The 43,311-nt window shown below is 58.1% G+C and carries 40 protein-coding genes; 19 read left to right on the top strand and 21 right to left on the bottom strand.

The annotated features are described in order from the left end of the window. The first annotated feature begins 362 nt into the window (after nt 1–362). Nucleotides 363–1,565 (top strand): glycerophosphodiester phosphodiesterase, encoded by a 1,203-nt coding sequence (locus PZA18_RS20685; protein WP_284102781.1) that lies wholly within the window; start codon nt 363–365, stop codon nt 1,563–1,565. Between the two features lie 198 nt (nt 1,566–1,763). Here the strand turns inward: PZA18_RS20685 and PZA18_RS20680 are convergent, their stop codons facing one another. The 6 genes from PZA18_RS20680 to PZA18_RS20655 form a co-directional block, all read right to left on the bottom strand. Continuing rightward, nucleotides 1,764–1,997 carry a hypothetical protein gene (locus tag PZA18_RS20680; protein WP_284102780.1) on the bottom strand — a complete coding sequence of 78 codons (234 nt, stop codon included), beginning with the start codon at nt 1,995–1,997 and terminating at the stop codon, nt 1,764–1,766. 288 nt (nt 1,998–2,285) lie between these two features. Continuing rightward, a complete protein-coding gene (locus tag PZA18_RS20675; RefSeq protein ID WP_284102779.1) occupies nt 2,286–2,792 on the bottom strand; it encodes an arsinothricin resistance N-acetyltransferase ArsN1 family A in 507 nt (168 codons plus the stop codon). 154 nt (nt 2,793–2,946) lie between these two features. After that, on the bottom strand, nt 2,947–3,561 hold the full coding sequence (locus PZA18_RS20670) for a PH domain-containing protein (RefSeq protein ID WP_284102778.1): 615 nt from the start codon (nt 3,559–3,561) through the stop codon (nt 2,947–2,949). Between the two features lie 109 nt (nt 3,562–3,670). After that, nucleotides 3,671–4,459 (bottom strand): substrate-binding periplasmic protein, encoded by a 789-nt coding sequence (locus PZA18_RS20665; protein ID WP_284102777.1) that lies wholly within the window; start codon nt 4,457–4,459, stop codon nt 3,671–3,673. Nucleotides 4,460–4,562: 103 nt separating this feature from the next. After that, nucleotides 4,563–4,982 (bottom strand): DOPA 4,5-dioxygenase family protein, encoded by a 420-nt coding sequence (locus PZA18_RS20660; protein ID WP_284102776.1) that lies wholly within the window; start codon nt 4,980–4,982, stop codon nt 4,563–4,565. 33 nt (nt 4,983–5,015) lie between these two features. After that, nucleotides 5,016–5,852: a class I SAM-dependent methyltransferase gene (locus tag PZA18_RS20655; RefSeq protein WP_284102775.1), complete on the bottom strand. Its 837-nt coding sequence runs from the start codon at nt 5,850–5,852 to the stop codon at nt 5,016–5,018. Nucleotides 5,853–6,009: 157 nt separating this feature from the next. On the opposite strand from PZA18_RS20655, the gene PZA18_RS20650 reads away from it, so the two are divergent. Next, nucleotides 6,010–7,233 carry a CapA family protein gene (locus PZA18_RS20650; protein ID WP_284102774.1) on the top strand — a complete coding sequence of 408 codons (1,224 nt, stop codon included), beginning with the start codon at nt 6,010–6,012 and terminating at the stop codon, nt 7,231–7,233. A gap of 154 nt (nt 7,234–7,387) precedes the next feature. Here PZA18_RS20650 and PZA18_RS20645 read toward each other — a convergent pair whose 3' ends face one another. Both PZA18_RS20645 and PZA18_RS20640 read right to left on the bottom strand, forming a co-directional pair. Then, the gene (locus tag PZA18_RS20645; RefSeq protein WP_284102773.1) at nt 7,388–7,804 is read right to left on the bottom strand and encodes a DUF2141 domain-containing protein; all 417 of its coding nucleotides are present in this window, start codon (nt 7,802–7,804) and stop codon (nt 7,388–7,390) included. A 115-nt stretch (nt 7,805–7,919) separates the two neighbouring features. Continuing rightward, complete coding sequence (locus PZA18_RS20640; protein ID WP_284102772.1) at nt 7,920–8,111, bottom strand: Lar family restriction alleviation protein; 192 nt, start codon at nt 8,109–8,111, stop codon at nt 7,920–7,922. 529 nt (nt 8,112–8,640) lie between these two features. Between PZA18_RS20640 and PZA18_RS20635 the strand changes: the two genes are divergently transcribed. The 15 genes from PZA18_RS20635 to PZA18_RS20565 all read left to right on the top strand — a co-directional run bounded on the left by PZA18_RS20635 (nt 8,641) and on the right by PZA18_RS20565 (nt 23,316). Beyond that, nucleotides 8,641–10,476, top strand: a complete 1,836-nt coding sequence (locus PZA18_RS20635) for a M4 family metallopeptidase (protein ID WP_284102771.1) — start codon at nt 8,641–8,643, stop codon at nt 10,474–10,476. Nucleotides 10,477–10,509: 33 nt separating this feature from the next. After that, nucleotides 10,510–12,447, top strand: coding sequence for a M12 family metallopeptidase (locus tag PZA18_RS20630; protein ID WP_284102770.1), 1,938 nt, complete (start codon nt 10,510–10,512; stop codon nt 12,445–12,447). 120 nt (nt 12,448–12,567) lie between these two features. Continuing rightward, nucleotides 12,568–13,107 (top strand): hypothetical protein, encoded by a 540-nt coding sequence (locus PZA18_RS20625; RefSeq protein WP_284102769.1) that lies wholly within the window; start codon nt 12,568–12,570, stop codon nt 13,105–13,107. A 132-nt stretch (nt 13,108–13,239) separates the two neighbouring features. Beyond that, nucleotides 13,240–13,656 carry a type II secretion system major pseudopilin GspG gene (gene gspG, locus PZA18_RS20620; RefSeq protein ID WP_284102768.1) on the top strand — a complete coding sequence of 139 codons (417 nt, stop codon included), beginning with the start codon at nt 13,240–13,242 and terminating at the stop codon, nt 13,654–13,656. A 21-nt stretch (nt 13,657–13,677) separates the two neighbouring features. Then, complete coding sequence (locus PZA18_RS20615; protein WP_284102767.1) at nt 13,678–14,877, top strand: type II secretion system F family protein; 1,200 nt, start codon at nt 13,678–13,680, stop codon at nt 14,875–14,877. Further along, nucleotides 14,874–16,565 (top strand): GspE/PulE family protein, encoded by a 1,692-nt coding sequence (locus PZA18_RS20610; protein ID WP_284102766.1) that lies wholly within the window; start codon nt 14,874–14,876, stop codon nt 16,563–16,565. Before PZA18_RS20615 ends, PZA18_RS20610 begins: the two co-directional genes overlap by 4 nt. Next, nucleotides 16,546–17,334 carry a hypothetical protein gene (locus PZA18_RS20605; RefSeq protein WP_284102765.1) on the top strand — a complete coding sequence of 263 codons (789 nt, stop codon included), beginning with the start codon at nt 16,546–16,548 and terminating at the stop codon, nt 17,332–17,334. Before PZA18_RS20610 ends, PZA18_RS20605 begins: the two co-directional genes overlap by 20 nt. A 1-nt stretch (nt 17,335) precedes the next feature. Beyond that, nucleotides 17,336–17,863, top strand: a complete 528-nt coding sequence (locus tag PZA18_RS20600; protein ID WP_284102764.1) for a PilN domain-containing protein — start codon at nt 17,336–17,338, stop codon at nt 17,861–17,863. Then, nucleotides 17,860–18,399 (top strand): hypothetical protein, encoded by a 540-nt coding sequence (locus PZA18_RS20595; RefSeq protein ID WP_284102763.1) that lies wholly within the window; start codon nt 17,860–17,862, stop codon nt 18,397–18,399. Before PZA18_RS20600 ends, PZA18_RS20595 begins: the two co-directional genes overlap by 4 nt. Continuing rightward, nucleotides 18,396–18,977 (top strand): hypothetical protein, encoded by a 582-nt coding sequence (locus PZA18_RS20590; protein ID WP_284102762.1) that lies wholly within the window; start codon nt 18,396–18,398, stop codon nt 18,975–18,977. Before PZA18_RS20595 ends, PZA18_RS20590 begins: the two co-directional genes overlap by 4 nt. Then, the gene (locus PZA18_RS20585; RefSeq protein WP_284102761.1) at nt 18,977–20,923 is read left to right on the top strand and encodes a secretin N-terminal domain-containing protein; all 1,947 of its coding nucleotides are present in this window, start codon (nt 18,977–18,979) and stop codon (nt 20,921–20,923) included. Before PZA18_RS20590 ends, PZA18_RS20585 begins: the two co-directional genes overlap by 1 nt. Continuing rightward, nucleotides 20,923–21,411, top strand: coding sequence for a type II secretion system protein (locus PZA18_RS20580; protein ID WP_284102760.1), 489 nt, complete (start codon nt 20,923–20,925; stop codon nt 21,409–21,411). Before PZA18_RS20585 ends, PZA18_RS20580 begins: the two co-directional genes overlap by 1 nt. Nucleotides 21,412–21,416: 5 nt before the next feature. Beyond that, entirely contained in the window at nt 21,417–21,791 is a 375-nt protein-coding gene (locus PZA18_RS20575; protein WP_308447437.1) for a type II secretion system protein, read from the top strand. Beyond that, nucleotides 21,778–22,251 carry a type II secretion system protein gene (locus tag PZA18_RS20570; protein WP_284102758.1) on the top strand — a complete coding sequence of 158 codons (474 nt, stop codon included), beginning with the start codon at nt 21,778–21,780 and terminating at the stop codon, nt 22,249–22,251. The genes PZA18_RS20575 and PZA18_RS20570 overlap by 14 nt, the downstream gene beginning before the upstream one ends. 150 nt (nt 22,252–22,401) lie before the next feature. Further along, nucleotides 22,402–23,316 carry a LysR family transcriptional regulator gene (locus tag PZA18_RS20565; protein ID WP_284102782.1) on the top strand — a complete coding sequence of 305 codons (915 nt, stop codon included), beginning with the start codon at nt 22,402–22,404 and terminating at the stop codon, nt 23,314–23,316. A gap of 110 nt (nt 23,317–23,426) precedes the next feature. Here the strand turns inward: PZA18_RS20565 and PZA18_RS20560 are convergent, their stop codons facing one another. The 10 genes from PZA18_RS20560 to PZA18_RS20515 all read right to left on the bottom strand — a co-directional run bounded on the left by PZA18_RS20560 (nt 23,427) and on the right by PZA18_RS20515 (nt 35,030). Further along, nucleotides 23,427–24,044 carry a 2OG-Fe(II) oxygenase gene (locus PZA18_RS20560; protein ID WP_284102757.1) on the bottom strand — a complete coding sequence of 206 codons (618 nt, stop codon included), beginning with the start codon at nt 24,042–24,044 and terminating at the stop codon, nt 23,427–23,429. Then, nucleotides 24,041–24,640 (bottom strand): methionine biosynthesis protein MetW, encoded by a 600-nt coding sequence (gene metW / locus PZA18_RS20555; RefSeq protein WP_407951201.1) that lies wholly within the window; start codon nt 24,638–24,640, stop codon nt 24,041–24,043. Before metW ends, PZA18_RS20560 begins: the two co-directional genes overlap by 4 nt. Nucleotides 24,641–24,642: 2 nt before the next feature. Beyond that, nucleotides 24,643–25,785, bottom strand: coding sequence for a homoserine O-succinyltransferase MetX (gene metX / locus PZA18_RS20550; RefSeq protein ID WP_284102755.1), 1,143 nt, complete (start codon nt 25,783–25,785; stop codon nt 24,643–24,645). A 212-nt stretch (nt 25,786–25,997) separates the two neighbouring features. Continuing rightward, a complete protein-coding gene (locus tag PZA18_RS20545) occupies nt 25,998–27,026 on the bottom strand; it encodes a glycosyltransferase family 9 protein (RefSeq protein WP_284102754.1) in 1,029 nt (342 codons plus the stop codon). Then, a complete protein-coding gene (locus tag PZA18_RS20540) occupies nt 27,011–28,291 on the bottom strand; it encodes an O-antigen ligase family protein (RefSeq protein ID WP_284102753.1) in 1,281 nt (426 codons plus the stop codon). Before PZA18_RS20540 ends, PZA18_RS20545 begins: the two co-directional genes overlap by 16 nt. Further along, a complete protein-coding gene (locus tag PZA18_RS20535) occupies nt 28,281–29,387 on the bottom strand; it encodes a glycosyltransferase family 9 protein (protein WP_284102752.1) in 1,107 nt (368 codons plus the stop codon). The genes PZA18_RS20540 and PZA18_RS20535 overlap by 11 nt, the downstream gene beginning before the upstream one ends. Beyond that, complete coding sequence (asnB, locus tag PZA18_RS20530; protein WP_284102751.1) at nt 29,380–31,227, bottom strand: asparagine synthase (glutamine-hydrolyzing); 1,848 nt, start codon at nt 31,225–31,227, stop codon at nt 29,380–29,382. The genes PZA18_RS20535 and asnB overlap by 8 nt, the downstream gene beginning before the upstream one ends. After that, the gene (rfaQ, locus tag PZA18_RS20525; RefSeq protein ID WP_284102750.1) at nt 31,215–32,354 is read right to left on the bottom strand and encodes a putative lipopolysaccharide heptosyltransferase III; all 1,140 of its coding nucleotides are present in this window, start codon (nt 32,352–32,354) and stop codon (nt 31,215–31,217) included. The genes asnB and rfaQ overlap by 13 nt, the downstream gene beginning before the upstream one ends. Further along, nucleotides 32,351–34,201, bottom strand: a complete 1,851-nt coding sequence (gene msbA / locus PZA18_RS20520; protein ID WP_284102749.1) for a lipid A export permease/ATP-binding protein MsbA — start codon at nt 34,199–34,201, stop codon at nt 32,351–32,353. The genes rfaQ and msbA overlap by 4 nt, the downstream gene beginning before the upstream one ends. Before the next feature lie 4 nt (nt 34,202–34,205). After that, a complete protein-coding gene (locus tag PZA18_RS20515; RefSeq protein WP_284102748.1) occupies nt 34,206–35,030 on the bottom strand; it encodes an undecaprenyl-diphosphate phosphatase in 825 nt (274 codons plus the stop codon). Between the two features lie 109 nt (nt 35,031–35,139). On the opposite strand from PZA18_RS20515, the gene PZA18_RS20510 reads away from it, so the two are divergent. After that, nucleotides 35,140–36,414 carry an HD-GYP domain-containing protein gene (locus PZA18_RS20510; RefSeq protein ID WP_284102747.1) on the top strand — a complete coding sequence of 425 codons (1,275 nt, stop codon included), beginning with the start codon at nt 35,140–35,142 and terminating at the stop codon, nt 36,412–36,414. 6 nt (nt 36,415–36,420) lie between these two features. On the opposite strand, the gene PZA18_RS20505 is transcribed toward PZA18_RS20510, so the two are convergent. From PZA18_RS20505 to PZA18_RS20495, 3 genes are all read right to left on the bottom strand, one after another. Then, the gene (locus PZA18_RS20505) at nt 36,421–37,848 is read right to left on the bottom strand and encodes an FAD-binding oxidoreductase (RefSeq protein ID WP_284102746.1); all 1,428 of its coding nucleotides are present in this window, start codon (nt 37,846–37,848) and stop codon (nt 36,421–36,423) included. A 128-nt stretch (nt 37,849–37,976) separates the two neighbouring features. Beyond that, the gene (locus tag PZA18_RS20500) at nt 37,977–39,512 is read right to left on the bottom strand and encodes a fumarate hydratase (RefSeq protein WP_284102745.1); all 1,536 of its coding nucleotides are present in this window, start codon (nt 39,510–39,512) and stop codon (nt 37,977–37,979) included. 152 nt (nt 39,513–39,664) lie between these two features. Next, the gene (locus tag PZA18_RS20495; protein ID WP_284102744.1) at nt 39,665–40,780 is read right to left on the bottom strand and encodes a serine/threonine-protein kinase; all 1,116 of its coding nucleotides are present in this window, start codon (nt 40,778–40,780) and stop codon (nt 39,665–39,667) included. 146 nt (nt 40,781–40,926) lie between these two features. On the opposite strand from PZA18_RS20495, the gene PZA18_RS20490 reads away from it, so the two are divergent. After that, entirely contained in the window at nt 40,927–43,128 is a 2,202-nt protein-coding gene (locus PZA18_RS20490) for a RelA/SpoT family protein (RefSeq protein ID WP_284102743.1), read from the top strand. The last annotated feature ends 183 nt before the right edge of the window (nt 43,129–43,311 follow it).

Below are 43,311 nucleotides of genomic sequence, written 5' to 3'. Positions count from 1 at the left end.
CGCCGGGCCGAGTTTTGGGGCAGGGCTAGGCAGGGTGAGCGTGGTTTAGCGAGCTAAATAAGCGAACCCTAACGACGCCATGCCCCAAAAATCGACCCGGCCCGGAGGGTTTCGCCGGATTTGGGCCTGCTGCCGCGTTAAAAATCGCGTGGCTTATCACTAAGCGGCGCGCTTTTCGCCTTGCATCAGGCCCAAATTCGACGAAACGCGATCCGAAAACAAAACGTCAACAGAGCCTAGAGGCCACAAGCCAGCGTCAAACACTTGGGCAAATCAACATCCGTAATAAAAACGACACGCCTCTGTCATGCCACTGCGGCATGGTGCCGCCTTTGTTGCGGTGAATCATTGAGGAGAGAGCGATGAAGAAGTGCTTATCGGCCCGTCGTCTGGGGCAGTTGTCGGTTCTGGCGTTGGCAGTTGCTGCCACGCCTGCCGTGTACGGCCTGAGCAAGCAAGCATCAAAGGCTGGCGCCAGCAAGCCGGCCCGGCCCCTGATCATCGGCCATCGGGGTGCGCCGGGCTATCTGCCCGAACACACCATCGAAGGCTATACGCTGGCGATTGAGATGGGCGTTGACTACATCGAGCCCGATCTGGTTTCGACCAAAGATGGTGTGCTGATCGCCCGCCACGAACCCAATATGATCGCCACTACCGATGTCGCGGAGCATCCGGAGTTTGCCGATCGCAAGAAGACCATCAAGGTTGATGGCGTCGAGGAAACCGGATTTTTTGCCAGCGACTTCACCCTGGCCGAAATCAAGACCCTGCGCGCCAAGCAGGCATTTGCCGAGCGCGACCAGAGCCATAACGGCAAATATCTGATTCCAACCTTCGACGAGGTCATCGCGCTGGCTCAGGCCAAGTCGAAAGCATTGAAGCGGACGATCGGGGTCTACCCGGAAACCAAGCACCCCACCTGGCACCGTGACCTGAATTTGCCGCTGGAAGACAAATTGCTCGCCTCGCTCGACAAGGCCGGCTGGAACCGTGCCGACGCGCCGGTATTCATCCAGTCGTTCGAGCAATCCAATCTGAAAGCCCTGCGCAGTAAAACCAAGGTCAAGCTGGTACAACTGATTGATGGTGGCGATATTGACCTGAAAACCGGCGCCATTACTTACGCCGCGCCTTCCGACCGCCCTTACGACTGGACCCGCGCCGGCCGGGCCGGTACTTACGCCGATCTGCTGACCCCAGCCGGGCTTGATGACGTGAAGACTTACGCTGACGCCATCGGCCCCTGGAAGCGTTACATCGTCAGCGTAAAAGCCACCTATGGCACCGATGGCAAAGCGGTGGATGTGAATGGCGATGGTAAGGTGAATGACGCCGACTACACTACCCTGATCAACGAAAAGCTGGTGAAGGACATCAAGCAACGCGGCCTGCAGATCCACACCTGGACTTTCCGCAATGAGCCGCGCCGTCTGGCGTCGAATTATGCTGGTGACCCCGGCAAGGAATATCTGCAATTCTTCCAGCTCGGCGTGGACGGCGAATTCAGCGATTTCCCGGATTCTGCAGTCTTTGCCCGTAAAGCTTTCATGGCAGGTTCATGAGGTTTATTGCTTTGCAGTACATTCAAAACAATCCATTAGCTTGATATCAAATGAGATAGCCAGCCTTTGCAGACTGGCTATTTTCACACCAGCGCAATATCACCATGAATCATTTGAAATTAACGCTTGCCGGACTACTTATGCAATAAGTATTACCTTGATCATCAACCACCCGTACCCACCGGGTATAAATTGCCGTCAAACCACCCAATTCATAATAACTACTGGACGAGTAAGGGCTGAGCGCCTGACCGGCCATGCCATTGCCTTCCCCAAAGCGCGTAAATTGCCGGGCAATGGACCAAGTGCACAACCAGCACGCAAAATGACCGACTCTCCAATCTTAACCACCGTCTTATCGGCATAGGCATAGCAATCGTTGGCATTGGCCATCTGCGGCGCATCAACCTTCTGGACATTCAGAGAAGGCATGTCTTAGCCAGCGCAAGCGATGGGCCTACCGCAGCAATCAAACCCATCATTAAAGCATGTCATTTTATTTGCCCCGTTGTTTGTATTCAAAATGGACTACGAAATAATACATAGCACCATGCCATGCAGCGTGACCAGCCATCGCAATAACGATTCGGCCAAGCAAAGAATACTTCACTACAAATTCTTCCGCATGCGCATTTTGCAATCAATCAATTCAATAATAAACACCCACCCATCAATATTTAAATAACAAACAACAAATACCAGGCAAGTTATATTTTTGAATTAAATCAATACCAGATTGGCATCAATTAATTTCTCCACCACTACTACATCTTGCCAATGCCCATCAATCCGGGCGTGACTCAGGTGTAAGCCGACTTCTCTAAAGCCGCAGGCACGGCACAGGCGGCGACTCCCCTCGTTGTCAGCAAAAACACGCGACGTCACTTTCCAGAAACCGGCTTGCTGGGCGGCATCAATCAAGGCATTGAGTAGCGGCTTGCCCAGACCTTGGCCCTGATGCGCGTTGCTGACATAAATGGAGAAATCGGCGATACCGGCATAGCACTCGCGCGGACTATAGCTACCTAGCCCAGCCCAGGCAGCCACTTCACCGCTTCCAAGGGTCGCTACCATTACCGGGTAACGGTCCAGCTCTTCCATCCAGCTGGCAATATCACTCATGGTGCGAGGCCGGGTTTCAAACGTAGCGGTTCGGGAGGCGATGCCCTGATTGTAGATGGCAACAATGGCAGCACAGTCTGCTGCCGTGGCAAGGCGTATCTGCATGATAGGAATCTCTATGACTTTGAGGCGGGATAATGATCAGGCGCTTTTTGCCTGCAATGGGCAGAACAGAAAACCTATTGAAGTTGGTTCGGTATCAGACTGTGGAAACACGCAAGGCGGGAAGGGCTGCTTGCAGCCCTTCATGACAGCAGGCTCAGTGCTTGATATAGCGCTCAAATACGAAACCAAAGTCTTTCACGATGTATTTCTGGTGCGCCGCAGTCAGCCATGAGAAGGCAGCCTGATTCAGCTCTTTGAACGCATCAACTACCGGCACCCCACCCACCTGCCCTCGCCCCAGCGTCGTCGAAGCAATATCGACGCTGGCTTTGGCGTAATTCAGCATGATTTCGTTTTCACGCATCATTTCAGATATACGCAGCAGGGTTTTGTAGAGGTCTTTGAGTTCTTCGATGTGCTTTTTATGGACATCAATCGAGAACTTTTCATCCCCCATATGAAACTTGATTTCAACGTCCATATCGATGGTGCCGGCCGTTTCCAGCAAGACGTGTGAAATCGGGTGCGAGCTGTAGCTGTAGCGGTGCAACATGCGCTTCTTGCTGACGGCGCTGGTGCCATCCAGATGGATCAGGGCTTTGTTGGTAAAGCAGTATTCGTCGGTTTTGGATTTGATCAGGAAGAAGATTTTTTCCTGATCCTCATGCATCACGTAATCGTCCGAATCGACCTTGTCGTAGTTATCTGGGGTGATGATCGAACCAATATCGCTCAGACCAAGGGCATCGGCCGCGAGTTTTCCAAACATCGTTGTCTCCTGGCGGAATCGAATGAAGAAATGCGACTGCAAGCCGCCTACACAAGGGCGGCTAGTCACTATGCGCAATCGCTCGTCCAGCGGCAAGTATTCTGCGGTATCAGCTGCCGACGTTAGACCAACTATTCGGACACTTCACTTGTTTGAGAATGCGGGCATGCTCGCCTGACTCGTACAGCTTTTTCAGGCCGTCATTGAAAGACTTCAGCAACACCACGCTCGATATTTGGCCGCGAGGCAACAGCAGATGAGTTGTAAAGTTCTCGGTCATCAGCTTTGGATGGGCATGCAAGCGCGCTACCTCCCCCTCGCTGAAGTGACGCCCCAGAAGGTCACAGGCAACGTTGCGCTCCATCGGTGCCACATCCACCCGGCCGGCAATCAGCTTGCGCAGGGCTGCCAGGTCGTCCGGGGTCGGGTCGGCACGTAGCTCGCCAGAGCTGACTTTGGCACGCAACTCAGGGGTGTAGGTGTAATCGCGGATCACCGCGAGCAGGAAGGGTTTGAGGTCATCCAGGGTCTTCCAGTCCAGATCAATGCTTTTGCGATGGATAAAGACCCATTGCTCGGTCAGTACATTGTCGCTATGCCAGAAATCCCGCTCGCGCTCTTCGGTGCGCCCCCAGTAAGCCGTGCCATCCCAGCGCCCGGCGCGCGTTTCAACCAATGCCCGCGACCAGGGCATAAAGCTGAACTCGACCTTGTAACCTGCCAGCTCGAACGCCCGTCTCACCACATTGAGCGCGATGCCCTGATCCGCTCGGGACTCGGTGGCATACGGCGGCAGTTCACCCGTTGCAATGCGCAGCACCCTGACATCTGCGGCCTGAGCACTGGTCATCAACGCAAGCAGCAGCCCTAACACCCATTTCAACCACCATCGCCACATCGTTCACCCTCCTCAAACAGGCAGGCCCCTACCAACCGGTCTGATGCTCCAGTTATAGCGTTTATGGTTGCCAGCGGGACTTGAGGTGATAAACGGCAGCGGCTCAGGGCATGAGGACTGGCGCCGTGTTGATTCGCACCGGCCGAGGTTCGGCCTCTCCCCGCGCCTGCAGTGAAATCGCCAAAGCATCGAGGTAGAGCTCACATGGCTGGCCCAGCCATAGCACACCCGCCGAGTGATCATCCCTTTCCCGATCCGTATTGGGATGGACCATCACGCTCAGGCCCTGCCGGTTCAGCATCAGCCACGGCACCAGCGTGCCAAATAACTCGGGTAGAAAACCAACTTCATACTGGGCCAGGCTATGCGGACCAACAGGCTGTTCAAACAGTCGGCCCATATCCACCGGGAAACGTTCGGCGATCAGCGTTCGCATCTGTAAGGCCAGTTCGCGACTGCTATCGTCGTAATAAATGTGGGCGTGGTAATGAAAGACATCACCGAGCGGATAGAGAACGGGCATCAGATTCCTCGCGATTGGGCAGTTGGGCATCCCTCAGCCCACTTGGTAGCCACTGAAAAAACGGGGCGACAATTCCTGCAGGCCAACCTCGGCCAACACCGCCTGGAGGCGCTCTGCCGGTTTACGGCGCGGCCGGTTTTCGTAGCTGGCAATGATCAATTCGTTTTTCATCGAATGCTCCCAGCCGACCAGCTCGGTTACGTTCACGCTATAGCCGTGCGACTCCAGCTGCAGGCAGCGCAGCACATTGGTCAGATGGCTGCCGAACTCGCGGGTGTGAATCGGGTGGCGCCAGATTTCAGTGAGTGGATTGGCCAACTGCCCCCCCTTGTGCTTGCGCAGGGCTGCAGCCACTTCAGCCTGGCAACAAGGCACCAGCACAATATGTTTGGCCTGCTTGGCCAATGCAAAGCGGATCGCATCATCGGTCGCCGTGTTGCAGGCATGCAGGGCCGTCACGATATCAACCCGCGAAGGCAAGGCCGGGTTGTCGATGGAATCTGCCACCGACAGATTCAGAAACGCCATGCCGGCAAATCCCAGACGCGCCGCCAGCTCGGTCGAGCGGCTGACCAGCTCGTCACGGGTTTCAATACCGTAGATATGCGCCGCTGGGGCATGTTCCTTGAAAAACAGATCGAACAATATGAAGCCGAGATAGGACTTGCCAGCACCATGATCCACCAGACTGAAGTCCTCACACTCTGCCCGGCAGGACTTCAGCAAGGGTTCGATGAACTGAAACAGGTGATACACCTGCTTCAACTTGCGCCGGCTATCCTGATTGAGCTTGCCGTCACGCGTAAGAATGTGCAGCTCTTTCAGTAATTCAAGGGATTGTCCGGGGCGGATGTCGTACTTCTCGGCCATGATGGGTGCCTGCTTGCAAACGGGCAGGTATTTTAATGCCGTTTTGATGGCGGGCGATGAAGTGTTGTAACCAGACCAACAGACCACGGCGGTACCAATTGACCTCAACGAAATTTGCTAGGCTCTGAGCCTGTTCGTCATTCCTTGAGTCCGCGTCATGGCATCGAAACTCTCTCAGACCCTCCTTGCAGGCTTGCTGCTGGCGGGCCTGACCAGCCTGCCGGCAGCCGCTCGCCGCAACGATCCCGACACCATTCGCATCGCCGCATGTGGCGACGTGATGATGCAGAATCAGAACGGGGGCAGCCGGCTGCCAGACAAGTCGCTGGCGCGGTTCATGTCCGCCATGCGGCCGCTGTTTCTGGCAGCCGATGTGGCTTACGTCAATCTGGAAGGGCCAATTGGCGGCTCCTTGCCCAAGAACTGCCGTGCCGGCCGTTGCTATCGCTTCAGCCAAAGCCCGCTGACTGCCCGCACCCTGTCAGACGCCGGCGTGAACATTGCGGGCGTCGCCAACAACCACGCAGCGGATATGGGAGAGACCGGCCAGCAATCAACGCGCACCGCCCTTGCCCTGCAGGGAATCGACACGGTCGGCTATTTCGACGTCCCCAGCATCAGCTGGCAGTTGAAACACCAACGCAAGGTCAGAATGCTGGCATTCAGCGCCAATTCTTTCGCTCCGGACTTCCGGCGCCCCGAAGCCTTACAACAGATCCAACTGGCCAAACGAGAGAATGAAGTACTGGTCATCGCCGTTCACATGGGTTGTGAAGGCGAGCGTTGTGCGCGGATTCCCGGCGGGGCCGAGTGGTATCAGGGCGAAAACCGGGGCGACCCCGTGGCTTTTGCCCGCGCCGCCATTGATGCGGGGGCCGATCTGGTTCTGGGTTCAGGGCCGCATGTACCACGCGCCCTCGAAGTCTACCGAGAACGCCTGATCGCCTATTCGCTCGGTAACTGCGCGGTCGGGCCGGGCATCGACTCCTCCGGCAAAGCCGGTTGGGCGCCATTGCTGACAGTTACCGTCGATCGGGAAGGTCGCTTGCTGAACTGGGATGTCGCCTCGTTCCGCAATAACCGCAGTGGTGTAATCCTGGACGAGCAGGAGCTGGCGCTACGCTGGATGCTGGACGCTACTGCAGGCGACTTCGGCCAGGGCAGTCAGCAATTACTGCTCAGCTATTGGAATCGCAGTGTGCTCAGCCTGAAATCCACCTGGGGGGAACGCCTCGTCCACCGACTGATCAATACTGTCGATCAAGCGGCCCCAGTCCCGATCCAGACTGCCGTCAACGTCGCCAACAGCCTAAGCCGTAATGGCCGCACACCCGACTCCAGCCCCATCCGCACAGCACAGATGAGCAATGGACCACGCTAGGCTCGGTTGAAATTTTGCTTTTGGGGCGCTCAGGTGGATATGAGGAAGCGGGGCGGGTCATGCCCCGGTGCTTGAGCCGCAGGATGGTGGTTCAATCGAACCGCATCAGCCGCAACATCCGCCCACCTCTCAAACGTCCGGCAGCCTACCAGGCTTAGTGCAATTTGATGTGGATGCTGGCCCCGGTTTCCCCGACCCGCACCTTGGCCTGATCAAACTTGGGAGGCCCCATCCAGCCTCGTGCATCATTCGAAAAGCCATACGCCTCGGTTGGCATCCCGACGTCATTGCGATCAAGCTTGCGGTTGTCGTTCTCATCATGAATCACCACCACAGCAAGCTCGCCGACCGGCACGTCAGTCAGGCTGACCTGCATTCTCCCGGCGCTGGCATCCAGACGGCGTTGCGCCAGAGGTTTACTCAAATACTGCTGCGAACCATAGACCGCTATCAGCAACTTTCCCTGACTATTCTTCAGCTCGGCGACCTCGACTTTCAACGCAGCCGCTTGCGCACCACTCACCAGCAACAGCCCGGACAGGGCCCACCCCATATAACTCTGTGCTTTCATGATCAGCCCTTCTGAGAAATGAAAACCACAGTCTAGTTGTCATACCACAGCACAGGCGGCCACGCGACGAAACGGTCGATTGACAGCATGAGTCACCACGCAGGGCGATCATCATTCAGTTGATGTTATTCCAGTTCTGGATAGCTTCCTTGCGGTTGTCCGCTTGCGAACCAATGGCATTGCAGTTGCCGTTCTTGCCAAACCGAGCGCATTGCACCCAGAAGCGACGAGAGCCAGCCTTGATGACTTCACCAGAAGCACCACATTTACGGCAGGGTTTAGGGGCGAGAGCGGGGTTATCAGACATGAAAAGCCTTGCAAGGAAAGGTTAACGCAACACACTGCGGGGGCTGGATGATACGGTATCTGCGCAGGCTTGGCGCCTACTGCGATCACACCACAGCAATCCGGATCCTACCCGCACCATCCAACCTAGGCTTATACGCTGGCTTCTGTTTTCAGACACCTGCAAAAACCGCTCAGCCCAACCCATTCTAAGGTTCTGCTGGCTCGTCATCCTCGCGTATTGCCATGGCAAATCATTCAAAATTCTTTATGCCCGCTTAATGCAATTTGCATCAAGAGCCGTGATACCCTGCATTCCCTTGTCGTCAATCACTATGACCGAGCGTCACTCTTGTTCCGTTCGTCTGATAGTTGATGATCCGGCCATGCTTGAAGCTGCTCGAAACACCGCACATTCAAGAGCTTGTTCGCTGACAACCCAAGGTTTACTTAACAAACCCTTAAGCGCGCGATTATTGTTTTGTCATATGCAAAATGGTCTATTACGCCCTGTCGTCAACGACAATGACATTCTTGAAAAAGGGAGCAGCATGAACGTCGAGCAAAAGAACCGGGTCCTGCGCCTTGCGGCCCTGACCCTTGCAGTAGCTGGTGCGGTGGATAGCATGGCCGCGACACGAATCGATCTGGGACAAGCAGGCCTGCAGCGCGATGCCGTCATGAGCAGCGCCGACCTGCGTCCGACCACCGCCTCGGTCGTCACCGCCGATGGCAGCGTCAAGGTCAAATATCAGCAGTTTTATCAAGGCGTCAGGGTCTGGAACGAAACCGCTCCGGTTGCCCGCAAGACCACCGGCGCGCTGGCTGACGCCCCCTCGTTCACTCACGGCACCTTGGTTGAGGGAATTGCTGCAGACATCCCCAGCACCAAGCCACGCCTGAGCCGTGATGACATCCGTCGCCTGATGCGCATCAATGCCGGCCAACAAGGCCATGCCGTCGCCAATGCCGAGCATGAAGACATCGAGCTGGTTGTCCGCCTTGACGAAAGCGGCCGGGCGCAACTGGTCTACCTTGCCTCCATGCATCTGCATGGCAACAACCCGAGCAGCCCCAGCTTCATCTTTGATGCCAACAGCGGCAACATCATCAGCAGCTGGGATGGCCTGATGCATCGTGACGCACATGGTCCTGGCGGCAATGAGAAGCTCGGCAAGTATTACTACGGCAAGGACTTCAAGCCGCTCAACGTGACGCAAGACTGCGTTTTCGATAACGAGAACGTCACCACCATAGACATGGGCAATGGCACTGCCGAGGTAAGCAAGCCCTTCAAGATGGCCAATTGCCCGGCATCCGGCACCCCCGAGAACACGGCCCGTGCCATCAATGGCGCGTTCTCCCCCGAGAACGACGGTCACTACTATGGCGGTGTGATCTTCAATATGTACAAGGAGTGGTACAACACCCGCCCCATCGAGCAGAAGCTCACCGTACGGGTCCACTACGGCAACAACTATCAGAATGCCTTCTGGAACGGCCGCAGCATGACGTTCGGCGATGGTGGATCCAGCATGTATCCGCTCGTCTCCCTCGGCGTCATGGCACACGAAGTCAGCCATGGCTACACCCAGCAGAACTCCGGCCTGATCTACAAAGGCATGTCCGGCGGCATGAACGAAGCCTTCTCGGACATGGCCGCTCAAGCTGCTGAAGAATACATGTTCGGCAAGCCGACCTTCCTGATCGGCGGTGAAATCGTCAAAGGCGGTGCTGACAAAGCGCTGCGCTACATGATGGACCCGGAGAAAGACGGCAAGTCGATAGGCCATGCCAGCAAATTCACCGATCGTCTCAACGTGCATTACTCCAGTGGTGTGTACAACAAGGCATTTGCCCTGCTCGCCACCACATCCGGCTGGAGTGCCCGCAAGGCGTTCGAAATCATGGTTATTGCCAACAAGTTGTACTGGAAACCCAACAGCACCTTCAATGAAGGCGCATGTGGCGTCGTTCAAGCCGCCAAGGATAAAGGCTACAAGTCGGAAGACGTTGTCGCCGCATTCAGCAAAGTCGGTGTCAGCTGTGATGGCACCACCCCTCCACAACCTTCGACCAAGGAACTCAAGAGCGGTATCGCGGTAACAGGTCTGGACATCGCAGCCAATGGCAAAGCGGTTTACACGATTGACGTCCCGGCCAACACCAGCTTCCTCGCCGTTCGCACCGGCGCTGGTGCAGGTGATGCCAACGTCTACGTCAAGTTTGGCGCCGAGCCGACAACCAGCAACGCCGACGCCAGTTCAGCCGGCCAAGCCAACGCCGAATACGCGCTGATCAAGTCGCCAAAGGCGGGGCGCTACTACGTACTGGTTCAAGCTCCGGCCGCAGTCAGCGGACTGTCGCTGATCGCCGTAGCGCGCTAACCCCTTGAAACCGAATTTGTGGAAACTGCCATCATGAAAAGAAACTACGCGATCCTTGCCGCTGCAGTGAGTGCGGCATTCCTGAGCACGTCCGCCCTCGCCGCAGACGAAAGCAACAACCCCGAGCTGAAGCTGCCTCGCCGGGTAGAAACCCATACCGTCAATACCCTGGATGCCAATGGTCAGGTCAGCGGCAAGATCACCTACGTGATCGCCGATGGTATGGCGTTGCTGGGTGACATCGCCCTTGGCAAGCATGAAGAGATCAAGCAGCGCGGCGCCGTACAGTTGCCTTTTGTCGCCGACTGGACAGCCCCGGTCACCAGCCAGAGCAAGCTGGTACCGATGGACAACCACTACAAAACCGCCACCCGCTGGCCCAATAATACGGTCTACTACATTTTCGATCCTGCGCTGACCCAGAAGAAACTCGACGCGATCCAGGCCGGGATGAAGCTGATCACCGACAAGACCGCCATCCGTTTCGTCAAACGCACCAACGAGCCGAACTACGTTAAGTTCACCTCAAGCGGTGGTTGCTGGGCTTACGCCGGCATGAAAGGCGGCGAGCAGCCCGTTTCGATTGGCGACGGCTGTGAGAAGCCAGGGATCGCCGCGCATGAAATGATTCACACCCTGGGCTGGATGCACGAGCATATGCGCCCGGATCGTGACAATTACATCACCGTTCACGAAGACAATATCTCCGACTCGCTCAAGGGCCAATTCACCAAGTTGCGCCCGGATCAAGTTGACCCGGTCGGCAACTACGATCTGGACTCGGTCATGCACTACCCGACCTGGGCCTTCTCGAAGAACGGCAAACCCACCATCGAGCCGAAAGATCCGAATGTTGATCCCAAGCGTCTTGGACAGCGTGTCGATCTCAGCCCTGGCGACGTTGCGTCGCTGCAGAAGTTCTACCCTGGCGACATTGGCACGGTCGAACTGAAAATTGCCCTGAGTACCAAAGAGCTGAAGATCGACCAGGACAAGCCTGGCACACTGACGCTGGATCTGGCAGGCGCAGAAGCTGATCTCAAAGGCATCAAGCTGACCGCCAAGTCTGACAATGAAGCGGTCATTGCCTCCAGCAATGTCAGTTTCACCACCACACAAGGCAATCAGCGCAGTATTCGCGTCGTTCCCGTGGCCAAAGCCAGTGGCATTGCCAACATCACCATCAACGCAACAACCGCTGCAGGCAAAACTGTCTCAGCTGTACTCAAGGTTGAAGTCCTCAAGGACAGCGGTGGCGGCACGGGCGGAGGCAATGGCGGTGGCAACGGTGGAGGTTCTGGGGCTGAAAAGCCTTTTGACCAGAAAACCCTCTACACCACCGGTAGCCGCGTCAGCTTCGAAGGCAAGGTCTATGAAATGACCCTGACTTACAAAGGTGAAGTCCGTAAGAACTACTTTGTCTACGGTTATATGTGCGTACCCAACAGCTGCACCAAGGATAAGCCAGGCAGCTACGGTGGCATGACCTACTTCTGGAGCTTGGTTGGCGACACCGGCGGCGGGAACGGGGGTGGCAATGGTGGTGGCAATACCGCGAAATGCGATACCACCCTGGATACCCAGCGCAGCTACAAGATCAGCACCGCCGGCATGCGCAAGGCACTGGTACCCGCTGGTGACGTACAAGGCTCACCAACCATCCTTTGGCAGGACGGTGGTGCGCAACGCTGGCAGTTGCAACGGAATGCAGACGGCTTTTACACAATTGCCAGCGCCGGCTCCAAACTGGCTCTGGATGTAGCGGGTGGCGCCAAGGGTGCCGGTAGCGAGCTGGTCCTCGCCACCGCTGGCAGCGGTCAAAGCCAGCAATTCTGCCCCCGCCCGAGCGGCAGTAACTACCAGCTGGTTGCACGACACAGTGGCCTGGCGGTAGGTATCACCAGCGAAAATGACGGCACAGCAGTACAGCAAGCGGCCTCGGCAGCTAACTGGTTGCTGAGCCAGCAGTAACCGTACCGGGGCGGGAAGCTTCTCGCACTAGTACTTAACTTAACTTCAATGCCCGTTTTGGGGCCGCCTTGGCGGCCCCGCTTTTGCTGTCAAACCCTGATTCGACAAAGGAATGTCATCATGCGCACCTCAAAACGTCTGCTCTGTACTTTAGGTATCATGCTCCCCCTGCTCAGTGTGCAGATTGGGCAAGCAGGCGGTCTGAGCCGCCTATTGAAGAGCGACGCAGAAACGGTCTGGCAATGCCCCCCCGGCCAATCCTGTGCCGAAAAACCGGACTATCGTGCGCTTTACCTGAAAACCGACGATACCGAGCTGTACCTCTCCTTTTCCGGTGCACTGAAAGACCGGTTTGATGCCGCGACTCTGAATAAAGAGTTCCGCTTCGGGGACCTTTACCTGCACGGCAAGGACGGCATCATTGCCCTGCATGCAGAACCCGGCACCCAAGCCGAAGCACGCATCAAATTTCTTCCAGCAAGCGCAGGTCGAGTCAAAGCCATCGTGACCGGCAAACGCTATCGCCTGCAGACTGATGGCAAACCAAGCCAGCCCGGTGCCGAGTGCAAAACCGACGATGTCGCCGGCTTTTGTCGCGAAGAGAAAAGAATCAGCAAGCCGATTGAGATCAAGCTGGATATCGCCTTGCCGAAGCTATAACTCAATACATGAGCGATCTGTCGCGGCAAGATTACGCCGGGTTACAAGCGATCAAACTGAATTAGGCAAATTTCATATACCAGTGACATAATCAGACCTTCCACCCAGACCAACATAAACAGACCATCTGCCATGAAACACGCACGCCGCTCATCCGGATTTACGCTACTCGAACTTCTGATTGCACTCGTCATCATCGGACTGCTAGTCGGGATTGTCGGCCCCAATCTGTTCAAGAATCTTGGAAAGTCTGAAGTCACTACCGCTCAGGCGCAGATTGATGCCCTGGCAAAAGCCATTGAACAATACCGGCTTGATACCGGCCATTTCCCGCGTAATGAGCAGGGCCTGATTGCGCTGACCCAGCAACCCAGCAACGAGCCGAAGTGGCACGGCCCTTACCTGAAAAAAGCCGCGCCGGTAGACCCGTGGGGGAAGCCTTACGTCTACAAGACACCCGGCAGCAATGGGCGTGAATTCGACATCCTGTCCTATGGCCGAGATGGCCAGGCAGGTGGCGCAGGCGAAGATGCCGACCTGACCAACTAAACCCGATCCAAACCCTGCAACATGGCCACGCAGTTCCAGATCAGCGCAATGGATGCGGACAAGAAAATTGTCCGATTGAAATTGGAAGCCGCGTCAATTGACGACGCGCGCGCGCTGGCGTCTTCGCGCGGCCTGCGAGTCTTGGGAATCCGCCAGGTTTCCTTGGCTCCCAAAGTGGCCAGCAAACGCGGCGGCGCCAAATTCGACCTGCTGCTATTTGCGCAGGAGCTCGCAGCGCTGATCGAGGCCGGCCTGTCGCTGACCGAATCCATTGAAACGCTGGCCGAGAAAGAAACCCGGTCTCATGTCAAAAGCGTTCTCGACAGCGTACGTGATGCGCTCTATCAGGGGCAGTCTCTATCGCAAGCCTTGGCCGCCAAGCCGGATATCTTCCCTGAACTGCTAGTCGCCAGCGTGCGAGCCAGCGAGACCACCGGCGATCTCGACAAGGCGCTCGGTCGCTACATTGCCTATCAGCAGCAGATCGAAGCCCTGCAAAAACGCCTGATCAGCGCCGCCATGTATCCAGCCATGCTGCTGGTTGCCGGTGGCGGGGTCTGCATGTTTCTGCTCGGGTATCTGGTACCAAAGTTCTCTCGCATCTACGACGGCATGCACGGCGAATTGCCGTTCCTGTCGCGCATGCTGTTAGGCTTTGGCGGTGCAATTGAAAAGCACCGGAGTCTGGCGATTGCCATGCTGATTGCCGGTGTCGGCGGGCTCATCATGTTACTCAAGCAGCCCGCTTCCCGTGCAGTCATTGCCAACTGGGCCTGGCGCAGTCCCGGCCTCGGTGAACGCCTCAAATTATTTCAGCTGGCGCGTTTTTACCGCGCTTCGGGCATGCTGCTACAGGCAGGCATCCCCTTGGTCACGGCATTCGAGCGGGTAGCGGAATTACTGCACCCGGCCTTACGCACCCCTCTCATTGGCGCCGTAGGCGCGTTGCGACAAGGGCAACCTGTAGCCGAAACCCTGGAACGGGCAGGCCTGACAACGCCCGTCGCGTTAAGGCTATTACGTGTAGGCGAAAAGAGCGGGCGTCTTGGGGAAATGATGGAACGCATCGCCGCGTTTTACGATGAAGAACTCGGCCGCTTTGTGGATGCCGCAACCAAGCTGGTCGAGCCTATACTGATGTTACTGATGGGCGGCTTTATTGGGCTTATTGTCGTCTTGATGTATCTGCCGATTTTCGAATTGGCGGGGGGACTCAAATGAACGCCCGCATCACTTCTGATACGCTCCGCAGCAAGCTCACCCCGGACCAGATCGCGCGTGCGCGCGAAGTGGCCGAGACAGCGGGCATGCCCTTGCTGTCTGCGCTGGTCGAGCAGTCACAATCCAGCAAGGAAGCCGTGCTGGCGGCACTCTCCAGCACGTTACGCATTCCACTGGTGCCGCAGCAAAAGCTGGCCGACCTCAGTCCCGACTTTAGCAAGCTGCCATTTACCGAAGCCGTTGCTCGGCTCTGCCTGCCTGTACGCCACAAAGACCGCACGGTTGCGATTGTCGCCGACCCACTGCAACCCGGCCTGCTGCATTGGCTCGAACATAAACTCGATGGCTCCTATCAGCTGGCGCTTTGCGATGATGAAGCGCTACGTGAACGCTTGTCGGCACTGGAAGAGGGACGCCGCGCCATTGATGGTCTGCTCCCGCAAGGTGAAGGCAAAAAGCGTGGCGAAGTCGTCGAAGTCATTACCCTGGCCAGCATTGCCGAGGAGTCCGGGCAGGCGGTCAAACTGGTCAACTCCACGCTGTACGACGCTCTGAAGTCAGGCGCCAGCGATATCCATATCGAGTCAGATCCAGAAGGTTTATGCGTCAAATATCGGGTTGATGGCGTTTTACTCACCATTAGCAGGGTTGCAGGTGTCGAACTGGCAGAACAAGCCATCTCCCGCCTGAAGGTCATCAGCGAACTCGATATTGCCGAGCGGCGCGTACCACAGGACGGCCGCTTCAAAGCGTTCATTTTGGAACGCGAGGTTGATTTTCGGGTGTCCATCATGCCATCGATCCACGGTGAAGATGCCGTGTTGCGGGTGCTGGACAAACAAGCCGTCGCCAGCCAGATGGACGGCTTGACCCTTGAAAGCCTTGGCCTCGATCTGGCGACCCGCAAGCTGATACGGGAACTGGCCAACGAGCCCTACGGCATGCTGCTGGTAACCGGCCCAACCGGCTCAGGCAAAACCACAACGCTGTATGCCGCTTTGGCAGAAGTGAATCATGGCGATGAAAAGATCATCACCATCGAAGACCCCGTCGAATATCAGCTGCAGGGCATCCTGCAGATTCCGGTCAATGAAAAGAAGGGCCTGACTTTTGCGCGAGGATTGCGCTCCGTATTACGTCACGACCCCGACAAAATCATGGTCGGTGAAATTCGAGACCCCGAGACGGCTCAAATCGCCGTACAGGCCGCACTGACGGGCCACCTGGTTCTCTCCACTGTCCACGCCAATAGCGTCTTCGACGTCATCAGCCGGTTCCTGCATATGGAAGTCGATCCATACAGCCTGGTCTCCGCGCTGAATGGCGTCTTGGGACAACGCCTGGTACGCCGCGTGTGCCCAAAATGTGCCGAGCCCTACCGCCCCGACTCCCAGTTGCTGCTGGCCTCACGCATTCAGCCTTCCTGGTTGCCCCGCTTCAAGTTCCGCATGGGCAAAGGTTGCACTGAATGCCGCAATACCGGCTACAAGGGCCGGATTGCCATTGCAGAAGTCTTACAACTCAACGACACCCTCAGAGAGCTGATTCTGGCACGCGCCCCCATGAGCGAAATCAAGCAAGCCGCCCGCCGTTTTGGTGCGCGCCCCCTACGTGAAATCGCGCTGGCAGCCGTCGCGCGTGGCGAAACCACCTTACAGGAGATCAACCGTGTTACTTTCGTTCGCTGACCGTGTGGTGATCGCGGTCGGCGCCGAAAGCGTCAGCGCCGTTTACCTGAAAGGCTGGGGTCGCCGCCGCGTTGCAGAGGCCCGTTTTGCCCTGAAAGTCCACGATGGCGTGCCTGATTTTGCAGAGTTAGCCACCTGGCTTGCCGACTGCAAAGCACGACAACTGGAAGTCGTCCTGTCCAGCGCCTGGGTGCGCTTCGCCGTATTGTCGTGGCAACCCGCGCTAAGCAGCGAGGCCGTCAGCCTGGACTTTGCCTCCAGCCTGTTTTCTGAACAATACGGAGACACCAGCGCGAACTGGCAAATCACGTTATCGCCTCTGCGGCCCGGTCATAGCCGTGTCGCCAGCGCGATTGATACACGCTGGCTGGCCGCCCTGCAGGCCCTCGCCGATCAACGCAAGCTGAAGCTGGTCAGCGTCCGTCCTCTTTTAGCCTCCGTCTTCAATCGCGTTGCCGACAAACTGGCTGGCGAAGCACTCCTGGCAGTGGTCGAGCCACGGCGGCTCGCCTTGATTCAAGTGCGAAACGGCGAATGGGTAAATCTCTATAACCGGATGTTGCCCGAGCCTTGGGAGCGACGCCTTCCTGGCCTGATCACCCAGGCCAGCGCCGCGCTGGATGCACTGACTACACCAGTATTCATCGCCGCCCCGGTCTTTGAACGTCCAGAACTGGGGCGATTGTCGGCTACCTGGCTACGACTTCCGCCGCAACGCGGCTTCGACCCTCGAAGCGACCGCGAATGGGCACTGTGCCTGGGGTGCTGATATGGCAAAAATCGAACTCGATTTCATCCGTCGTCCCGGCGGAGTCAGCTGGATCGGCGCCCCTTTGCTGCTGGCCGGCTTAGGTCTGGTGGTCATGGCGACCATGCGTCTGGCCGAGCTGGATGCCCAGCAGGAGCGCATTACCGGCCAGATGTGGAAGTTGCAAGCGCCAGCCGAGACCAGCCCAAGCAGCGATGCGCCTGAAGCGCTTGCTGCGGCGGACAAGCTGGCCCGTCAATTCCGGCGCCCTTGGGGCGCACTGTTTGTCCGCCTTGAGAAAATTGAAGTCAAAGGCGTCCGCCTGAGTCAGATTCTGCCGCAGACCGGTAGCAACCCCGGTGTGCAACTGGGCGGCGAAGCCGAGAACAACACAGCGTTGTATGACTACCTGCGTCGGCTAAGGCAGGAAGGTGGATTACGCGATGTGCATCTGATCCAGCAAAACACCGAAGAAAACGCCAAAGGCATCAAATTCCTGGCACAGGCACGCTGGAGTGAAGGACAGATCGCCACGGAGCCCACACCATGATGGCATGGGTGAAGTATGGGTGGTTGCAGCTTGGCACCATGGGCCGCCTTGGTGTCTATCTGCTTTTGGGTGCTGTCATTGTTTGGGTCGCCCGGGTGCTGCCTTCCGAGCACAAAGCCAACAAGCTCAGTCAGCAACTGGAACAGGCTCGTCGTGGTGCCAACCCCAAACTGGCGGTCAAGCCTCGCCGTCTGGAAGACTTCTACGCATTATTTCCGAGCCTGGACACGTTGCCCGATCAACTCTCGGCCGTTGACCAGGCAGCAGGTGCCGCCAACCTGACCATCAAGGAAGCCCAGTATCAATTGCAACCCGTGCAAGGCTTGGCTTTGCAACGCTATCAGGTCAGCTTGCCCGTTGCCGGTGACTACCCCTCTTTGCGAGGCTTCCTTAATAAGGTCATGGGCAGTGCCAGCAACGCCGTACTCGATGAAGTTCGCTTCGAGCGGGAAGAGTCGAAAGACATTGTTGTCGCCCGGTTACGCCTCAGTTTCTACTATCGCGGCAGCACCCCAGCAACGGGAGCTGCGCCATGAAGGGCTTTAATCGTTGGTGGCTGGCAGCTCTGGCAGTCGTTGCCGGTTTAGCCATCTGGTCGTCGCGAATGGCACCACCGGATGCCGATATACTGGTCGCTGAAGGTGATCGCGGGCAGGTGCCTGCCACCAGCCCCGCCCCCGCTACAGGTGCCGCCCAGCCATCATCGCCTTCCGTGGCACCGGCCGGGACTACCACCACCATCAATCACGAAGACTGGCAAACCGCCATGCGACGCGAAGAGGTGGCCGACGCGGCGGGGGATCCGTTCCACTCGAACAGCAAGCCTGCGCCGCCGACGATTACCCCGGCACCGGTGCCTTCAACGGCCAATCTGCCCAGCCCGGTTCCACCCCCTCCTCCCCCGCCTGCCAGCCTGCCCTACAAATACATGGGCAAACTATTGCGGGGAGAAAAGCTCGATATCTATCTGGATTTCAATGGCAGCCCCGTCGTCGGCCATGTTGGCGATAACCTGCCCGGAGGATGGCGTCTGGATAGTTTGAGTGCCGGCATCCTCACCTTTACCAACCTGGCTTCAGGCGAGAAGCAGGTGTTGTCTCTTGGAGCTCCGTAATGAAACTGCCCCGTCACACGATCCTATGGGGACTGGTCCTCACGCTAGGTGCCGGCTGTGCCAGCAATGGTCAGCGCACCTTCGAGCAGTCACGACAGATGCTGGCTGAAGGTCGGGCCGAAGAAGCCGTGCTGGCCCTGGAAGGCCTGGCCCGCAGCGAGCCGAACAACAATGAATACCGTAGCTACTGGTTACGGCAGCGCGAAGTGGTTGTGGATCGCTTCTTGCGTGACGCCGAAACCCAGCGCACCAACCAACGCTTTGACGAAGCCCAGACCAGCTACGAAAAAGCCCTGCGTCTACATCCCGACAATCCCAGAGCCAAGGATGGACTGATCAAGCTGGAGCGTGAGTTTGCACACCGTACCAAGCTCGAAGATGCCGCACAGGCCATTCAGACCAACAACCCGGAGCGCGCCAGGGTGCTGCTCAAGCAAGTGCTGAGCGAATCGCCGCGCCATCCGCGCGCCCGCAAAATGTTGTCGGACCTCGACACAGCCAAGAACAAGGCCGACCTCAGCCCGGTTACGGCCGCTTCACCGATGAATTCGCTGGTCACCCTGGAGTTTCGCAATGCGCCGCTGATGGCCGTGTTTGATGTGCTGAGCCAGAGTACCGGGGTCAACTTCGTATTCGACCGCGAAGTCAGGCTTGATGGGCAGACCACAATCATGGCGCGCGACACGCCTCTTGGCGATGCACTGAATGTCCTGCTTGCCACCAACAAGCTTGCCAAGCGGGTTTTGAATGACAAAACCGTGCTGATCTACTCAGCCACACCCAATCGGCAGAAAGACCTTGAGGCGCTCAACGTCAAGACCTTCTATCTCAACAATATGGAGGCCAAAGCCGCTGTCAGCCTGATCAAGACCATCGTCAAGACACGCGATATCTACGCCGATGACAAACTGAATCTGGTTGTCGTGCGTGATACTCCCGACGCCATTGCCATGGCCGAGAAGCTGATTGCCGCCAATGATCTGGCGGAGCCGGAAGTCATGCTGGATGTGGAAGTCATGGAAATCGGCAGTGAACGCCTGTCTCAACTGGGTGTGCAATTCCCCGATCAGGTTTCACTCTCGGTCCCCAAGGGGCTGGATGGCGGCAGCATTACCTGGGGTGAGTTGCGCAATCTGTCGCGCGATGGACTCAAAGTCAGCATCAGTGACCCTGCCGTAGTCCTCAACCTCAAGCATACCGACGGCGCCACCAATACCCTGGCCAACCCTCGCATCCGGGTAAAGAACCGCGAGAAAGCCAAGATTCATATTGGCGACCGCGTTCCCGTCATCACCACCACCACCAATCCGACTTCTGGCTCCGTCGCAGAATCGGTCAACTATCTGGATGTCGGCCTGAAGCTGGATGTAGAACCACAGATTTACCAGTCGGATGAAGTCGGTATTCGCCTGAGTCTGGAAGTCAGCAATATCGTCAAGGAAGTACCAAGCAAGTCCGGCTTGCTCACCTATCAGATCGGTACCCGTACCACCAGCACCATTCTGCGACTGAAAGATGGCGAGACGCAGGTGATGGCGGGCTTGCTGAAGCAGGAGGAAATCGAATCCGCATCGCGTCTGCCAGGCCTTGGCAAACTGCCAATGCTAGGCCGACTGTTCTCGTCAGAGAAGCGGCAGCTCAATAAGTCTGAACTGGTCTTGCTGATCACCCCTCATGTGGTACGCAATCTGGCTATACCCGACGCCAATGTCACCGAATTCCACAGCGGTACCGACGAAGCTATTGGCAGCGAAGCCTTGCGCCTGCCTAATCGCAGCCAGATCTCGATTCCGGCCAGCACGGATGGCGGTGGCGCTGCGCCCGTTGATAATAGTGGCGGCACCCAAGCGCCACCACCTCCGCCGCCCCCTCCACCACAGCAGCTGCCGCAGACTCAGCCTCCGATGCAGCCCCCCCCAACCGTTCCAGCTGCCGGAACTCGCTGATGGACACCCCGCCAGCGGCTGCACAGCGCGGCTTTACCTTGATCGAACTGCTGGTGTCGCTAACGTTGCTGGCGATACTGGCAGGTGCCGCGCTCCCGCTTACCCAGTTGCAGGCCCAGCGTAGCAAGGAGCAGGAACTACGCCTCGCCCTGCGGGAGATACGTGCGGGAATTGACGCCTTCAAGCAGGCGAGCGATGAAGGAAAAATCGAGAAGGCGGCCGATGCCACGGGCTATCCCAAGTCATTGCGGCAGCTGGTCGAGGGCGCTATCGACAAGACGTCGCCCGACCAGAAGCGGATTTATTTTTTACGGCGCATCCCGCGAGACCCATTCTTTCCCGACGCCAACACGCCCGCCGAACAAACCTGGGCCTTGCGCAGTTACGCCTCACCACCAGACGCCCCCGCTGCTGGCGATGATGTCTTCGATGTCTTTTCACTGAACCCACAAACCGGCCTGAATGGCCGCCCTTATCGCGAATGGTGAACCCTGTGCGCCGTCAATCTGGCTTTACCTTGATCGAGCTGCTGGTAGCCATGGCAATCATTGCCACCTTACTGAGCCTGGTCGCGCCACGCTATCTGGGGCACGTCGATCGCGCCAAGGAAACCGTGCTGCGGGATGACCTCAGCACCATGCGACGGCTGATTGATCAGTTTCACGGTGATCGTGGCCGTTATCCTGAAAGCCTGGATGAACTGGTCACCCTGCGCTATCTGCGCGAAGTTCCGGTCGATCCGATTACCGAGCGGCGCGACAGTTGGCGCGTCATCCCGCCGCCCGCAGGCACCAAAGGCAATGTCGCTGATGTGAAAAGTGGCGCCAGCGGCAACAGCAGCGAGGGCACGCCCTATGGTGACTGGTAAGCAGCCGAAAGGCTTTGCCTACCTGTGGCTACTCGGAATATTGCTGGTGATGAGCCTGCTGATGGGCAAAGCTGTGGATGTCAGCAGCACACAAGCCGAGCGCCAGCGCGAAGAGGAAGTGCTGGCCGTCGGCGATACCTATCGACGGGCAATCACTCACTATATTGAAATGCCGGGCAGTAACGGTCAGTATCCGCAAAGGCTGGAAGATCTGGTCCAGGACCCACGCTTTCCCAATCCGGTGCGCCATTTGCGCAAGCTCTATCCCGATCCGGAGACCGGACAGCCCTGGGAACCCATCGTTGCACCGGGTGGCGGAATTATGGGGGTACGCAGTACCTCTGCCCGCAAACCTTGGAAGCAACAGGGTTTTCCCGCACGTTATAAAGAATTTGGCGACGCCACGACCATTGCAGAGTGGCAATTTACCTACCAAGCGGCCAACAAGCCCAAGAGTTAAACCCGGCGCCAAAAGTGCCTTGCCAGAGAGCCTTATGAAAACCCTTTTACGGCGACAGTTTTGCTCGCATTTACGCACCCAATCTCTGACTTTTGGTCAGACTTTGCCGGTTTCGAACGGCCTGCCACAGCAAGGAGAAAACCTGTGCAGATGAAGGATTACAACGATCTGCAGTCATTGCGGTTCTTTGTGAGCATTGTCGAAAGCGGCAGTCTGTCTGCAGCGGCCCGTCAGCTGGATCTCACGACCTCCGCACTCTCACAGCGACTGCGTCAACTGGAAACCAATCTCGGCGTGCGCCTGCTCGACCGCAGCACCCGCCGGATCCAACTGACGGAGGAAGGAGAAGTGCTGTTTCAGCGGGGGTCTGTCCTGCTGAAAGACTTTGAAGAGTTGATCAGTGATCTGCGCGAGCGCAGCGGCCAGCTGGTTGGTGCGCTACGTATTTTCGGCCCTTTGGGCTTCGGCAGGCGATATCTGGCGCCGATCGTTGCTGAATTCCATTCCATGCACCCAGACCTGGACATTTCGCTGACCCTGGCGGATCGCTTCTCGGCGCATGCTTCAGATCGCTTTGATCTGGTCATCCACATTGGGGAACTGCAGGAATCGAACTGGATCGTTTATCCGATTGCTCCAAATTCACGCGTGCTCTGTGCGGCACCTCAGTATTTCCAGGAAAACCCGCCGCTAGAGCGCCCGGAAGATCTGACCCATCACCAGTGCCTGGTTCTGCGCGAGAACGACGAAGACGTTACGCTATGGCAGTTCTCGCAAGGGGATGATGTCCGCCGGATTCGGGTCACTCCCAGCTTGAGCGCGAACGATGGGGAAGTAGTCAAACAGTGGGCGCTGGCCGGAAAAGGATTGATTGTCCGGTCTGAATGGGATGTCGCACTCAATCTGCGTAGCGGCAGCCTGGTACAGGCACTGCCAGACTGGAAATTGCAAGAAGCCGATGTCGTCGCACTTGCGCCTCATCGGGTGGGGATGCCTTTGCGGCTGAAAACCTTCGTGACCTTCCTGCAGAATAAATTCAAACCGACTCCGCCCTGGCGTAAATAGCCGGTCGGTACTCGGCCGCAGAAGCGGATGCCACTCATCGCTTCTGCCACATCCAGGCTTTTTTGCAAGCGCTGTCAAACCTCCCGAACCCGATCAGGGCCCGCAGCAAGCTACACTCGGCGTCGCATCCAGCCAGTGACCGACCACCGTTCCCGACTGGCCGGCAAAACTTCGTGCCAGAAGCGATCTGACAGAAATAAAGCCAGCGTTCCCGCTTGCGGACTGACGTCAAGAAACTTCGATTCCTCTGTCGCATCCAGATACAAGCGAAGCTGTCCACCCTCAGCATCCTGCCAGTCCTGATTCAGATACAGCACGCAGGAAACCGTGCGCGCATCGTCATCACGAAAGCGATCAAGGTGACGTCGGTAGAATGTACCAACCGGATAATGCGCATAGTGGAACTCACCCTCCACCAATCCCAGATAGAGCGTCTGGTTGATTTCCCTTCGCAATGCCTGTAACGCCTGCCAGTAGGGACGTTCGGCGGCGACCTCGGCCGCCTCATCCAGCCATAGCACTTCATCACCACGCACCTGATCCCGTACCGCCAGTCCGTTGGCCCGGCCAACTCCGGCCCGATGAAATGCCCCAGCTTCACGCCGCGCTCTGGCTTCGGCCAACAGACCCGCAACCGCCTCTGCGTCAAGAAACCCCGGCCAGACAGCATAACCCCGATCAACCAGGGCATCCATCGCCTGCTGCAATGTGCTGACCGTCGGCATCATTCGAACTCAAACCGGACCAGCGCCAGGCTTCCCATTAAATTGGGCAAGACATTCACCCGGCGGCCTTGATGCAGCACCATCTGCGCGGTGGTACGCATCTTGTGCGCTGTCAGGAAGCGGTCGAAATCATGCAACGTGCACAGGTGAATATTCGGTGTGTTGTACCACTCATAGGGAATGGTTTCGGACACCGGCATCCGGCCACGCAATATCTGCCAGCGATTTTGCCAGTAACCAAAGTTGGGGAAGGTCACGATACCGATCCGGCCTACCCGCAGCATCTCCTGCACGATAAATTCGATGCGTCGCATCGATTGTAGTGTCAGCGACAGCACGACATAGTCGAAGCTGTTGGATTCAAAGCCAGAGAGGCCGCTTTCCAGGTCGCTCTGCACAACGTTCACGCCATGTTCGATACAGCTGGCCACCCCGTCGATATCAATCTCGACGCCATATCCTTCCACCTGCTTTTCTGCCCGCAGGTACGACAGCAATGCCCCATCGCCGCAGCCCAGATCCAGCACCCGGCTGGCAGGGGCGATCCAGTTGGCGACCCGCTCCAGATCCGGCCGTAAATTCTGTTCAGGAAGACGCATATTCATATTTGTAAACCCTCTGCTACCCGCCTCAGATAGGCCCGCATCACCCGGACATACGCGGGATCGGTCATCAAGAAGGCATCATGCCCGTGCACGGATTCGACTTCGACATAGCTGACGTCCTTGCGGGCGTCGAGCAATGCCTTGACGATCTCGCGCGACCGCTCAGGCGAGAAACGCCAGTCCGTCGTAAACGACACCACCAGAAAGCGTGCTTTGACTGCCGCCAAGGCCTGCGTCAGGTTGTGTCCGGTATGTCGGGCCGGATCAAAATAGTCCAGGGCCTTGGTCATCAGCAGATAAGTGTTGGCATCGAACACGCCGGAAAAACGGTCGCCCTGATAACGCAGGTAGGACTCGATCTCGAACTCGACGTCGTAGCCGTATTGGTAACTCCCCGAACGCAGCATGCGGCCGAATTTTTCGCCCATGCCATCGTCGGAAAGATAGGTGATATGTCCCAGCATGCGCGCCAGCCGCAAGCCGCGTCGGGGAGCGGTCTGGTGGCGGTAAAAGTCACCGCCATGAAAATCGGGGTCGGTCAGAATGGCCTGCCGGGCCACATCGTTGAACGCAATATTCTGCGCCGACAGCTTGGGGGCCGATGCAATCACCAGGGCATTGGCTACCCGATCAGGAAAGGTAATCGACCATTGCAATACCTGCATCCCGCCCAGACTGCCACCGATCACGGCGGCGAAGCGGTCGACACCGAGCCGGTCGGCCAGCCGTGCTTGCGAATGCACCCAGTCTTCTACGGTCAGCACCGGGAATGCCGAACCATAGGGCTGGCCGGTCGCCGGGTCCAGGCTGCTTGGCCCGGTCGAGCCGTGACAGCCCCCCAGGTTGTTGACGCCAATGACGAAGAAGTGATTGGTATCAATCGGCTTGCCCGGACCAACCATGGTGTCCCACCAACCAGGGTTCTTGTCGTCCAGATTGTAACGGCCTGCAACATGGTGGTTGCCTGACAGCGCATGGCAGATCAGCACGGCATTGCTACGTGCGGCATTCAGCTCGCCATAGGTTTCGTAGACCATCTCGTACTGGTCCAGCGTCGAGCCATTGGCCAAAGGCAATGGCACGTTGAATTCAGCCCTTTGGGCGGTGACGAGTCCTACAGAGGAGTAGTGGTTTGACATGAGTTCGATGTGTTATCGACTGGTTTGTTTGGAGGCTGGCTCAGTTGAGGCGTGTTGCGAATTGGTTGGTATTCTGCGTCAATCGGCGAAGGCCAACCACCCGATCAGGGCGTATTGTGCTGCTGGCTACCCTGCTCACGACACCAAGCGCTGCCGTCAATCGCCATTCCCCAGGTTCTGTTGGCGTAAGGTTTACCGTCGCGCCGGATCGGCTATTGTGGCAAGGGGTCCAGCAGGCGGCACCAGGCCGCCATGACCTCGCCGGGTTGCAGATCGGCAACCTGGCGCGAAGGCGGTTGCAAGACCTGCCGGGGCACGCCCCAGGGCTGCCATTGTTCTGGGTCGCTATCCCCAAACAATGCCAGAACGGGTTTTCCGAGCCCGGCTGCCAGATGCATGGCCCCGCCATCTGGCGTCAGGAAAGCATCACACAGATCAATTCCCGCGATCAGATCTTCAAGGCAGGAAGTCGCAATCGGCAGCACTCTCTGGCGAGCCAGATGCTGCATGAGCTCAGCCGCCTTGCGATCATCGCCCGGATGACGCGGATCATTCTCTGCCCCCGGCGCCCAGAACACCAGGAAGCGGGCATTCGGCCAATGGCGCTGCATCTGCTCGATCAGGTGCGCGTAATGCAAAACCGGCCAACGTTGCGAGGGCTTGCGTGCAGACAATTGGATGCCAAAGCGCGGCCCGTCCGGCAGCACTGCGTCCAATCGGCGTTGCAGGATCTCCCGACGCGCCTCGTCCGCAACCACCCGGCATGCACCCGGTGGTCCCTGAATCCCCAGCGGCTGGCCCAGTGCAAATACCCGCTCAACTTCGTGCCCGGTCTGGCGGGCGGTGACCGGATCGGTCACGCCGGTCATGCGGGTTGTCCCATCAACCAGCGAAATCAGGCGGTTTGCCCCGACATTCCGCGCCAAGGCAAGAGCGCGGCGGCTAACCGTCCCCTGAGCGGCGATGGCGACATCGTAATGTACCCGGCGTAGCGTCCAGAGCGTCACCAGCTTCTGATAATGCAGCCGCACCAGGCTTTGGCCGGGCTCGCGATGTTTACCTTTGGTGTAGGCGTAGACATGACTGAGTTCCGGCAGGTCGCTAAGTACCCCACGGTTGTAGCTGGTCACCAGCGCATCGATCCGCGCATCGGGATAGCGCTGGCGGAGGGCGCGAATCAACGGTGTGGTGCAGACCAGATCGCCGATATTGTCCCGCCGCACAATCAAGATTTTTTGCATAAGGTACTCACTCCCCGCCACTGGTCCTGTTCACTCCAGGCCAGCAATGCCCCGGTCACCAGACTGAAAGCGGCCATAGTGCCGCCATCCGTGAAGTCATCGGTCAGATTTTTCACCATGAACGCCAGCACCACCCCCAAGCCGGTGACCGCAGCATAGCCAGCCGGCCCGGCATTGGCAGATTGCCGCCACAGTCGCCAGGTCAGCGCGCAATACAACCACAACCAGACCAGCGCACCGAACCAGCCCAGTTGCAGCCAGCGATTGAACAATGCGTTATGGGCATGCGACGCAAAATTCGGGTCCAGCATCCGCTGTGCTGCACTGGCATTGGCACCGTAGGCGTGATGGGGCAACCACTTGCCGTACCCCACCCCCAGCCAGGGCCTCTGCAAGCCTTGCTGCCACCAGAATGTCCAGATCACCGGTCGGTTATCCCGAGCCAGCGCAGCCTCCAGCTTTACCAGCAGATTGCCTTGTACCGCCGGCAGCTGCATCTGTTGCGCCCGATATTGCAAACTCCAGGTCAAAGATGCCCCAACCACCGCCACAGCGAGTCCCACCAACGCCAGCAGCCGTTTCCAACCCAGTCGGGCTGCCAGCCTCGGCAAAAAGGGCACCCCTCCCGCCAGCAGAGCAAACCATGCCAGCCGATTGGTGCTTGCCGCCAGCGACAGCAAGAGGATAAACAGGGCCAGCCACCACACCCGGCGCCAGAATCGCTTGCCTGCCAATACACAAGCCAGCAAGGTCGGAGGTGCCATGCAGATCAGCCAGGTGCTGGCTTCCCCCATTCCGCCATACCAGCGTGGCACCGGCAGGACAAAGCCTGCGGCCTGACGGGTGGGCAGCGGCAGGGCAACTCCGGATTGGGTCAGCACTACCCCGAGGCTTAGCAGCCACATCGCCAGCAAACCCAGCAGCAGCCCGCTGGCCAGATAGCGTCGGGCTTGCGGATTCCCACCATAACGGTAGCCCAGCCAGAACAGGGCTGCCGGCAATAAGAGATCGTATCCCGCCGCTCGCAACGAATCTCGCGGCGCTACTGACCAAGCCAGCGACGCAAATGCCAGCCCGAGGGTAACTAGCCAAGGCCAGAACAGACTGGGCGGCGATGGCAAACGCCAGGATGACTGCCGTGCCTGCCACAGCGCATGCCCGGTCAGCCCCACCGCCAGCAAGACCCGCAGCGCCGGTGTCGCAGCCAGTGCCGTAATGGCCAGCAGCAAGGCCAGGACCGGCAAATGGCGGGCCTTAGTCTGCATGCAGCAACTCACCCGCCGCTAGCTCGACCGCTTTGTAGTCGATTGCCTGCATACAGCGCCCTTCGGTGCAGACACCGTAGGGACGGGCACAATTGCCCGCCCAGGCAACCGGTCGCCGGAACACCAGATTTTCGTCCCGACATGGGAAGTCGGGGATATAGACTTTGCGCTCGCGCTGCGCCTGCCAATACTGGCCTGTGGTAAACAAGGTCGGCGAGCCTGGGCCGTACAGCCCGACGGTCGGCGTCAAAGTCAGGTGGGCCAGATGCAGAACCCCGGTATCCAGCGAGATCAGCAGCCGGGCACCCGCCAGCAGTTGCCAGAGTTGCGGCAGGCTCAAATCTCCGGCGTGCCGGGCATGGCGGCCCTTGGGGTCAATCTCATCCAGCAAGGCCGCCTCCCCCGGACCGCAAGAAAACACCACGCGCAAGCCTTGCTCGGCCAGCCAGCCTGCCAGCCGCGCCCAGCGCTCGGCAGGCCAGAATTTCAGCGGATTGCTGGCGCCGACATGACACACCACATACGGCTCAGCCGGTCGCTGAAAATCAGCAGCGGGCGGGGCTGGCCAGTCTCCTGCGGCATAAGGCACCGGATCCGCTCCGGCAATCAGCGCTCGGGCCAGCAGATCGCCCCAGGCCGATGGTTGGGGGGGCGGAAAGGCCACATGTTCGTCAATTGGCCAGTTTTTGAAGTACCCCGGATCTCCGGCAAAGGCTTTGAGCCAACGCGCCCCGGCAGCCCGCGCCAACCAGGAGAGCCGGCTTTCTGCCGGGATCAGCGCAAGATCATACGGACCGGAAGCAATGATCTGGCGCACGGTCTGTGCCTGACGAAAATCCAGAGGCAACGCCGTCAGCCCCCACGGCCGGGCGGCGAACAAGGAAACCAACCCCGGCGCGCAGGTCAGCACCAGTTCAGCCTGCGGATAGACAGCCCGCAATTTGGCCAGCAGCGGGGCCAGCATGATGCTGTCACCCAGCAGCAATTGTTGAACGATCAGGATACGGCGTGGGTTGGCGGGTTGGCGACGCGGCAGGCGGCTGGCCCACACCCCTCCCGCAAAGGCCAGCAGGCGGCCACGGTTCCGGCTAGCCAAGTCCCACCTCCCCGGCCAGAGCCCGCAATTGAGCCAGCGACTCATCCAGCACCAGCAGCTGCAAGACCTGCTCGGCGTAAGCCTCCTCACCCGCCAGATAGCTGGCAATCAGGCCATCCACCGCAGCGGCCGTCAGCTGCTGGCTGGTCAGGTCATGTAGCCGTGCACCGAGTCCGGGTAGCCGGTCGGCCAGATCATGGCGCAGCCAATCATGCAGCGGCGGATTGAAGCCTCGCTTCTTGCGGGCAAACGGGTCTAGCGGTCCCAGGTCTGCCACCAGAGGCCGTAACAAGGATTTGGCCGGCTTGACAAAGCGCTGGGCCGGTGGCAAGGCAAGCAAGGATTGATAGAAACGGTGATCCAGCAACGGGGCCCTAAGCTCCAGTCCATGCGCCATCGTTGCCAGATCGCCCTTGCGCAGGATGTATTCGGGCAAGTAGTTGGCCAGGTCGATTTCGAGCAGGCGTTGCAAAGGGTCTTGCCAGGTCTGGTCCGGCGCACGCCAATAGTGCGGCGGTTGACCATCAAAGCTTGGCTGCAACGCACGTCGTTGCGGTGGTGTAAAACCGGAAAAACGCATGGCATAGGCGTCTTGCCAGCAGACACTCATTTCAGCAGCGATCTTGGGCCAACCCTTATGCGCCATCGACGCCATAGCCGGTAGCGGCAGGCGCCAGCCAGCACGCCAGCGGCTGCGCAGGTGTTTGTCGATTCGCTTGTAGCCGGCCAGCAACTCGTCGCCGCCATCCCCCCCCAGCACCACCGTGACCTCCTTGACCGTCTCTCTGGCCAGAAACCAGGTGGGCGGGGCGGAGGGATCGGCAAAGGGCTCATCGAGATCTGCCACCAAAGACGCAAACTCATGCTTGAGCGATAGCGGTACCGCTACCGAGCGGTGCGGCAGACCAATCTGCTGGGCAATTTTTGCGGCATCCGCACTCTCATCGAAACGGCTGCCCGGAAACGCCGCTGAAAACGCCTGAAGTTGATGAAACCCTTGTGCCGCCAATCGGCTGGCCACGACAACCGAATCCACCCCGCTCGACAAAAACACCCCAACGGGTCGATCCGCCACCGTGCGCAAGCGAATCGCTTCATCCAGTGCCTCGCGCCAGTCTGTCTGCTCCGGTGCCGGAAACCAGTAGCGCTTTAACTCGGAGGCACCGGTTTGCAGGTCATAACGCAGCAGACGGCCATTCTCCAGCCTTTGCATACCCGCAAAAATGGTGCGGGGCGCAGGAACATAGCGATGAGCCAGATAAGCATCAATGGCGGCCGGATCAAAGCGGCGTTGGTCGGGTGTCAGCCAGGGCAGCACTGCCCGTACCGTCGAACCGAAAGCCAGACCACGCTCACCAATGCTGTAGATCATCGGCTTGAGCCCCATGCGGTCTCGGGCCAGCCACACTTGCTGCTGCCGCAGATCAACAATGGCAAACGCAAACATCCCGCGCAGCCTGGGCAGCAAACCGTCGATGCCCCAGGCTTCATAAGCACGCAGAATGAATTCGCTGTCGGAATGCGTCTTGAATGTCACACCCTTGGCCGCCAGCTGGCGCGCATCATCCTGCCAACCGTAGACCTCACCGTTGTAGCAAAACCAGATATCGCCAGCTTCATTGCGCATCGGCTGGTCGGCAACCGGACGGGGGTCGATGATGGCAAGCCGGGCGTGGACCAGCGCATGGGCCGGTGCGGTTGCCACAGGTTGCCAGTCGGCATCCCAACCGACGATGTGCTGGCCATCCGGGCCGCGTCGCTTCAGGGCCTCGCACATGGCTGGTGCCACAGCAGCCGGGGGCGCGGCACTTCGGGAAAAATAGCCGGCTATTCCGCACATGAGCTGGACTCCGGTTTAAAGGTTTCGACAAGAATATGGCGACGCGGCACCCGGCCCGCCAACCGCTCACGACAGGCCTGCAGGACCGGCGCCGGGGCCAGCGCACGCAGGCAGTCGGCCCGGCCGGAATCCGCACAGCCGGCCAAGCCACAGGGGCGACAGGGATGGTTGCCGACCAGAACAGTGGCCTGATCGCTCCACGGCCCCCAGTCGTGCTCACCACTCGGGCCAAATAGCACGACCTGCGGCACATCCAGCGCGGCGGCCATGTGCATGGGGGCGCTATCCACCCCCAGTAGCAGACTGGCCCGACCGATCAAGGCTCCCAGCTCCGTCAGGCTCAGTTGGCCAACCAGATCGACAGTCGGGTGTGTCAATTGCGCGCGCACTGCGTCCACCACGGCTCGTTCGGCAGCATCCGGCGCACCGCTGATCACGACCGGCCACCCATCAGCCATCAAACCGTTAAGCACGGCCGCGGTATGCGCCGGTGGCCAGGCTTTGAACAGCCAGCGCGACCCGGGATGACACAGGACAAACCGTTGTCCAGCCAGACCATGCATCGCCAGCAAGGTATTGATCTTGGCCCGAGCGGTATCGCTTGGGCACAGGGTCAATGCTTTGTGCGCGGGGTCGATGCCCAAGGCTCGCAGAGCATCCAGGTTCAGCTCGACGGTATGCCGGCGATTGCCGGTCATGAAGGGGTAGAGTTTGCCGAAACTGCGATTGAAAAATCGACTCCGGCCAATCGCCGGCGCCACTGACCAGCGAGGTTGCAGCCAACGACTTAGCCAGGCGCCGCGATTATGCTCAGTCAGGTGCAACACCAGATCGTATTCGCGCCGCTTGAGGGTCTGTAGCAACTGCCATTCCGCCGCCAACTGGCGACGTGGTCCGAGTCGTTTCCAGTGGCGATCAATCTGGTGCAGCTGTGCCAACGCCGGATGACCATCCAGCATCGGTGCGGTATCGGCATAGACCAGCGAGTCAATCTCCGCTTCCGGCGCTACGGCCTTCAGTGAAGACAGCACCGGGCTGGTCAGCAAGACGTCACCGTGGTGACGCAGCTTGATCACCAACGCACGCCGCAGCGAGGCGGGATCGAATGGCGGCAAGCGACGACTCACGCTGACTCCTGTTCGCCTTGGCCAGGGTCGGCCAGTGCCTGTTGCTGGCGTAACCGCGCATAGGCACCGTTGCGGGCCAGAAGATCAGCATGACTGCCCTCTTCAACCACCAGCCCCCGATCCAGCACCACGATCCGATCAGCGTGTTCAATGGTGGACAAGCGATGGGCGATGACCAGCGTGGTGCGTCCGCGCATCAAGGTCGCCAGCGCTGCCTGCACTTTGCGCTCCGACTCGGTATCCAGCGCCGAGGTCGCTTCATCCAGAATCAGGATCGGTGCGTCTTTGTAGAGCGCCCGCGCAATCGCCAGCCGTTGCCGTTGCCCACCCGACAAACGCACACCGTTTTCGCCAATCAGGGTCAGAAAACCATCGGGCATGCGTTCGATGAATTCGCTGGCAAACGCCGCCTCCGCAGCCGCCTTCACCCGTTGCATATCCACCTGAGCATCGCCATAGGCGATGTTGGCGGCAATGCTGTCGTTGAACAGCACCACGTCCTGTGATACCAGCGCAATCTGCTGGCGCAGGCTCTCCAGTGTGTATTGGTTGAGGTCATGGCCATCCAGCAGAATCTGGCCACCTGTCAGCTCATAGAAACGGGGTAAGAGATTGGCCAACGTGGTTTTGCCACTTCCCGAGCTGCCGACCAAGGCCACGGTTTCACCCGGCAGCACGCTGATCGACACTGCATCCAGAGCCTTGCGACCATCGCTGCCGTAGAGAAATTCGACCGCACGGAATTCAATGCGTCCCTCACAGCGCTCCATCGATTGGTGCCCCCTATCCACCTCGGGCATCTCGTCCACCAGTGCAAATACCGATTCCGCCGCAGCAAGCCCGCGCTGCAGCTGCTCATTCAACTTGGTCAGGTTTTTGATTGGGGACTGGATTGCCAGCAGGGCCGCCATGAAGGCGACAAACTCCCCGGCCGATAGTTGACCAGCCTGGGCGCGTACCGAGGCAAAGTAGATGATCGCCGCCAGCGTCACCCCAACCAGCAGGCCCACCAGTCCGGAATTGGCTGCTGCTGTCGCCGAATGCTTGACGTTGAGCCCGCGCACATCATTCGCGGCACGATGAAAACGCTCCCGCTCATAGCGCGCCCCACCAAAAATCTTCACCACCCTTTGCCCTGCAATCGCTTCATCCAGAATACGGGTCAGCTCGCCCATCGCGTTCTGGGTGCCCCGACCAATCTTGCGCAGACGACGCCCGGCGACGCTGACCACCAGCGCCACCAGTGGCGCCAACAGCAGGCAGAACAGCGTGAGCTGCCAGTCGCGTACCAGCATGGCGTAGAGCAAACCGATCACCATGACCCCATCTTTGACGGCGACATTCAGCACATTGATGCCCGCCTGTGAAATCTGCGTCACATCGTAAGTCAGGCGCGACAGCACTACCCCGGCAGAGGCCTTGTCGTAGTAGCGCGTCGGTAACGTCAGCAGACGATCAAACATACGCTCGCGCAAATCGTGCTGAATACGACTCGATAGCCATGACCCGCCGTATTCGCCAACAAAACTGGCCAGCATCCGCAGCACTGCCAGTCCCAGCACGATGGCGGGCACCACCCAGAGCGGGGAACCGGGGCCGGGTGTAAAGCGGGCTTTCATCTCAGCCAAGCTGTTGGCCCACTCCGGTGGCAGCAAGCTGGCACTGGCGGCCAGGGCAGGCTTGGGCATCCGATCGGGACTCAGGGCATTGAAGACGTTTTCCAGTTGCGAAATCAGGGCGACGTCGGCTGCGGAAGCCAGCGCCAAGGCGATGATGGTCAACACCGCCATGGCAAAGTAGGGGCGGATATAACCGAGGATACGCAGGTAGAGCTGGCGACTGTTCATCCGTTTATAAGGTCCAGTTAACCCAGCCGAAGTGGGCGGTCAGCAAGACGACAATACCGAACACGATCCGATACCAGGCGAAGACGGTGAAGGTATGGTTGGAAATGAAGCGTAGCAAGGCCCGGACGCCGATCAGCGCACTGACGAAAGCCGCGACAAAGCCCAGGCTGAACACGAACAGATCGTCCATCGACAACCCATGCCGATGCTTCCACAGGCTGTAGAGCGAAGCCGCCGACAGGGTCGGAATCGCCAGGAAGAACGAGAACTCAGCCGCCGCATTGCGAGACAAGCCAAACAGCAGGCCACCGATAATGGTCGCCCCGGAACGGGAAGTGCCGGGGATCAGCGCCAGGCACTGCGCCAGCCCGACTTTCAACGCATCGCGGATACGCATGGAATCAACACTATGGACCACCACGGTGTGTTCACGCCGTTCTGCCCACAAGATGATCACGCCCCCCACGATAAAGGCAATCGCTACGGGCACTGGTTGAAACAGGACCGCCTTGATCTGCGATGAAAACAGCAGCCCCAGCACTGCCGCCGGCAGGAATGCCACCATGACATTGAAGACAAAACGCTGGGCACTGGCGTCGTGCCCCAGCTGGGTACCGACACGCCACAGCTTGCTGCGGTACTCCCAGCAGACGGCGAGGATCGCCCCCAGCTGGATGAAAATCTCGAAGACATCGCGTTTGGACTTATCGAGGAAGTTGAGCATCTCACCAGCCAGAATCAGGTGGCCGGTACTCGAAATGGGCAGAAACTCGGTCAGCCCTTCAACCAGCCCCATCAGCAGAGCCTTGATTACCAGGATGTAGTCCATTAGTGGCACTTCAAAAAAAGGGAACATTATAGCCCCGCCCGGGCCGGTTCACCGGATTGCTGTCTCCGGCCAGCAGGGATTCGCCGATTGCCTATACTGGACAAATCGAATGTGGCGCCGCTGGCAGCGCTTGCCTGCTGACCAGAAGAAACACCCGGAGTTCGTGCAAATGATCAAGAAAATCCCCGTCGAGATGCTCAAAGTAGGCATGTATATCCATGACTTGGGGAGCGATTGGATGTCCCATCCCTTTCTGCGCAACAAGTTTCCGGTACGCGCCGACGAGGAGGTCCAGAAGATCGTCAGCTCGGGGATTCACGAGGTCTATATCGACACGGACAAGGGGCTGGATGCCGCCCACGCCCAGACCGAAGAAGAGGTCAAGCACGAAGTCGAAGCGCAGATGATGAAAATTGCCGAGCAGGAGATTGTTCCGGCGCGGCGCTTTACTGCAGCGGAGGAATACGGTCGCGCCAAGCAGGTGCACTCTGAAGCCAATCTGATCGTGCGGGGCATTCTCAACGATGTACGACTCGGCCAGCAGGTGCATATGGAAAAGGTCGAGCCGGTCGTGGAGAAGGTCACGGAGTCGATCCTGCGCAATGCGGGCGCCCTGTTATCGCTGTCACGCATCAAGAACAAGGATGACTACACCTTCATGCACTCGGTTAGCGTGGGGGCATTGATGGTGACGTTCTGCAAGGCTATGGGCATGAGCAAGGAGGTGATTCACCACGCCGGAATTGGTGGCATGCTGCACGATATTGGCAAGATGAAGATTCCCGACAATATCCTGAACAAGCCCGGCCGGCTCACCGATGATGAGTTCAAGGTCATGAAATGCCATGTGGTCGAGAGCAAACAGATTCTGACCCAGACCGACGGCATCACGGAAACGGCGGTAATGGTGGCCGCCCAGCATCACGAACGCCATGATGGTTCGGGTTATCCGGAAGGCCTGAAGGGTGAAGCCATCTCCCAGCTTGGGCAGATGGCGGCCATTGTCGATGTCTATGACGCGATTACCTCAGACCGCTGTTACCACAAGGGCATGACACCCACCGATGCACTGCGCAAAATCTTTGAGTGGAGCAAGTTCCACTTCAATCCGGTGCTGGTGCAAGCCTTCATGCGCACCATCGGCATCTACCCGGTTGGCACACTGGTCTTGCTGGAAAGCGGTCGCCTGGGCGTAGTGGTTGAGCAAAGCGAAACCAATCTGCTGCAGCCCAAGGTCAAGGTGTTCTACAGCACCAAATCACAAACCTATATCCCGCCGCAAGAAGTCGATCTGTCGCGGGCGATGGGTAAGGGCGGCGCTGACAAGATCGTGAGCCATGAGCTGGCTGAGAAGTGGAAAATCGACCCGATGCGTTTTTTATAGTCATCACTACAAATATTTCTGCCACAGACTATTCGACAACTTCCCCGCCGGATCATATTTCTGCTTGAGCCCCCTCAGCTGTATTACCTCAGGATACGCCTGCTCAAACTGCTGCCGGCTGGCATGTAGCTGGTACGGCAGGTAATACCGCCCCTCATGCTGCAGAGCCAGATCTATCAGCTGGCGGGTCCATTCCCCAACCTCGGCCTGCGCCTCGGCCGAGGTACCCTGCTTGTAGAACAACACAAACGAAAACACTTCCTGCTTTGCCCAGGCCATGAGTGATACCTTGTCGGCCGGGGAGTGCCGAACCGATACATTCAGCACTTTGGCGCGGTTGGCGCGCAAAATTGCCGCCATGCCTCGGGCGAAATTGGTGAAATATTTGGGCGGGATGAAGTATTCCTGCAAAACGTAAGTGGAATGCGCGCGATTTTCCGGCTCCAACTCTGCAACATCCAGGCTGGCCTCCCGATTACGCCATTGCACTTTGCTCCCCGCATTGAGTAGCGGGTGGATCACTTTACGCCGCAAACTCAACGCTCCTGGCACTTCGGTCAACGCCAACAGGACCGATCGATCAAGACGATACGACCGATTGCGCGGCACCAGTCGTTCTGTCACGGTCAGGGGTTGATCGCTGGTTCGCCAGGTTACCGATACCGGTGCATCGAAGCGCGGTGGCATCAAATCGGCATTGTGGAGAACGCTGCGCTCATCGGCCAGAACATCGCGTTGAAAATGCTCGACATAGGCATCAAGCGGCACTATACGCACCGCCCGCTCGATATGGCTATTCCGGGCCAGCTGTAACTCAATTTCAGTGATCACCGCCAGTGCACCATAACCACCAATCACGGCCGCAAACAAATCGGCATTTTGCTTGGGACTAGCCTCCCGCACGGAGCCATCTGCCAGCACCAGCTGTAGCGCGAGCACCGAATGGCCAACCGGGCCATTACCGACATAGCGGCCATGGGCGTTGACGGATACCGAGCCACCAATTGTGAAATTCGAGTAGCTCTGCATGGTTTGCACCGCCAGCCCCAATGGATCAAGCACCTCTTGCAGGTCGCGCCAGCGCATGCCTGCCTGTATGCGTACTTTGGATTGCTCCGGCTGGATCCACACCAATTGATTCAGGCTACGCATATCGAGATGCAGACCATCCTGGATACCAATCTGCCCGCCCATACTGTAGCGACCTCCTCCGACCGCCACCTGACCAGGCCACGCTTTAAGCGTCGCACAGACCTCTTGTACCGACAGCGGCACCACCACTTTAGCCACGCTCACGGTATAGAGCCGGGTCACATTGGGGATCGGAATTGCCGCCCAGGCAGGACGCAATGCCGGCATCGCCAGCCAGCCCAGTGCCGCCAGAGACTGACAAAGAAAGGTACGGCGTGTTGCTGGAAATTGCGGTGCAGGCATTTCATGTCTCTCAGACTTTTGATCCATTGAGCTCCTCCCAAACAAAACCATGTGCCCCACATTGAAAAACCCCGCCGGTTGGGAAACGGGCGGGGTTTTTCGTTCTGACCAGCATGCAGCTACTTAAATTACTGCGCAGCCACTGGAATTTTGCCAATGCGGGCCTGCCATTCTGCCGGGCCGGTCTTGTGAACCGATGTACCAGCCGAATCAACGGCCACTGTCACCGGCATATCCACCACATCAAATTCGTAGATGGCCTCCATGCCCAGATCGGCAAAGCCAACCACCTTCGAACCCTTGATCGCCTTGGACACCAGATAGGCCGCCCCACCCACGGCCATCAGGTACACCGACTGGTGTTTCTTGATGGCTTCCAGCCCTGCCGGGCCGCGTTCCGCTTTGCCGACCATTCCCAGCAGGCCGGTCTGGGCCAATACCTGCTCGGTGAACTTGTCCATACGGGTCGCCGTGGTCGGGCCAGCCGGGCCTACTACTTCATCACGTACCGGATCAACCGGGCCCACGTAATAGATAAAACGGCCATTGAAATCGACGGGTAGTGGCTCCCCCTTGTTCAGCATATCCACCATCCGCTTGTGGGCAGCATCCCGACCGGTCAACAGCTTGCCATTCAGCAGCAGGGTCTGGCCGGGCTTCCAGCTCGCAACCTGCTCGCGGGTAACGTTGTTCAGATCCACACGGGTCGCTTCAGCCGAGGCACTCCAGGTAACCGCCGGCCAATCTTCCAGCTTGGGCGCTTCCAGTTTGGCCGGACCGCTGCCATCCAGCTCGAAATGGACATGGCGAGTGGCGGCACAGTTCGGGATCATCGCTACCGGCAGGCTAGCCGCGTGCGTCGGGTAATCCAGAATCTTGACGTCGAGCACCGTGGCCAGACCACCCAGGCCTTGCGCACCGATCCCCAATGCATTGACCTTCTCGTACAACTCCAGTCGCAGCTCTTCCACCCGGTTTTGCGGGCCACGGGCGATCAGATCCTGAATATCAATCGGCTCCATCAGCGACTTCTTGGCCAGCAGCATGGCTTTTTCTGCTGTTCCACCGATACCAATACCGAGCATGCCAGGCGGGCACCAGCCCGCGCCCATGGTCGGTACCGTCTTAAGCACCCAGTCCACGACCGAATCCGATGGGTTCAGCATCACAAACTTCGACTTGTTCTCGGACCCCCCACCCTTGGCGGCGATGTGGACTTCCACGGTGTTACCCGGTACCAGCTCGAAGTGGGTCACAGCCGGGGTGTTGTCACGGGTGTTCTGACGCTTGCCGGCCGGGTCGGCCAACACGGAGGCACGCAATTTGTTGTCGGGATGCAGATAGGCTTGGCGGGTTCCCTCGCTCACCATGTCTTCGATGCTCATTGTTGCATCGGCCCAGCGCACATCCATGCCCACTTTGACGAAGGCGCAGACAATGCCGGTATCCTGACAGATGGGCCGGTGGCCTTCGGCACACATACGGCTATTGGTCAGGATCTGCGCAATTGCATCTTTGGCGGCCGGGCTTTGCTCCTGCTCGTAAGCCTTGCCCAGAGCATCAATGTAGTCTTTGGGGTGGTAATAAGAGATGTACTGCAGGGCATCGGCAATGCTGTCGATGAAATCCTGCTGACGAATAGTGACTTGGCTCGGCGACGTCATGACGGGCTCCGGGGTATTTAACCGGTTAATTTTATCAGATAGCCCCGCTCAGACTGTGGGCTCTTGCAATTTGTCCAACCAGAATGTGAGCCATCTGCGCCAATCAAGCCAGAATAGTCGAACCGCCAACACGAGCTTCACCATGCTAAATGTTATTTATCCCTTGGCTCTCGGCGTTGAGGGCTGGGAGGTTGCCGATAGCGCGGCACGGAGTCGTATGAGGTCGCTGTGTCGATGACTTCCCGAGGCGGCGAGACGCTACCGGTACCCCCTCTACTATCCATCGCAGGCGGAACCACACTACTAACCGGTGCAGCCGGGCTTGCCGCTTTGTCCGCTTCAGATAGTAGCCAAGCCGTCAGCGCCCAAGAGGTCGCCGCGACAAGTATGAAGCCCAACAACCACCCCCACAGCGGTATCGCCTGTCCAACTGCAGCAGCCTTGGCAACCGGGACACTACTATGTGGCCCCTGCTCCAGCGCTTGTCTGGCTTTATCCGCATCAGCAAATCGCTGTTCGGGTGTTTTGGCCAGGCAGCGCTCCACTACGTTGATCAGCCACGGCGGCGCATCCGGCCGTAGTTCCTTGATGGACTTGGGTGATTCAAACAGGATTTTGTAGACAATCGCGGCCACATGGTCCGCATCGAATGGCGCAATTCCCGTCAGCGCCTCGTATAGCACTACCCCTGCCGCAAAAATGTCGGCACGGCCATCCAGCTTGCGCCCCTGCACCTGTTCTGGCGCCATGTGACGAGGCGAACCTACCAAAGCCCCGGTGCGGGTCAGGTCGGACGTAGGCAGTTGCGCCACGCCAAAATCCGCGATTTTGAGATACCCGCGTTCGTCAAATAGCAAATTGGCGGGTTTGATGTCCCGGTGGACTACGCCATGTTTATGCGCATAGGCCAAACCCATAAACAACTGCTTGGCCAGACGGATCACCTTGTCTATTGGCAAGGGTCCCTTGCTGTCTAGCCGCTGCTGCAATGATCCACCCCCGACATACTCAAGGACCAGATAGGGGTGGCCTTCGTTCTCGCCAAACTCGAATACCGTGATGACATTGGGGTGGCTGAGACGGGCAGCCGACTTTGCCTCCTGCCTTAGCCGGGCAGCGTATTCCGCAGCCTGGTCCTTGGGGAGGGTAACATCCAGCACCTTGAGCGCTACCGTGCGATCCAGCCTGGGGTCAACGGCCCGGTAAACCATCCCCATGGCACCTCGCCCCAGTTCACCTGTGATCCGGTACGGTCCAAATGATTTCATCTCATTATTTTAGAGCTTGTTGCATGCAAAGCCCGACTAACCTTTCAACATTTATCGCTAATTTCACGCTTTACTGCTTGAATGGCGGTAGTAGCGCATCGGCTTAAGCCTGCCCGATCCCACCCCAGAATGGCATAATTGCCCACATGGTTGCTCCAACACGTCCCCTTGCCGTTTCGATTGCCGAAGCCACAGACCCTATTGGCTGGCTGGCACGTCTTGTCGATCGTTTCGATGAAAGTGAATTGAAACGCTTATCTGCAGCCATGAGCTGGGCACAGGCGCTGTACGCTGGCAAAGTGCTGCCCGAGACACTCGAACCGGTTTTTCCGCATGCTGTAGCGGCAGCCTCTATCGTGGCCGATCTGCGACTGAATGCCGATGCGGTAATTGCCACCTTGCTTTTTTCTGCGCCGGACTTTCTTCCTGATAGCCATGAGCAAATCCGAGCCCAGTTCGGAGAATCCGTCGCTTCTTTAGTAGATGGCTTATCCCGCGTTCGCAAAATTCAGGCCCTCACTTGGGAACAAGGACAAGCCACCGGAACTGACGTTCCTGCCCAGGCAGAAGCCATGCGCAAGATGTTGCTCGCAATGGTTGAAGACATTCGCGTGGTCCTCATTAAGCTCGCTTGGCGTACCCAGACCATGCACTATCTGGCTCGCTGCGACGAACCCGTTCGGCATGCCATTGCCAGGCAGACGCTGGATATTTTCGCTCCACTCGCCAATCGGCTTGGCGTCTGGCAAATCAAGTGGGAACTGGAAGACCTGTCCTTCCGTTACCTTGACCCTGCTCTCTATAAAAAAATTGCCAAACTTCTGGATGAGCGGCGCGCTGATCGTGAAGGTTTCATCAGCCAAGCAATTGAGCGCCTGCGCCAGGAGCTCAACAAAGCAGGCATTAAAGCCGACCTGATGGGCCGGCCCAAGCATATCTACTCCATCTACAAGAAAATGAACGCCAAGGGGCTGGACTTTTCCGAGCTGTACGACATACGTGCAGTGCGTGTTCTGGTGGAAAGCGTCAAGGACTGTTATACGGCTCTAGGTATCGTCCACAATCTATGGCAACCCATACCCGGCGAATTTGATGACTACATTTCCCACCCCAAGGGTAATTTCTACCGCTCTTTGCATACGGTAGTCGTAGGTGACCACAACAAGGCACTGGAGGTGCAAATCCGCACCTTTGAAATGCACGAGCATGCTGAATATGGTGTCGCTGCGCATTGGCGTTACAAGGAAGGCGGCCAGTCTGACTCCAAATACGAAGAGAAAATCGCCTGGCTTCGTCAGCTATTAGATTGGCGAGAAGAAGTTACTCAAAATGATGCATCATCCGAGACATTCCATTCGGAATTGTTCGACGACACCATTTACACCCTAACCCCAGCAGGCCGGGTAATTGCCCTACCGAAAGGCTCAACCCCGGTAGACTTCGCCTATCACGTCCACACCAATCTGGGACACCGTTGTCGTGGAGCAAAGGTCGATGGTCACATCGTTCCCCTGCATACAGCCCTTGAAAATGGCCAGCGTGTGGAGATTTTGACCACCAAAGATGGCGGCCCCAGCATCGACTGGCTTCATCAAGGTTATCTGAAAAGCCCTCGCGGCATCGCCAAGGTACGACATTGGATCAAACAACAGAATCTTGATGTCGCAATCGAAGCAGGTAAGGCTATTTTTGATAAAGAGGCTGCACGCAGCGGTCTACACCCTAATATTGATGACATTGCAGACAAGCTTGGCTTCAAGGGACAGGGCGAACTCTTCGCAGCAATTGGTCAAAACGAGATTACTTCACGAGAGTTAACACAGAGCTTTCAAACCAGCGAACAACCAGCTTCACCCCCCACCATTGCCGCTGCAGATATCGTCCGAGAAAGCCGAGCTGACCTGCATGGAGAAGGTATCCTAATTGAAGGCGTAGACCGACTAATGACGTTGCTCGCCAAGTGTTGCAAGCCAGTCCCTCCTGACGCGGTAGTCGGTTTTGTGACGCGCGGTAGAGGCATTAGCATTCATCGACGAGATTGCTCCACCTTAAAGCGACTATCAGCAAGCGCGCCAGAACGACTAATTGCAGCATCCTGGGGAAAGCAATTCGGCCATGTATTCTCTGCCGACATTGAGGTTGAAGCTCAAGATCGTCCAAGTTTGCTACGAGATATTTCTGAAGTCATGGCAAGGGACAGAATTAATGTCACTGCAGCCCATACTCAAACCCGTGACCTAAAAGCCAAAATGCGCTTCACACTTGAAATAAAAGATGCGGATCAGCTCAGACGCATCTTGCTTCAAATTAGAGAAGTAGCAGGTGTACTGGAAGTGTGGCGACGCTAAAAAGCGCTGAATTGAGTATTCAGATTTGTTTGAGGGGTTAGAGGCTACTAGAGGGGTTGCCGTGGAGGAGTATAAAGCAAAGCGCCCCGACCATCAGAGGAGGGGGCGCTTTATAAGGGGAGCCTGGCGGTGACCTACTTTCACACGGGAATCCGCACTATCATCGGCGCAGAGGCGTTTCAC

The sequence above is a fragment of the Parachitinimonas caeni genome (assembly GCF_030129945.1).
Classification (GTDB): domain Bacteria; phylum Pseudomonadota; class Gammaproteobacteria; order Burkholderiales; family Chitinimonadaceae; genus Parachitinimonas; species Parachitinimonas caeni.
Note: the sequence above shows the minus strand (reverse complement) of the source record. Positions and strands in the feature narration are given on the sequence as shown.

What these genes read in the sequence shown, in the direction of transcription:
- PZA18_RS20545 (WP_284102754.1), bottom strand. Translation starts at nt 27,026, where the DNA reads ATGCAAAAAATCTTGATTGTGCGGCGGGACAATATCGGCGATCTGGTC.
- PZA18_RS20505 (WP_284102746.1), bottom strand. Translation starts at nt 37,848, where the DNA reads ATGCCTGCACCGCAATTTCCAGCAACACGCCGTACCTTTCTTTGTCAG.
- PZA18_RS20630 (WP_284102770.1), top strand. Translation starts at nt 10,510, where the DNA reads ATGAAAAGAAACTACGCGATCCTTGCCGCTGCAGTGAGTGCGGCATTC.
- PZA18_RS20490 (WP_284102743.1), top strand. Translation starts at nt 40,927, where the DNA reads ATGGTTGCTCCAACACGTCCCCTTGCCGTTTCGATTGCCGAAGCCACA.
- PZA18_RS20645 (WP_284102773.1), bottom strand. Translation starts at nt 7,804, where the DNA reads ATGAAAGCACAGAGTTATATGGGGTGGGCCCTGTCCGGGCTGTTGCTG.
- PZA18_RS20615 (WP_284102767.1), top strand. Translation starts at nt 13,678, where the DNA reads ATGGCCACGCAGTTCCAGATCAGCGCAATGGATGCGGACAAGAAAATT.
- PZA18_RS20655 (WP_284102775.1), bottom strand. Translation starts at nt 5,852, where the DNA reads ATGGCCGAGAAGTACGACATCCGCCCCGGACAATCCCTTGAATTACTG.
- PZA18_RS20500 (WP_284102745.1), bottom strand. Translation starts at nt 39,512, where the DNA reads ATGACGTCGCCGAGCCAAGTCACTATTCGTCAGCAGGATTTCATCGAC.
- PZA18_RS20515 (WP_284102748.1), bottom strand. Translation starts at nt 35,030, where the DNA reads ATGGACTACATCCTGGTAATCAAGGCTCTGCTGATGGGGCTGGTTGAA.
- PZA18_RS20625 (WP_284102769.1), top strand. Translation starts at nt 12,568, where the DNA reads ATGCGCACCTCAAAACGTCTGCTCTGTACTTTAGGTATCATGCTCCCC.
- PZA18_RS20580 (WP_284102760.1), top strand. Translation starts at nt 20,923, where the DNA reads ATGGACACCCCGCCAGCGGCTGCACAGCGCGGCTTTACCTTGATCGAA.
- metX (WP_284102755.1), bottom strand. Translation starts at nt 25,785, where the DNA reads ATGTCAAACCACTACTCCTCTGTAGGACTCGTCACCGCCCAAAGGGCT.
- PZA18_RS20595 (WP_284102763.1), top strand. Translation starts at nt 17,860, where the DNA reads ATGATGGCATGGGTGAAGTATGGGTGGTTGCAGCTTGGCACCATGGGC.
- PZA18_RS20565 (WP_284102782.1), top strand. Translation starts at nt 22,402, where the DNA reads ATGAAGGATTACAACGATCTGCAGTCATTGCGGTTCTTTGTGAGCATT.
- PZA18_RS20600 (WP_284102764.1), top strand. Translation starts at nt 17,336, where the DNA reads ATGGCAAAAATCGAACTCGATTTCATCCGTCGTCCCGGCGGAGTCAGC.
- PZA18_RS20675 (WP_284102779.1), bottom strand. Translation starts at nt 2,792, where the DNA reads ATGCAGATACGCCTTGCCACGGCAGCAGACTGTGCTGCCATTGTTGCC.
- PZA18_RS20495 (WP_284102744.1), bottom strand. Translation starts at nt 40,780, where the DNA reads ATGAAATCATTTGGACCGTACCGGATCACAGGTGAACTGGGGCGAGGT.
- PZA18_RS20610 (WP_284102766.1), top strand. Translation starts at nt 14,874, where the DNA reads ATGAACGCCCGCATCACTTCTGATACGCTCCGCAGCAAGCTCACCCCG.
- PZA18_RS20660 (WP_284102776.1), bottom strand. Translation starts at nt 4,982, where the DNA reads ATGCCCGTTCTCTATCCGCTCGGTGATGTCTTTCATTACCACGCCCAC.
- PZA18_RS20680 (WP_284102780.1), bottom strand. Translation starts at nt 1,997, where the DNA reads ATGCCTTCTCTGAATGTCCAGAAGGTTGATGCGCCGCAGATGGCCAAT.
- PZA18_RS20560 (WP_284102757.1), bottom strand. Translation starts at nt 24,044, where the DNA reads ATGATGCCGACGGTCAGCACATTGCAGCAGGCGATGGATGCCCTGGTT.
- PZA18_RS20510 (WP_284102747.1), top strand. Translation starts at nt 35,140, where the DNA reads ATGTGGCGCCGCTGGCAGCGCTTGCCTGCTGACCAGAAGAAACACCCG.
- asnB (WP_284102751.1), bottom strand. Translation starts at nt 31,227, where the DNA reads ATGTGCGGAATAGCCGGCTATTTTTCCCGAAGTGCCGCGCCCCCGGCT.
- gspG (WP_284102768.1), top strand. Translation starts at nt 13,240, where the DNA reads ATGAAACACGCACGCCGCTCATCCGGATTTACGCTACTCGAACTTCTG.
- PZA18_RS20590 (WP_284102762.1), top strand. Translation starts at nt 18,396, where the DNA reads ATGAAGGGCTTTAATCGTTGGTGGCTGGCAGCTCTGGCAGTCGTTGCC.
- PZA18_RS20665 (WP_284102777.1), bottom strand. Translation starts at nt 4,459, where the DNA reads ATGTGGCGATGGTGGTTGAAATGGGTGTTAGGGCTGCTGCTTGCGTTG.
- PZA18_RS20635 (WP_284102771.1), top strand. Translation starts at nt 8,641, where the DNA reads ATGAACGTCGAGCAAAAGAACCGGGTCCTGCGCCTTGCGGCCCTGACC.
- PZA18_RS20685 (WP_284102781.1), top strand. Translation starts at nt 363, where the DNA reads ATGAAGAAGTGCTTATCGGCCCGTCGTCTGGGGCAGTTGTCGGTTCTG.
- metW (WP_407951201.1), bottom strand. Translation starts at nt 24,640, where the DNA reads ATGCGTCTTCCTGAACAGAATTTACGGCCGGATCTGGAGCGGGTCGCC.
- PZA18_RS20540 (WP_284102753.1), bottom strand. Translation starts at nt 28,291, where the DNA reads ATGCAGACTAAGGCCCGCCATTTGCCGGTCCTGGCCTTGCTGCTGGCC.
- PZA18_RS20650 (WP_284102774.1), top strand. Translation starts at nt 6,010, where the DNA reads ATGGCATCGAAACTCTCTCAGACCCTCCTTGCAGGCTTGCTGCTGGCG.
- PZA18_RS20585 (WP_284102761.1), top strand. Translation starts at nt 18,977, where the DNA reads ATGAAACTGCCCCGTCACACGATCCTATGGGGACTGGTCCTCACGCTA.
- PZA18_RS20570 (WP_284102758.1), top strand. Translation starts at nt 21,778, where the DNA reads ATGGTGACTGGTAAGCAGCCGAAAGGCTTTGCCTACCTGTGGCTACTC.
- PZA18_RS20640 (WP_284102772.1), bottom strand. Translation starts at nt 8,111, where the DNA reads ATGTCTGATAACCCCGCTCTCGCCCCTAAACCCTGCCGTAAATGTGGT.
- PZA18_RS20670 (WP_284102778.1), bottom strand. Translation starts at nt 3,561, where the DNA reads ATGTTTGGAAAACTCGCGGCCGATGCCCTTGGTCTGAGCGATATTGGT.
- msbA (WP_284102749.1), bottom strand. Translation starts at nt 34,201, where the DNA reads ATGAACAGTCGCCAGCTCTACCTGCGTATCCTCGGTTATATCCGCCCC.